At 32.6% G+C, this 57,671-nt stretch carries 55 protein-coding genes (1 of these 55 running past the window's edge); 22 read left to right on the top strand and 33 right to left on the bottom strand.

The window, feature by feature from the left end; translation table 11 throughout:
* The 18 genes from OH806_RS11360 to atpB all read right to left on the bottom strand — a co-directional run.
* Positions 1 to 706: the 5' portion of a class I SAM-dependent methyltransferase gene (locus OH806_RS11360; protein ID WP_264743799.1), read on the bottom strand. Its footprint begins 443 nt before the window's first position; only the first 706 of its 1,149 coding nucleotides appear in the window; its start codon is at positions 704 to 706; the stop codon falls past the left edge of the window.
* A 29-nt stretch (positions 707 to 735) separates the two neighbouring features.
* A complete protein-coding gene (locus OH806_RS11355; protein ID WP_264743798.1) occupies positions 736 to 1,119 on the bottom strand; it encodes a GxxExxY protein in 384 nt (127 codons plus the stop codon).
* 75 nt (positions 1,120 to 1,194) lie between these two features.
* Positions 1,195 to 1,635 (bottom strand): DinB family protein, encoded by a 441-nt coding sequence (locus OH806_RS11350; RefSeq protein ID WP_264743797.1) that lies wholly within the window; start codon positions 1,633 to 1,635, stop codon positions 1,195 to 1,197.
* Positions 1,635 to 2,798, bottom strand: a complete 1,164-nt coding sequence (locus OH806_RS11345) for a methylmalonyl-CoA mutase family protein (protein WP_264743796.1) — start codon at positions 2,796 to 2,798, stop codon at positions 1,635 to 1,637. Before OH806_RS11345 ends, OH806_RS11350 begins: the two co-directional genes overlap by 1 nt.
* 86 nt (positions 2,799 to 2,884) lie before the next feature.
* Positions 2,885 to 3,244 (bottom strand): FtsB family cell division protein, encoded by a 360-nt coding sequence (locus OH806_RS11340; protein ID WP_264743795.1) that lies wholly within the window; start codon positions 3,242 to 3,244, stop codon positions 2,885 to 2,887.
* A gap of 1 nt (position 3,245) precedes the next feature.
* Entirely contained in the window at positions 3,246 to 3,860 is a 615-nt protein-coding gene (gene udk, locus OH806_RS11335; RefSeq protein ID WP_264743794.1) for a uridine kinase, read from the bottom strand.
* 128 nt (positions 3,861 to 3,988) lie between these two features.
* Positions 3,989 to 5,836, bottom strand: coding sequence for a T9SS type A sorting domain-containing protein (locus OH806_RS11330; RefSeq protein WP_264743793.1), 1,848 nt, complete (start codon positions 5,834 to 5,836; stop codon positions 3,989 to 3,991).
* 166 nt (positions 5,837 to 6,002) lie between these two features.
* Positions 6,003 to 6,305: an ATP-dependent Clp protease adaptor ClpS gene (locus OH806_RS11325; RefSeq protein ID WP_264743792.1), complete on the bottom strand. Its 303-nt coding sequence runs from the start codon at positions 6,303 to 6,305 to the stop codon at positions 6,003 to 6,005.
* Between the two features lie 12 nt (positions 6,306 to 6,317).
* Complete coding sequence (locus tag OH806_RS11320) at positions 6,318 to 7,676, bottom strand: hemolysin family protein (protein WP_264743791.1); 1,359 nt, start codon at positions 7,674 to 7,676, stop codon at positions 6,318 to 6,320.
* Between the two features lie 183 nt (positions 7,677 to 7,859).
* Positions 7,860 to 9,785 (bottom strand): autotransporter outer membrane beta-barrel domain-containing protein, encoded by a 1,926-nt coding sequence (locus OH806_RS11315; RefSeq protein ID WP_264743790.1) that lies wholly within the window; start codon positions 9,783 to 9,785, stop codon positions 7,860 to 7,862.
* A 15-nt stretch (positions 9,786 to 9,800) separates the two neighbouring features.
* Positions 9,801 to 10,277 carry a T9SS type A sorting domain-containing protein gene (locus OH806_RS11310; RefSeq protein WP_264743789.1) on the bottom strand — a complete coding sequence of 159 codons (477 nt, stop codon included), beginning with the start codon at positions 10,275 to 10,277 and terminating at the stop codon, positions 9,801 to 9,803.
* Between the two features lie 163 nt (positions 10,278 to 10,440).
* Positions 10,441 to 11,310 carry an ATP synthase F1 subunit gamma gene (gene atpG / locus OH806_RS11305; RefSeq protein WP_264743788.1) on the bottom strand — a complete coding sequence of 290 codons (870 nt, stop codon included), beginning with the start codon at positions 11,308 to 11,310 and terminating at the stop codon, positions 10,441 to 10,443.
* Positions 11,311 to 11,375: 65 nt separating this feature from the next.
* Entirely contained in the window at positions 11,376 to 12,953 is a 1,578-nt protein-coding gene (atpA, locus tag OH806_RS11300; protein WP_264743787.1) for a F0F1 ATP synthase subunit alpha, read from the bottom strand.
* 31 nt (positions 12,954 to 12,984) lie between these two features.
* Positions 12,985 to 13,443: a hypothetical protein gene (locus tag OH806_RS11295; RefSeq protein ID WP_264743786.1), complete on the bottom strand. Its 459-nt coding sequence runs from the start codon at positions 13,441 to 13,443 to the stop codon at positions 12,985 to 12,987.
* 13 nt (positions 13,444 to 13,456) lie between these two features.
* A complete protein-coding gene (gene atpH, locus OH806_RS11290; protein ID WP_264743785.1) occupies positions 13,457 to 13,996 on the bottom strand; it encodes an ATP synthase F1 subunit delta in 540 nt (179 codons plus the stop codon).
* A 2-nt stretch (positions 13,997 to 13,998) separates the two neighbouring features.
* On the bottom strand, positions 13,999 to 14,496 hold the full coding sequence (locus OH806_RS11285) for a F0F1 ATP synthase subunit B (protein ID WP_264743784.1): 498 nt from the start codon (positions 14,494 to 14,496) through the stop codon (positions 13,999 to 14,001).
* An 87-nt stretch (positions 14,497 to 14,583) separates the two neighbouring features.
* Positions 14,584 to 14,778, bottom strand: a complete 195-nt coding sequence (gene atpE, locus OH806_RS11280; RefSeq protein WP_002979108.1) for an ATP synthase F0 subunit C — start codon at positions 14,776 to 14,778, stop codon at positions 14,584 to 14,586.
* A gap of 43 nt (positions 14,779 to 14,821) precedes the next feature.
* Positions 14,822 to 15,916 carry a F0F1 ATP synthase subunit A gene (gene atpB / locus OH806_RS11275; RefSeq protein ID WP_264743783.1) on the bottom strand — a complete coding sequence of 365 codons (1,095 nt, stop codon included), beginning with the start codon at positions 15,914 to 15,916 and terminating at the stop codon, positions 14,822 to 14,824.
* A gap of 619 nt (positions 15,917 to 16,535) precedes the next feature.
* Here atpB and ffh point away from each other — a divergent pair.
* Together ffh and OH806_RS11265 are read left to right on the top strand one after the other, a co-directional pair.
* Positions 16,536 to 17,897: a signal recognition particle protein gene (ffh, locus tag OH806_RS11270; RefSeq protein WP_264743782.1), complete on the top strand. Its 1,362-nt coding sequence runs from the start codon at positions 16,536 to 16,538 to the stop codon at positions 17,895 to 17,897.
* A 41-nt stretch (positions 17,898 to 17,938) separates the two neighbouring features.
* A complete protein-coding gene (locus OH806_RS11265; protein ID WP_264743781.1) occupies positions 17,939 to 18,196 on the top strand; it encodes a TM2 domain-containing protein in 258 nt (85 codons plus the stop codon).
* Positions 18,197 to 18,279: 83 nt separating this feature from the next.
* Here OH806_RS11265 and OH806_RS11260 read toward each other — a convergent pair whose 3' ends face one another.
* The 5 genes from OH806_RS11260 to OH806_RS11240 all read right to left on the bottom strand — a co-directional run bounded on the left by OH806_RS11260 (position 18,280) and on the right by OH806_RS11240 (position 22,786).
* Positions 18,280 to 18,915 carry an outer membrane protein gene (locus OH806_RS11260; RefSeq protein ID WP_264743780.1) on the bottom strand — a complete coding sequence of 212 codons (636 nt, stop codon included), beginning with the start codon at positions 18,913 to 18,915 and terminating at the stop codon, positions 18,280 to 18,282.
* 102 nt (positions 18,916 to 19,017) lie between these two features.
* Positions 19,018 to 19,626 (bottom strand): outer membrane protein, encoded by a 609-nt coding sequence (locus OH806_RS11255; RefSeq protein WP_264743779.1) that lies wholly within the window; start codon positions 19,624 to 19,626, stop codon positions 19,018 to 19,020.
* A gap of 419 nt (positions 19,627 to 20,045) precedes the next feature.
* Positions 20,046 to 20,690, bottom strand: coding sequence for a porin family protein (locus tag OH806_RS11250; protein WP_264743778.1), 645 nt, complete (start codon positions 20,688 to 20,690; stop codon positions 20,046 to 20,048).
* A gap of 253 nt (positions 20,691 to 20,943) precedes the next feature.
* Positions 20,944 to 21,606 (bottom strand): porin family protein, encoded by a 663-nt coding sequence (locus OH806_RS11245; protein ID WP_264743777.1) that lies wholly within the window; start codon positions 21,604 to 21,606, stop codon positions 20,944 to 20,946.
* A gap of 223 nt (positions 21,607 to 21,829) precedes the next feature.
* The gene (locus OH806_RS11240) at positions 21,830 to 22,786 is read right to left on the bottom strand and encodes a PhoH family protein (protein WP_264743776.1); all 957 of its coding nucleotides are present in this window, start codon (positions 22,784 to 22,786) and stop codon (positions 21,830 to 21,832) included.
* 131 nt (positions 22,787 to 22,917) lie between these two features.
* On the opposite strand from OH806_RS11240, the gene OH806_RS11235 reads away from it, so the two are divergent.
* The 9 genes from OH806_RS11235 (at position 22,918) to rplI (ending at position 33,269) form a co-directional block, all read left to right on the top strand.
* Complete coding sequence (locus OH806_RS11235) at positions 22,918 to 23,745, top strand: SAM hydrolase/SAM-dependent halogenase family protein (protein ID WP_264743775.1); 828 nt, start codon at positions 22,918 to 22,920, stop codon at positions 23,743 to 23,745.
* A gap of 63 nt (positions 23,746 to 23,808) precedes the next feature.
* Positions 23,809 to 25,119 (top strand): dihydrolipoamide acetyltransferase family protein, encoded by a 1,311-nt coding sequence (locus tag OH806_RS11230; RefSeq protein WP_264743774.1) that lies wholly within the window; start codon positions 23,809 to 23,811, stop codon positions 25,117 to 25,119.
* A gap of 152 nt (positions 25,120 to 25,271) precedes the next feature.
* The gene (locus tag OH806_RS11225; protein WP_264743773.1) at positions 25,272 to 26,702 is read left to right on the top strand and encodes a serine hydrolase; all 1,431 of its coding nucleotides are present in this window, start codon (positions 25,272 to 25,274) and stop codon (positions 26,700 to 26,702) included.
* 209 nt (positions 26,703 to 26,911) lie between these two features.
* Positions 26,912 to 28,261: a chloride channel protein gene (locus OH806_RS11220; protein WP_264743772.1), complete on the top strand. Its 1,350-nt coding sequence runs from the start codon at positions 26,912 to 26,914 to the stop codon at positions 28,259 to 28,261.
* 585 nt (positions 28,262 to 28,846) lie between these two features.
* A complete protein-coding gene (locus tag OH806_RS11215; protein ID WP_264743771.1) occupies positions 28,847 to 31,279 on the top strand; it encodes a hypothetical protein in 2,433 nt (810 codons plus the stop codon).
* A 13-nt stretch (positions 31,280 to 31,292) separates the two neighbouring features.
* On the top strand, positions 31,293 to 31,811 hold the full coding sequence (locus tag OH806_RS11210) for a hypothetical protein (protein ID WP_264743770.1): 519 nt from the start codon (positions 31,293 to 31,295) through the stop codon (positions 31,809 to 31,811).
* Between the two features lie 99 nt (positions 31,812 to 31,910).
* Complete coding sequence (gene rpsF, locus OH806_RS11205; RefSeq protein ID WP_264743769.1) at positions 31,911 to 32,252, top strand: 30S ribosomal protein S6; 342 nt, start codon at positions 31,911 to 31,913, stop codon at positions 32,250 to 32,252.
* Positions 32,253 to 32,283: 31 nt separating this feature from the next.
* Positions 32,284 to 32,586 (top strand): 30S ribosomal protein S18, encoded by a 303-nt coding sequence (gene rpsR / locus OH806_RS11200; protein WP_100375466.1) that lies wholly within the window; start codon positions 32,284 to 32,286, stop codon positions 32,584 to 32,586.
* Positions 32,587 to 32,768: 182 nt separating this feature from the next.
* Complete coding sequence (gene rplI, locus OH806_RS11195) at positions 32,769 to 33,269, top strand: 50S ribosomal protein L9 (protein WP_264743768.1); 501 nt, start codon at positions 32,769 to 32,771, stop codon at positions 33,267 to 33,269.
* A 70-nt stretch (positions 33,270 to 33,339) separates the two neighbouring features.
* On the opposite strand, the gene OH806_RS11190 is transcribed toward rplI, so the two are convergent.
* Positions 33,340 to 34,143 carry an SDR family oxidoreductase gene (locus tag OH806_RS11190; RefSeq protein WP_264743767.1) on the bottom strand — a complete coding sequence of 268 codons (804 nt, stop codon included), beginning with the start codon at positions 34,141 to 34,143 and terminating at the stop codon, positions 33,340 to 33,342.
* Positions 34,144 to 34,235: 92 nt separating this feature from the next.
* Here OH806_RS11190 and OH806_RS11185 point away from each other — a divergent pair, with 92 nt between their 5' ends.
* Positions 34,236 to 35,597 (top strand): aldehyde dehydrogenase, encoded by a 1,362-nt coding sequence (locus OH806_RS11185; RefSeq protein WP_264743766.1) that lies wholly within the window; start codon positions 34,236 to 34,238, stop codon positions 35,595 to 35,597.
* Between the two features lie 33 nt (positions 35,598 to 35,630).
* On the opposite strand, the gene OH806_RS11180 is transcribed toward OH806_RS11185, so the two are convergent.
* Entirely contained in the window at positions 35,631 to 36,206 is a 576-nt protein-coding gene (locus OH806_RS11180; RefSeq protein ID WP_264743765.1) for a thioredoxin family protein, read from the bottom strand.
* A 79-nt stretch (positions 36,207 to 36,285) separates the two neighbouring features.
* Between OH806_RS11180 and OH806_RS11175 the strand changes: the two genes are divergently transcribed.
* From OH806_RS11175 to OH806_RS11165, 3 genes are read left to right on the top strand one after another with little or no spacing between them, the layout of a single operon-like run.
* The gene (locus tag OH806_RS11175; RefSeq protein ID WP_264743764.1) at positions 36,286 to 37,170 is read left to right on the top strand and encodes a lysophospholipid acyltransferase family protein; all 885 of its coding nucleotides are present in this window, start codon (positions 36,286 to 36,288) and stop codon (positions 37,168 to 37,170) included.
* A gap of 6 nt (positions 37,171 to 37,176) precedes the next feature.
* Positions 37,177 to 38,154 (top strand): glycosyltransferase family 2 protein, encoded by a 978-nt coding sequence (locus OH806_RS11170; protein ID WP_264743763.1) that lies wholly within the window; start codon positions 37,177 to 37,179, stop codon positions 38,152 to 38,154.
* A 27-nt stretch (positions 38,155 to 38,181) separates the two neighbouring features.
* Entirely contained in the window at positions 38,182 to 38,736 is a 555-nt protein-coding gene (locus OH806_RS11165; RefSeq protein ID WP_264743762.1) for a 3'-5' exonuclease, read from the top strand.
* A gap of 3 nt (positions 38,737 to 38,739) precedes the next feature.
* Here OH806_RS11165 and apaG read toward each other — a convergent pair whose 3' ends face one another.
* The 8 genes from apaG to glgB form a co-directional block, all read right to left on the bottom strand.
* Positions 38,740 to 39,129, bottom strand: coding sequence for a Co2+/Mg2+ efflux protein ApaG (gene apaG / locus OH806_RS11160; protein WP_264743761.1), 390 nt, complete (start codon positions 39,127 to 39,129; stop codon positions 38,740 to 38,742).
* An 82-nt stretch (positions 39,130 to 39,211) separates the two neighbouring features.
* Positions 39,212 to 40,456 carry a 2-oxoglutarate dehydrogenase complex dihydrolipoyllysine-residue succinyltransferase gene (gene odhB / locus OH806_RS11155; RefSeq protein ID WP_264743760.1) on the bottom strand — a complete coding sequence of 415 codons (1,245 nt, stop codon included), beginning with the start codon at positions 40,454 to 40,456 and terminating at the stop codon, positions 39,212 to 39,214.
* A 40-nt stretch (positions 40,457 to 40,496) separates the two neighbouring features.
* Complete coding sequence (locus OH806_RS11150) at positions 40,497 to 43,310, bottom strand: 2-oxoglutarate dehydrogenase E1 component (RefSeq protein WP_264743759.1); 2,814 nt, start codon at positions 43,308 to 43,310, stop codon at positions 40,497 to 40,499.
* Between the two features lie 123 nt (positions 43,311 to 43,433).
* Entirely contained in the window at positions 43,434 to 44,474 is a 1,041-nt protein-coding gene (locus OH806_RS11145; protein ID WP_264743758.1) for an SRPBCC domain-containing protein, read from the bottom strand.
* 69 nt (positions 44,475 to 44,543) lie between these two features.
* On the bottom strand, positions 44,544 to 45,812 hold the full coding sequence (locus OH806_RS11140) for a glucose-1-phosphate adenylyltransferase (RefSeq protein WP_264743757.1): 1,269 nt from the start codon (positions 45,810 to 45,812) through the stop codon (positions 44,544 to 44,546).
* 15 nt (positions 45,813 to 45,827) lie between these two features.
* Positions 45,828 to 46,358 (bottom strand): hypothetical protein, encoded by a 531-nt coding sequence (locus OH806_RS11135; protein ID WP_264743756.1) that lies wholly within the window; start codon positions 46,356 to 46,358, stop codon positions 45,828 to 45,830.
* 4 nt (positions 46,359 to 46,362) lie between these two features.
* Positions 46,363 to 47,769 (bottom strand): glycogen synthase, encoded by a 1,407-nt coding sequence (locus OH806_RS11130; RefSeq protein ID WP_264743755.1) that lies wholly within the window; start codon positions 47,767 to 47,769, stop codon positions 46,363 to 46,365.
* Between the two features lie 6 nt (positions 47,770 to 47,775).
* Entirely contained in the window at positions 47,776 to 49,725 is a 1,950-nt protein-coding gene (gene glgB, locus OH806_RS11125) for a 1,4-alpha-glucan branching protein GlgB (RefSeq protein ID WP_264743754.1), read from the bottom strand.
* Positions 49,726 to 49,944: 219 nt separating this feature from the next.
* On the opposite strand from glgB, the gene OH806_RS11120 reads away from it, so the two are divergent.
* The 7 genes from OH806_RS11120 to OH806_RS11090 all read left to right on the top strand — a co-directional run bounded on the left by OH806_RS11120 (position 49,945) and on the right by OH806_RS11090 (position 57,607).
* Positions 49,945 to 51,066, top strand: coding sequence for an alpha/beta hydrolase-fold protein (locus OH806_RS11120; protein ID WP_264743753.1), 1,122 nt, complete (start codon positions 49,945 to 49,947; stop codon positions 51,064 to 51,066).
* Between the two features lie 4 nt (positions 51,067 to 51,070).
* On the top strand, positions 51,071 to 52,486 hold the full coding sequence (locus tag OH806_RS11115; RefSeq protein ID WP_264743752.1) for a leucyl aminopeptidase family protein: 1,416 nt from the start codon (positions 51,071 to 51,073) through the stop codon (positions 52,484 to 52,486).
* A 140-nt stretch (positions 52,487 to 52,626) separates the two neighbouring features.
* On the top strand, positions 52,627 to 53,838 hold the full coding sequence (locus tag OH806_RS11110) for an ATP-grasp domain-containing protein (protein ID WP_264743751.1): 1,212 nt from the start codon (positions 52,627 to 52,629) through the stop codon (positions 53,836 to 53,838).
* Positions 53,839 to 53,868: 30 nt separating this feature from the next.
* Positions 53,869 to 54,582 (top strand): alpha/beta hydrolase-fold protein, encoded by a 714-nt coding sequence (locus OH806_RS11105; protein ID WP_264743750.1) that lies wholly within the window; start codon positions 53,869 to 53,871, stop codon positions 54,580 to 54,582.
* Positions 54,583 to 54,634: 52 nt separating this feature from the next.
* Positions 54,635 to 55,588: an ATP-grasp domain-containing protein gene (locus OH806_RS11100; protein WP_264743749.1), complete on the top strand. Its 954-nt coding sequence runs from the start codon at positions 54,635 to 54,637 to the stop codon at positions 55,586 to 55,588.
* Positions 55,589 to 55,620: 32 nt separating this feature from the next.
* Positions 55,621 to 56,739, top strand: coding sequence for a carboxylate-amine ligase (locus OH806_RS11095; protein WP_264743748.1), 1,119 nt, complete (start codon positions 55,621 to 55,623; stop codon positions 56,737 to 56,739).
* Positions 56,740 to 56,773: 34 nt separating this feature from the next.
* Complete coding sequence (locus tag OH806_RS11090; protein WP_264743747.1) at positions 56,774 to 57,607, top strand: type 1 glutamine amidotransferase; 834 nt, start codon at positions 56,774 to 56,776, stop codon at positions 57,605 to 57,607.
* Positions 57,608 to 57,671 lie beyond the last annotated feature (64 nt).

The raw sequence follows: 57,671 nt of genomic DNA, 5'->3' as shown, positions 1-57,671 counted from the left end.
TTGAGAGAAAAACGACAACCTCTTTTACGTCATTTTTTACAGCAATAATATCAATCCTGAAAATATTTGGTAAAACGGAAACCAAATATTTCAAATCGATTAACGGAGAAAGTTTTATCACAACTTCATTGGAAATTGATAGCATTTGTTCCTGAATTTCAAGAATGTTTGGTGATAAATCCTCTAAAAGAAAAACTTTGTTTTTATTATCATCTCTTCGGGCAGGATCGAGATAAATTACATCAAAATGTTCTTTATTTTCGTTTAAGAAATCTTCGAGTTTTTTATTGATAAATCTTGCTTTTTTTTCTAAAACAGTCCAATTGTGAGATACAATTTCTAAAAGTTCTGGATTTTGCTCAACTAAAGTAACATCATCAAAGTTTTTTGAAAGATAATAAGCGTCAATACCAAAACCACTCGTTAAATCTATAAACTTTTTACCTTTTAAAATTTCCGATTTATAAAGTGCAGTTTTTTCAGATGAAGCCTGTTCTAAATTGAGTTGTGGCGGAAATATAATTCCATCTTGTAATAAAAACGGAAACTTTTTTTGTGCAACCTGCTTTCCTTTAATCTGCTGAACGATTTCCGGCATAGAAACCTCAGGAAACGGAGATTTTTTCAATAATAAAGAATGCAAATCTGTGGTAAGATTTGCATTGATATAGTTTTGAATATTTTTATTTAATATGTTATTTCCCACAGATTTCACAAATATCACAGATTTTTATACTATTCAATAATTCCGTTTATTTTTCTGATTATGCTTTTATCAATATAATCCGTATTGAAATTAACTAATATTCCTAATTTTAAGTTTGTCAATTTTAAATAGGTTAATAATTGTTTATGATGAACATTACTAATCTCCGGAATTGATTTTATTTCGATAATTACTTTATTTTCAACAATAATATCAGCAATAAAACTTGTTTCAATTAAAACTCCTTTATAATTCACCGGAATTTGTACCTGAGTTTTAAGATTTAAACCATTGCTCTTTAATTCATAAGCCAATGCTTTCTCGTAAACCTTTTCTAATAATCCAGGACCAAGCTCATTATAAACAGAAAATATGGACTTTCTGACGTAAAAGCTAATTTCATTTTCATTCATTTGTGCAGAATTTATTTGTAATTTACAAAAACTGTGTCATCTGAGAAATCTGTGGGAACAATGATTTACCCAAATTTATCTTTTATAAAAAATATAATCCGTTAATATAGGCTCTACACCACACTGTTTGAGCAATGAATTGATTTGCCCTCTATGATAAGTCGAATGATTGATAACATGGAAAAGCATTTCAAAAACACTGTTTTCAAACTTTATTCCTTTTGAATTTTGGTAGTCTCTTTTCGCCTCCAAATCTAAATTTTTAATAATATAAATACTTTTCTCAAAGTTCTCATTATTAATAGAATCAAGACTTTCAAACGGATTAATTTGCCATACATCAAATGTTTTCTCTCCTAAAATTCTTGAGTTCCAGATTTGCTGAGCATTTAAAGTATGATTAATCAAACTTATTGTTTTTTCATCTACTTTATCAAGATTCTCTGTTATAACTTTAATCATTTCTTTGTTGAAATGATAAGTGTATTCAAAAAGGTCTATTAGTTTTTCTTTCATTATTCAAACATTTCAGCCCAACGAACAGCTTTAATTTCTTTTTCGTTATAAAGTTGCTCAATTGTTTTTTTAACGTCTAATTTTGGATATAAATTAACTCCAATTAATTTAATTTTACCCTCTTCTACCCACTTTTGCTCTTCTACAGCGTGTTCGAAGATTTTCTTTTGAATAATTCCCTGTTTTAAAAGCTCCAAATACCCACCTGCTTCTTCAATTTCAACAAATAAAGCCCAAGATTTTTCTGCAATTTGTTGAGTAATATCTTCTACATAATAACTTCCGTTAGCTGCATCTTCAAAGACATTAATGATACTTTCATACGCCAAAACTATCTGTTGTTTGAAAGAAATTTCTTCAGAATTTTCTGTACTTCTGTCAACAAGATAATTATTACTGAAAACGGCATCTGCTCCGCCAATCATTGCCGAAGCTAGTTCTAAAGTAGAGCGTATTAAGTTGTTTTCATTATCAGAAACAGCTTTATTTCTCAAAGAAGTTTCTGCAAAAATATATGGTATTTCATCCAGACCGTATTCTTTAGAAAGTTGATTGAAAACGATTTTAAAAGCTCTCAATTTTGCTATTTCAAAGAAATAATTTCCTCCAATAGCAATTCTGAAAATTAGTTTATTTACAATTTCAGAACCATACATTTCAATCAATTCTTTTGTTTTTGCTAATGCAATACCTAGTTGCTGATAAATGGCTGCTCCGGCATTTTGGTGAAGAGAAATATCAACACAAATGCTTCTTTTGAATTCTTTTGACAGCAATTCTTTCACTAGTTGGTCATTAATGGAAGCTGTTTTTTCATCAAAAACATCAATTAAGGAGAAATATTGGTCTTCTTCCTTCGGACGGATATGTCCTGCCAAATCAACATTATTAACAAAAATCGTTTTTTGCTCCAGATTCTCAACATTTTGGTCTAAAATAAATGCGAAAACATCATCTTCTAAACTTTCGTGATATTTTGCTACCAAATGTGTATTTTCTTCAACTTTAGGAAGATTTACCAAAGGTTTCTGAACTGAATCATAGAATGGCTTTACATTAATTCCTTCTAAATTTTCTTTTTTTAGAACCGAATAAATATCTTCTGTTTTAAGTTGTTTCTGTACTAATTTTTCCCAGTTTGGAAGCGTATCTGTATTTGACATTGGATATGAATTGTTTATGAAATATCAACGGCTTAATTATTCATTAATCAGGAATCAAGTCTTAGATTGATAATCACGATTAGTCTTTACTTTTTTTTCGCAACATTCGTACTATCTACAACCAAAATGAAGATTTCTTCGTTTGGCTTTTTCATGAAATAGTTTTCTCTTGCGTATTTTTCTTTTTCAGATTTATTGTTCATCAATTTTTTATAAAACGCATCATTTTTTTCGTATTCGGTTTTATAATATTGAAGCTGGTCTTCGTACTTGTTAATCTCACCATTCAGTTCATTAATTACCAAAAACGAAGTTTTATCAAAGAAAATCATCCATACCAAAAACAAAACAATTGTAATGGTATATTTATTCAGTACATATTTCTGAATTAATTTCAAAGTCTCAGACTTTGGCTGGATGTCTTTAATAAGTTTATTTTCTTTCATTTTAGTTTTTTCTCAACGAGTTTTTAATAACAGTAGTTAGAAAATCAATCGCTACCGAATTTTGTCTCATATTTGGAATAATCAAATCAGCATCGTTTTTAGACGGTTCTATAAATTCCTGATGCATTGGTTTCAGAGTTGTTTGATAACGGTGCAATACCTCGTTCAAATCTCTTCCTCTTTCCTGAGTATCCCTCCTTATCCTTCTAATCAATCTTTCGTCAGAATCAGCATGAACGAATACTTTAAGGTCAAACTCTTTTAATAATTCTTTATTGGTAAGTACCAAAATTCCTTCTACTACCAATACATTTTTAGGTTCTACAATTACATGATCTCCTGTTCTGGAATGAGTAACAAAGCTATAAATCGGCTGTTCGATAGACTCGTTATTCTTTAAAGCTTTTACATGTTTCAAAAGTAAATCAAAATCAATAGACTTAGGATGATCATAGTTTAAAACTTCTCTCTCAGCTAAAGTAAGATTCTGATTATCATGATAATAATTATCTTGAGAAAGGATATTCATTCCTTCAATATCAAGTTGCTGAAGTATCTTATCAACAACCGTAGTTTTGCCGGATCCTGTACCTCCAGCAATTCCTATTACAAGCATTCTTAATTGTTTCTTTATAGTTTTTACAAATATACTATTTTAGATTAATGCAAATAAAATAAAGCGGCAGGAAATTATTTGAAACAAAAAATCCGATGTAAAAACACCGGATTTTGAATCTTTATATTTTATTTCTTTACAAACTTGGATGATAAATTAATCCCTTTTATGGTTAAAATATAATCACCTGTTGTAAGATTTGAAACATTAATTTTATTCTTATCATTCGAAATTGTTGTTTCTAAAACCTTTCTTCCTTCTATATTAAAAATTTCTACTTTTTCTTCTTTTTCAAGTTTAGCAGAGATATTCAATATATCAGAAACCGGATTAGGATAAATTGAAACAATATCTTTTTTAGTAATGTCTTTAACACTTAATGAACAATTATAAGCTGGTAATGTATATCCTGCAGCGGTAAATTCTTGTGTCATTTGAGTTATATCATTACAATTGAATCCGTACTGTCCTAACATATCTATAGCGGCTTGTCTCACAGCAATCGCAGCGTTTTGCTGACCAGTACTTGAACCCGTCATCGCTAATCCTTCAAGAAAAGCTCTGTCCGTTTTTTCTTTTCCAATTTTATCATAAATTCTCATAAGAGCAGATGCCCAAATCTGACCTTTTATATGAATCGTTCCACTACCTGGGAAAAGTACCGTGTAATTAGTAGTTCTTCCTCCCCAACAAGAATTATGACCATCCCAATTAAAAACCCAGTGATATTGAGGAGCCGTTGATGGCCACTGATTCAAACTTCTACTATATGATTGTGCCCAATAATCTCCACATCCTTCACTCAACCCATCAACCTGAGATAGTCCACCATTAGTCAACCAATCATGTATCCCGTGTCCTAACTCATGTAAAACCACATCAGCATCTTCCGCATCATCTACGCACCCTTCACCGAAAACTAAAACCTGACTAACAGGATCATAATGTGAATTATCATCTCCATCTTCACCATGAGGATCGAATGCCACAACTCCATTATTCATGGAAGGTCGACAGTTTATACCCAGTGTCTCATTGATATATCTAAGATTATTATCAATGTGCCAATATGCATTTACCGCCTCAAAACCATCTTGTTCTCTATTAAATAAAAACTGATTACTTGATTGAGTAAAAAGACCTTTGTTAGGAGTTTCTAATTCTTTAATTTCAGCATAAGTTCCCTTTAGTTTATAAACACCTGCTGTTAAATCTAATTCAGGGATAGTTACCAAAGTTCTTGCAGCATCTAAACTTGCATTGGTAGCATCATTACCATCTACATACTGTCCTCCGTAAGTAGAACCTGTCTTAGATAGAGGATCTGGATTAAAAATATATCCAGTTCCCGATACTGAACCTTTTTTAACTTGAGAATTTTTCTTATTTTTCTTTTTACCAGGATTTATACCATCCTTATCTCTATAATAAACCGCAATATCTTTTACACTTATTATGTCTCCTGTCTGAGCATCAATAATAGTTTCCCAACTTCCTGGGTTCTCGTAAGAACTTGTAAGAACTCTATATACTAACTTAGTTTCCCCTTCTTCTGTAAGATAAACATAAAGTTTAGTATCTTCATGAGTTATATCTCCTTTTGATTTGGAAGCAAGATGTCCTTTTCTAAGAGCATCCTCTGAAGAGAATGAAGGTATTATATTTATTTCCTTCAGTCCTTTTCTTACACTTTCCGCAGAAGTATAGGTAATTTTACCTTCTTTATTAAAATGTACTATAATTTCCGATTGAAAAACAGGTACATTTTTTAGCATTTGCTGGAAACGTAATGTTTCCCCTGAACTTCCTTTCTTTACAAAACTGAGTTTAAGCTGAGTGAAATTTGTAATTCCTAAATCTCTAGAATTTTGAGTAATCCATCTTTGTGCTGAAGCTTCAAATGGTGATTCCTGGGCTGCTAATATTGAAAAAGAAAGCATGCACCCAACAACTAACGAATTAATTTTTAGTTTCATATATATTTATAAAATTTGGTGTAATTTTTTGGTTAAACTAAAATAATATAAATACGTAATAAAACAACATTTTTTTCTTAAAAATATATATAATAAGAAAAAAAATGTTTCCATTTTTAAGAATTATATAAAAACAAGAAAGCCCTAACAATTGTTAGAGCTTTCTTTATACTATTTCGCTTGTTAAACTTCTTGAAATCAGCTTTTCGTGCATTGGTTTCAGTAAATCCATCGAACCTGTTTTCACTGTACATTTACCTTTATAATGCACTAAAATGGTACATTGCTCAGCCTGTTCTAAAGTATGTTTACAAATTTCCATCAAACATTCGATTACATAATCAAAAGTATGGATATCATCATTATGCAAAACTAATTTATAAACTTCGTCTGTATCATCCAAAACAAGAACTTCTTCCTCGTATTTACGTTTTGGATCATCATAATCTTTTATCGTATTGAAAAACATTATAGTTAAATTTTAAGCTTCTCCCAATTTGTCAGCCATATCACTCACAACATCCGGTTCATCATAAACCAACTCTACAAGCTCTACGCTCTTATTATTCATTTTCAGTATTTTAAAATGATAATCTTCAAGATCAAATTCTTGATTTTCCTCTGGAATATCCTCCAACTCATGAAGAATAAACCCTGCTAATGAATTATAATCACTTTCTTCTGAAAGTGGTAATTTTTTAGGTAAAAACTCATTAATTTCATCTAAAGGTTGTGTAGCCTGAACCCAATAGGTATTTTCTCCTATTTTATCTACTATCTTTTCTTCATCATCTTCCTCATCCTGAATTTCACCTACCAACTCCTCCAAAATATCTTCAAGAGTTATGATACCTTCCGTACCTCCAAACTCATCAATAACAATTGCCAAGTGTTGTTTTTTCTGCTGGAAAACTTTTAATAAATCTGAAATCTTTTTACTTCCTACTACAAAAAAGGCTTCACGCATTAAGTCTTTCAAATCCTCATGTGTTAATCCTCCTTTACTTTTGACAAATTCTCTAATAATTTCTTTTGTATAGAAAACCCCAATAATATTATCAATCGAGTCTAAATAAACAGGAATACGTGAATATCCGCTTTCCATTATTTTATTAATAATTTCGTTGATATCTTCCTCAAAGTCAATTGAAGTAATATTTTGACGAGGAACCATGATTTGTTTTGCAGAATGATCAGTAAAATCAAATGCATTTTTAATAATCTCGTAATTTTCTTCCTCAATTTCTCCACTATCTGCACTCTGCTTTACCAACAATTGCAACTCTTCCGTAGAGTGAATATCAGAATCCGTCGCCGGGGGAATATTTATTAATCTCAAAAATCCATTCGACATTGAGTTCATTAACCAAATAAAAGGTTTAAACACACTTGTAAACCAACGCAATGGATATGCAATAGCCATTGTAGTCGGCTCCGATTTCCTAATGGCAATCGATTTTGGCACCAATTCTCCAAATACGATATGCATTATTGTAATCAGAACAAAACTCGTTACTAAAGAAATTGTAGAAACCGTAGATGCACTAAAATCGAAATTAAAATAGATCAATCCCTTTTCTACGATATGATGAAGTGCACTTTCCCCAACAAAACCTAAAGCAAGAGATGCCAAGGTAATACCAAGCTGTGTTGCTGAAAGATATGCGTCTAAGTGTTTAATAATATGTTCAGCTTGTTTAGCCATAGAATTACCTTCTGCAGCTTTTAGCTGGATTTGTGAATAACGTACTTTTACAATTGAAAATTCTGCGGCTACGAAAAAGCCATTTAATAAAACTAGAAATAAGGCTAACAAAAGCCTGACTATGTCAGAGTCCATTTAAAAATTATATAAAATTTATTTTACAAAGATATAGAAAATAAAATAATTAAAAATCTTCCATTTCTTATAAATCATAAACAAAACTATTAAAATTAATTTATTACAAACTGAAATACAGTACATAAAAAACCAGCTACTCTATTTTAGGTAGCTGATTCTTTTACAAAAAAAATGAAAAAATTACTTTTCAGCTGCTTTATCTTTAATCATAGCACCTGCTATTTCGTCTTTATTCTGTTGAAATGAAGCAGGTTTTTGTGTATCATTATTAGTTTTTATGTCTTTTTTAATTTCCGAAGCATCTTTAGGACGAGTATATTCATCAATTCCTAAGCTTCTCGATTTGCCCAATTCTACAGGATGAAGATATTTCCCTTTCATTTCAGGCTCTTTTTCAACTTCAGGTACAACACGGTGCGCTTTTGCATAACCATCGTTTCTTATACCTGTAACCTGCCAGCTTACTTTCACTAAAGGCTTATCTGTTCTTACCACAAAAGTATTATCTTTAATTTCTTCAGAGATAATAGCGTTTGCAAAAGTTCCGATAACTGTTAACTGATAACGGAAGTCTTTGTTTAATGCACCAAAATATTCCGGTAATTTTACTGTAGCATAGCCATTGTTATCAGTTGTAATATTTCCGTTATATACATTCATCATATCTGGGCTTTCTACAAAACTATGATACAAATATTTGTTTTCAGGATCCAGTGGATGATCTATTTTAAACGTTCCACTTCCTTTAGCAATAGAACCTGTAATCTGAACATTTCCAGAAAAATATCCAGCATAATTGGTAGCTGCTCCTGTTGCATATCCATAAACTCCGTAACGCGTTGCTGGTACAGTTGCGCCCCCAAGTGTATTAGCATATCCGTAAACTCCATAAGTATTACCACCACCTGTAGTTGCTGCAAAAGATGAATTTCTATTATATCCAATGACACCAATACCACCGATGGAAGTACCTTCAACTCCGACTGTATTTGCTGAGCCATATACACCTATATCTTGATTTCCTGTACTAAAGTTAGCATCTGCATCGATTAAATCTACACCTTGATATCCTGTACCATGTATTCCCGTACCATAATTAGACGTATTGTATGTACCATTAATCCCTCCTTTTTTAGCAGCAGTAGTACTATAAGAATATCCAATAATAGCGGCATTATCATCCAATCCAGCAACTGGCGTTGAAGGTTGTCTTACTTCCAATCTTGCTGTAGGTGTACTTGTTCCGAATCCTGAAGCTCCATTATACACAATAATACCACGACCAGCAGTACCCCCATCAAAAAGACCAGCAACACCTGCTCCTGTAGCAACTCCCCAAATCCCATTACCAGTACCTGTTGCAACGCCGACTGTACCTCCTAAAGTTCCTGTGGATAAACCATAAACACCATTTTGAGAACCACTCACTCCAATTACACCAATTCCGGTAGTAGATTCTCCATATATAGAACCTGCTGTAGCAATAGAAGTTGCAGGAACCCCAGATAAAGTTCCTCTAATTGTATTACCTATTGCTCCTGCTTCCACCTGAAATTTCACGTTACTATTTAATGTTCCTACATTTAAACCTACACTCGTACCATCATCTATTATTTGTGAATTTCCTATGGTAGTAGTTGTAGTAAATCTTGGAATAGTATTCACATTTCCTGCCATTCCTGAAGTCGATTTAGCAAACAATGCATAAGGCACACTTAAAAGCTGAGAATTTGAGGTAAGAGAATAGCTTGTTCCTCCTGAAGGATCAATCTCTACTTTCACAAAATAAGGTCCTGCAGACCAGTCAATAGATGAAAAGGTACCTGTGACAGGGGTTCCTGAACCTATTTCTAAAGATAAAAGCCCAGTCACACTCGTTGTCGGATTAGGAGCAAAAACCTCTTTATAAACTTCAGTACCTGCGGGAGACGTTTTTAGCACACTTATTCTTACACCAATGGCTTGGTTAGCTACCAAAGCGTTACTTGCATTTCTCACAACAGCCTGATAACTCATTTTATCAGGTGCTTGAGCATTAAAATCCTGGAATAATAAAGTGAAGTAAGCCAATATGGCTGATTTCACTAGGTAAGAAAAATTTTTCATGGTTTTATTTTAGTATTAGTTTTTAAGTATTTTGAAAATTTTAATAGTACTTTCAGCATTCAGTACACTTAAAATATAGGTACCGGAAGCTTTAGCAGTCATATCAATCGACGTTTCAGTCTGTTTTATCTTTTCCTGAAAAAGAACTCTTCCTGAAGAATCAAACATCTTATAACTTAAATTTTTAAGAGAAATACCCTCTACTTTAAGAAAAAGTAATGAAGAAGTCGGATTAGGATAAACTTTTGCATCCAATTGTATCCCTAGGTAATCAACTGTTCCTAAAGTTGTTATTTCAAAAGGCTGTTGAACACCTTCTGTAATTGTCATTTCTCCACCGCTTGTTTGATGATAAAAGGGCTGACCTATCGAATATGAAATCGAATTACCAGCATTTGTTGTATTTCCGCCAGAAGCATTTACTGACACTTGAGCAAAACTCACGAAAAAAAACAATAGCAAGCAAAATGAAAAGTACATTTTTGTTTTCATGGATAAGTAGTTTTATTAGTTTTAGTTGATCTAAGTTACATTATAAATAAATTAAAACAACCGTAAAAACCTCATTTTCATTTTAGTGAATTTCCCAATACAAAAAAAGCATCGGAATTACCCGATGCTTATTATATTATAGATTTTATAAATCCTATTTCATTTATGAATTCTTTAATGCTTCTGCTCCAGAAACAATTTCCAAGATTTCATTTGTAATTGCAGCTTGTCTAGCCTTATTATAGAAAATTACCAAGTCATTTTTCAAAGCCTGAGCATTATCTGTTGCTTTGTGCATTGCAGTCATTCTCGCTCCGTGTTCAGATGCTATTGAATCTAAAACAGCTTTGAAAACTTGAGTTTTAATAGATTTAGGAATCAAATTATCTAAGATTTCAGCTCTATTTGGTTCAAAAATATAATCTGTTTCAACCTGAGCTTCTTTAGCATCAACTTCAGCCATAGAAATAGGCAAAAGCTTTTCTGTTGTTACTTCCTGAGTAGCAGCGTTGATAAATTTATTATAAATCAAATAAACTTCATCAAACTGACCTTCTCTGTAACTATTCATTACACCTTCAGTAACATGAGAAACTGTATCGAAATTCAGATTATCATAAACGGCACTTTCATTAGAAAATACTGTACGATTTCTTCTTACAGCATCATATGCTTTTTTACCAATTGTAAGAACTTCAACCTCGTATTGAGAGTTATTCTGAAACTGATTGTTTAGCTCCTTTACGATAGATGAATTGAAAGCACCGGCAAGACCTCTGTTTGAAGTAATAGCAATGAAAAGTACTTTTTTAACCTCTCTTTTTTGAGCATAAATAGAAACCTGATCAGGATCAGAGCTAGAATTTACATTCTGGATGATTTCTTGTAGTTTTTCAGAATAAGGTCTTAACATTACGATAGCATCCTGTGCTTTTTTAAGTTTCGCAGCCGAAACCATTTTCATAGCACGTGTGATTTGCATCGTAGATGAAATTGACGTAATTCTTCCTCGTATTTCTTTTAAGTTTGCCATTTTATGTTTTCAATGTATAAAGTTTAAGGTTTAAAGGCAGTCTTTAAACCTTAAACATTGAATTTTTAGTTATATTTAGAAGCTAAATCGTTAGCCGCTTGCTTAAGAACATCTGTAATATCGTTATCGATTTTTCCAGCCTTAATTGCAGCCATTGTATCAGGATGCTTAGATCTTAAGAAATCGATATACTCAATTTGGAATTCTTTTACTTTGTTTAGAGGAACATTTCTTAGTAAGTTCTCTGTTCCTGCATAAATCATAGCAACTTGGCTATCTACAGGAAGTGGAGAGTTTACAGGTTGCTTAAGAATTTCCACGTTTCTTTCCCCTTTAGAAATTACTGCTAAAGTAGCAGCATCAAGGTCAGAACCGAACTTAGCAAATGCCTCTAATTCTTTATATTGAGCCTGGTCTAACTTAAGAGTACCTGAAACTTTTTTCATTGATTTAATCTGAGCGTTACCTCCTACTCTCGATACAGAGATACCTACGTTAATTGCAGGACGAACCCCTGAGTTGAATAAGTCAGACTCCAAGAAAATCTGTCCGTCTGTAATAGAGATTACGTTTGTTGGAATATACGCAGAAACGTCACCAGCCTGAGTTTCAATAATTGGAAGTGCAGTTAATGATCCACCACCTTTTACGATTGGTTTCAAAGACTCTGGTAAGTCATTCATTTGCTTAGCAATTTCATCATCAGCGATTACTTTTGCAGCTCTTTCCAATAATCTTGAGTGAAGATAGAAAACGTCTCCAGGATAAGCCTCACGACCCGGTGGTCTTCTTAATAAAAGAGAAAGCTCACGGTAAGCAACAGCTTGTTTAGATAAATCATCATAAACGATAAGTGCCGGTCTACCAGTATCTCTGAAGAATTCACCAATAGCAGCTCCTGCCATAGCAGAATATACCTGCATCGGAACTGGATCTGATGCGTTAGCTGCAACAATCACAGTATATGCTAAAGCTCCTTTATCAGAAAGAGTTTTAACGATTTGTGCTACAGTAGAAGCTTTCTGACCGATAGCAACATATATACAATATACAGGCTTACCTGCATCGTAGAATTCTTTTTGGTTGATGATTGTATCAATAGCAACAGTAGTTTTACCTGTTTGTCTGTCCCCAATGATAAGCTCTCTTTGTCCTCTTCCTACAGGAATCATAGAGTCGATAGCAACGATACCTGACTGTAAAGGCTCAGTTACAGGTTGTCTGTAGATAACTCCAGGAGCTTTTCTTTCCAATGGCATTTCGTATAAATCCCCAGTAATAGGACCTTTACCATCGATAGGATTACCAAGAGTATCAACTACTCTTCCCAACATACCTTCTCCTACTTTAATAGAAGAGATTCTGTTTGTTCTTCTTACTGTATCTCCTTCTTTTACTAATTTACTTTCACCAAGTAGAGCAACACCTACGTTGTCTTCTTCAAGGTTTAGTACAATACCTTCTACATCACTAGAAAATTTCACCAACTCTCCGTATTGTACGTTTTCTAACCCGTATACACGAGCAATACCATCACCGATGGTTAAAACTGTACCTACTTCCTCAACGTTTGATTGAGTATCGAAGTTGGCCAATTGCTGTTTTAAGATCGCAGATACTTCTGCCGGATTTATTTCTGCCATTGTATGGTTGTTTTTCTTTTTTTAATAATTTTTATCTTCCAAAACTAATATTAACACCGTTTCTTGGTTTTGAATCCTGAATAATAACTGTATTGGTATTTGTATTATTCAACCTTTCTTCTACTTTTTCGTCATATTTAAGAATAAAATTATCAATTTTATCCTCATGTAATGCACAGTCTTTTATAACACCAGCTCTCATAAGCCTGTCAAATAAAAGCTTTTTAGTAAAGATAAAGTTGGATGCTGAAAGTTCTTTTTTTGCATTCACAAAAATAACCTTGTTATAATCTACTCCATTAGCCTTTATATATCTCAAAATAATTAAGTCTTCTCCTCCTTTATCCTTAAAAGTAACTGTTAATGCATCACTTTCATACTTCATACATTCTTTGTCATCGACTAAAATATTACCTTTTTTAAAATCAATATCCTGAGCAAAAGCCGAACAAGAAATAATGATTGCAAAACCAAATAAAACTTTTTTCATCTTCAGCGTTTAACTAGTTTAATTGAAAATCTTTTTTAACCTGATTAAGTTTAGTCTTCACCGATGCATCTACCTGCTGGTCACCTACTCTTAAAATATATCCTCCCAAAATTTCAGGATTGATAGTAAGATTCAAATCGAAATTTGAATTAGTATTTACCAAATTAGTAGAATTTAAAATCTGATCAATATTCTCTTTAGAAAGTTGAGTTGCCGTAGTAAGAGTTACTCTTTGTACACCATTGATATCTTCAACTTTATTGATGAATTCTTGAGCAATATTTTTTAATTGGCTTTCACGACCTTGCTTGATAACCAATCTAATCAAATTCTGAGAAGAAACTGATAAACCTTTGAATATCTCGTTTGCTACTTCTATTTTCTTTTTAGAATCGATGTAAGGAGTAAGGAAGAACTTGTTTAAATCTTTAGATTCAGACATCAACTTTACTACATCTTTCATTTCTGAAAATACAGTAGCCGTTTGACCTGATTCGTTTGTAAAATCAAGTAAACCTTGTGCGTATCTTTTAGCTACTTTAGATGTAAGCATTATTAGTTAAGGTTTGATTTGTTTAAATAATTTTGAACTAATTCGTTTTGTGCTTCAGAGTTATCAAGTTTTTGTTTCAAGATAGATTCTGCAATATTTACAGATAAAGCACCAATCTGAGTTTTGATATCTGCCATTGCAGCATTTTTCTCAGCATTGATAGTTTGCTTAGCAGCTTCGATTAATTTATCACCTTCTGCTTTAGCAACATCTTTAGCTTCCCCTACAATTCTATCTTTAATTTCTCTAGCTTCTTTAAGGATAGCATCTCTTTCGATTTTAGCTTCACGAATGATTCTTTCGTTATCCTCTTTCAAAGTTTCCATCTCTTTTCTTGCTAATTTAGCTTGATTAAGAGCGTCAACAATAGAAGTTTCTCTATCATTAATAGATTTTAAAATAGGTTTCCAAGCAAATTTACCTAACAAAAATAATAGTGCTAGAAAAATAACAGACTGGATAATAAATAATCCTGATGAAAACTGATGAATTAATTCCATTATATAAATGTATAAATAATTATTACTTTTTTTCTTAAATAACCACTATCTGTAACCAACCGTTACGGATAGTGGCTTTAGTTTTAATTAGTTTACTGCGAATAGAGCAGCAAACGCAACACCTTCAACAAGTGCAGCTGCGATAAGCATAGCTGTTTGAATTTTTCCAGATTGTTCTGGTTGTCTAGCGATAGCCTCAAGAGCAGCAGCTCCGATTTTACCAAGACCAATACCAACACCTAATACTACGATACCAGCACCTACAATTTTAGGAATTTCCATAATATATAATTTTAAAAAATTGTTTCAATTAATATTTTCTTAATTAGTGAGCAGCATGTTCGTGGTCATGATCCTGTACTGCCATCCCAATAAATAATGCTGACAACATTGTAAAGATATAAGCCTGTAAGAACGCAACCAATACCTCCAATAAATATATAACTAATGTTAAGAATGGGAATGCAATACCTGCAATAAAATTCTTAAACACATAAATTAATCCAATTAAGCTCATTACTACAATGTGACCTGCAGTCATATTCGCAAAAAGACGAATCATCAAAGCGAACGGTTTAGTAATCGTTCCTAATAATTCAATCGGCAACATGATTAATTTCATTGGAACCGGAACTCCAGGCATCCAGAAGATATGTTTCCAATAGTCTTTGTTTGCAGAGAATGTAGTAATCAAATAAGTAAGGATAGCCAAGAAGAATGTCATCGTAATATTACCCGTAACATTAATCCCGAAAGGCATTAATCCTAAAACATTTAAAAATAAGATAAAAAAGAATACCGTTAATAAATAACCAATAAATCTTTTGTATTTGTGTCCGATGTTCGGAATAGCGATTTCATCTCTTACAAAAATAACCAAAGGCTCTAAAAATTTAGTTGCACCTGTAGGAACAAGAGACTTTTTGTATGACTTTGCCATCCCTGTGAACAATAACAACATAAAAATAGAAACCAATAAAATAATAAGAACACTTTTAGTAATTGACAAATCTAAAGGTTTCTCATTTGTTGGATGACCAGCTTCATCTAGAGTTAATGTTCCTGCCGCATCTGTTTTATAAATTTTTTCATGATGCAACACATAATAAGAACCATCTACTTCTGTTGGCTCACCATGCATAAACCCTTCTTTATTACTCATGAAAACATGAAAACCGTTATCATAAATAATAACAGGAAGAGGAAAACCAATATGGTGACCTTCTTTATCCACCATCAATGTAAAGTCGTGAGCATCTAACAAGTGATGATCGATGAACTCTTTGTTTTCTTTACTTACTTTGTCTTTTTCTGATAGCTCTTGAGCTGGAGTCCCCTCAACAGCAACCTCATTGTGCTGAGCAGACACTAAGTTTAATACAAAAATACTGTAGAATAAAACTGCGAATTTCTTAAACATTGATAGGTTTTTTTCGTTGTGCAAAAATATAATAATTTTTCAAGTTTCAATAAATAATTTTACTGTTTTTTGTCATAATTAATTAGCTTAATCGCATAGTATGTAAGTAACGCTGTCAGTACAAAATAAGGTATTACAAAATGAAATTTATATCCAGGAATCATTTCAAAGTTCAGTTTCTTCCTAATTAAATACATCAAAACAAACTTTAGAAGTATTAATCCAATCACTGACAATCCTAAAAATTCTGGCACTACTCTATTAATTATAATAATCAGTGTAATCATCATCATAAACATCACACTCAGGAAAAGGTAAAATTTCACAATGATAATTTCATCCAAGTGAAAAACAAATTTCCATAAAGAAAAGTGAATCAAAAATGCTAAAAAGAATAGTATAGTAACTAGAATATTAGGATTAATTTTCATTGTAAATTTATTTTCGCTTACCCAAAGATTTTAAATTATCGCAAAAATAGACTTTTTCTACCTATATTATATATTACCTATTTTGATTTTTATCATTTTCTCTTTAGTCGGTATATTAATAATTTGATGTATACTTTAGATATGCCAAAAAAATCCTTATTTTTGCAAACCTATAATTTACAATAGATATGTTTAATAGTTTACAGGAGAAATTAGACAAAGCCCTTCATAATATTTCGGGACGTGGAAAAATCACGGAAATCAATGTTGCGGAAACCGTAAAAGAAATTCGTAGAGCATTGGTAGATGCCGATGTTAATTATAAAGTTGCAAAAGATCTTACTAAAAGAGTTCAGGATAAAGCATTAGGGCAAGATGTTCTTACTTCGCTTACTCCGGGACAATTAATGACAAAAATTGTTCATGATGAATTAGTAGATTTAATGGGAGGTTCTCAAGAAGGAATCAATCTTTCAGGAAAACCTTCAGTAATTCTTATTGCAGGATTGCAAGGTTCTGGTAAAACCACCTTTTCAGGAAAACTTGCCAATCATTTAAAAACTAAAAGAAATAAGAAACCTTTATTGGTAGCTTGTGACGTTTATCGTCCAGCTGCAATTGATCAGCTTAAAGTTTTAGGAGGTCAAATAGACGTTCCTGTTTATACTGAAGAAGGAGCTACAAACCCTTCTACAATTGCTGAAAACGCAATTAATTATGCAAAATCAAATGGTTACGATGTTGTAATCGTGGATACGGCTGGTCGTTTAGCTATTGACGAGCAAATGATGAACGAAATCAAATCTGTTCATTATTTCATTAAACCTCAGGAAACATTATTTGTTGTTGATTCAATGACAGGTCAGGATGCTGTAAATACAGCAAAAGCATTCAACGATGCTTTGAACTTTGACGGAGTTGTTTTAACTAAATTAGATGGTGATACACGAGGTGGTGCCGCCTTAACGATTCGTTCAGTTGTAGAAAAGCCTATCAAATTCATCTCTACAGGTGAAAAAATGGAAGCTCTAGACCTTTTCTACCCAGAAAGGATGGCAGACAGAATCCTGGGAATGGGAGACGTTGTTTCCTTAGTAGAAAGAGCTCAGGAACAGTTTGACGAAGAAGAAGCAAAAAAACTTCATAAAAAAATTGCCAAAAATGAGTTTGGTTTTGATGATTTCTTAAAGCAAATCAATCAAATCAAGAAAATGGGTAACATGAAAGATTTGATGGGAATGATTCCGGGAGTTGGAAAAGCCATAAAAGATGTAGAAATAAGTGATGATGCATTTAAACACATTGAAGCTATCATCTACTCTATGACTCCTGAAGAAAGAAGAAAACCATCAATTATCAATACTCAAAGAAAAAATAGAATTGCTAAAGGAGCAGGAAGAAAAATTGAAGATGTAAACCAATTAATGAAGCAATTTGACCAAATGGGTAAAATGATGAAGATGATGCAGGGACCTCAGGGTAAACAAATGATGCAGATGATGAGCAAGATGCCAAATATGCCAGGAATGGGAGGTATGTTTGGAAAATAAAAATAACACACCAACAAAAAAATCATTAAAAATATTATATTATGGAAACACAAGGTAATTATAATCAACCTTACAAATCTGAAAAGAAATTAGTTGCGGGTCTTTTAGGTATTTTGCTTGGAGGATTTGGAGTACACAAATTTTATTTAGGATATACAAAAGCAGGTATCATCCAGCTATTATTAAGTTTGTTATGTATTGGAGGTATTATTGGTTTAATAGAAGGTATCATTTACCTTACGAAATCAGACGAAGAATTTGACAGAACGTATGTTCAGAATCAAAAAGAATGGTTCTAAGACAAATCTTCTATTCAATTTAAAATATAAAATCCGACTCAAAATTGAGTCGGATTTTTCTTTTTATCGTTAAAATAAATTGATTATTTATCAGATTTTTGAGCTTTAGCTTTAATGAAATAAGAGAAACCTACATTTACACCGAAAGTACTTGTTGTCGTTTTAACATCTGTTCCAAAGTAATTTTCTTTGTTGTAAAATTGGTCAAATCCAAGACCTAAATTAACACCTAAAGACTGAGTTGCCATATAAGTAACACCTCCTTTTACTTTCCAAGCTAAACCGTCTGTAGTAGTTTCGTCAGTGTATGTTTCACCCATGAAAGTTTCAGTACCTTTATTTTTGATTGATGCATATCCTATACCTGCACCTAAGAAAGGAACAAATTTGCTACCATTAGCAAAATAATAAGTTGCAGTTGGCATTACTGAAAAACTAGAAGTTGTAGCTTTCATTCCATCGTATTTTGTAGTAGTGCTAACGAAACCTAAATCGATACCTACAGCTAATTTATCAATCACAAAATATCCTACTGAAGGCGTTACAGAGAAAGAACTCACTTTAGGACCGTCTACGCTTTCTCCTTCAGCTTTTATTTTAGTATTTACAGTATTGAAACCAAGACCAGTATTTCCACTGATTACCCAGTCTCCTTTAGTCATTTGTGCATTTGATAATCCAAAAAGAGTAACAGCACCAGCTAGTAATAATTTTTTCATAGTTTATAAAATTTGTTTAAAAAATTAGTTTGCAAAAGTACAAAGAAAAGTCCTAAGAATCATATCATCTCAGGACTTTTATTTATTTAATTAGTTACTCTATTATTTAGAGAAAACATATTTAACTCCGATACCTACAGAAGCCAAATCAAAACCAAAATTGTAGTTATCTACACTCTTAGCATCTTTGTATTTGAAGTTGCTATATCCAAACTCTCCAATTGTAGCTTCGATAGTCCAGTTTTTGTTTAAGAAATAATCTAAACCTGGCTTAACAGATACTCCAACTGCAGTGAAATTGTTTTTTGTAGAAGTTGTTACGTTTGCTATAGACTCTTCGTTTTTAGTGTTTCCAAATTGCATTGGAACTGATAGTTGTCCGAAGATATATAACTTCTCTCCTAAAGTCCAATACTTTCTAACGAAAGGCTCAACAACAACACCTTGGTGAGTAGCTTTATCATATCCATTTGCAAATTCAGCCTTTTCTACATGAGAAGCATAACCTACTCCTAAACCTACAGCTACATTAGTTCCTACAAAATATCCAACCGTTGGAACCAAAGTTAAATCATCAACTTTAGTGTCATTATTATTGTTCTGAGAAGATGAATAATTCAAAGTTCCTGATAAAAATGTAGTTCCTTTAACGATTTGAGCATTTGATAAACCGAAAAGCGCGATAGCACCCGCTAATAATACTTTTTTCATTTTTTTAAAATTTTAATACTTTCTGACGGCAAAATTAAAGTGGTAATGCTGAATATTAAAATTTGTTAACATGATTAATATCATTAAAAAAATATAGTATTTTCAAAAACAAAGCGTAAAAATTAAACATGTTTGGTTTTTTCACATTTTTTTGAATAAATAAATATTTTATCCTCAATTAGACACCAAAATTACTATAAAAAAAACATCACAAAAAAATAGTCAAAATCTCACATTTATGATTATTACAGCTCAAAACACAAGCATTACATTAAAATATACTAAGATTTAGTAAGGCTTTCTTTAATCCAAATTAACATTTTATTCATCTAAGTGTTTTAAATAGTAATATTATCAAAAAAATAAAAAGCGGAACAAAAATTGCCCCGCTTACTATATATAAAATCAAGATAACTATCTTATTTACCTCCGAATTTATAACCTAAACCAATTTGGAAGAAACCGTTTGTTAATTTTTCATTTCCTTCTGCATTTTTGATTAGATTACTAACTCCTAAGTTATATCTTGCATCAGCAAACAAACCTTTGTAGAATGTATATTCAGCTCCGATAAATGGTGCTAAGTTAAGTTTCTGAACATTATTTTTGATATCTTCTTTTCCGTTTTCTGACTCTGAATACCCTCCACCTGAAAGACTACGTGAGTATTCATTCTTAGCAGAAGTAATAATTCCAAAATTTACACCTACCCCGAAAGCTAACTTTTCAGTAGCGTAATATTTAGCACTTACAGGAATTTGAAGGTTCCCTAATTTAATATTATCACTCTCTGCATAAGTTACTCCAGCCTCAGACTCTGTGTACTTAGATTCACCTCCTAATTGAGAATATAAAAGTTCTGCCTGTAATGCAAATTTACTGCTTACTTTATATTCAGCTAAAGCACCTGCATAAAAACTTGATTTTGAATCATACTTATAATCGCTATTTTTAGCATTTAAAGTTGATAAAGAATAACCAGCTTTAAGCCCGAAATTAAACGACTGAGCATTCATACTAACTCCCATAACAGCAATCACTGCTGTAAGTAACAGTTTTTTCATTGTATTAGTTTTAAAGTTTATTTTTTAAAGAGTGCAAATATAAACAATAAAGAACTATTTAACAAATTTTAATAATTAAAAACTAAATTTTAATGAAAATAATAAAACAATAAACATTTATGACATCATATTTTGAACAAATAACTCACAAAACAGTTAGATAAAAAAAACAAGCTCAATTATTAATTAAAAACAATAAAAAAACAGAACAAAATTTGTTCTGCTTTTTATAATATCTTTAGATGGTTCAGAATTAGTTCCCTCCAAATTTAAAGCCTACACCAACCTGAGCAAAGCTATTTTTCACATTACCTCCACTCCCATCATTAGAAAGATTTGAAACTCCTAAACTATATCTTGCATCAAAGAAAAGTCCGTTTTCCAACATATACTCAACTCCAATAAATGGGGCAATGTTCAAAGTTTTGATATCTTTCTTGATATCTACCTCACCACCCTCTCCTTCAACTTCCATATCTAGGAAATCAGAACCAACTACAGTTTTCTGTTTAGCAGAAAGAATAATCCCCGCGTTAACACCAGCTGCAACAGAGAAACCTTCTGTAATAAAATATTTTGCAGAAACCGGTATCAAAAGTGTTCCAAAATTAACCTTAGTTTGCTCTCCAACAAATACTACTCCAGCATTTACTCCATCTATTTTTTCTTTTCCTCCAAGTGGAGAATATAAAACTTCTCCCTGAATACCAAATTTATCATTAAATTTATATTCTGCCATACCTCCTATATAGAATGTATATTTAGGAGACATTTTTCTTTCATTTAAATCATCTTGCTTATCATCAATTTTAATAGTTGACATTGCAAAACCTGCTTTTGGTCCAAATCTAAACTCTTGCGCTTTTGCAGAAATCCCCATAATGGCAACAGCTGCAATAAGTAAAACTTTTTTCATTAATATTTTAGTTTTTAAATTAATAGTGCGCAAAGCTAAACAATAATTCCATATTTAACAAATTTTAACAGAAATAATGAAATAATTAACATCTAAAAAAAATTATTCAAATCTCAAAACAAGCATACAATCATAAAAAAAATCAGAACCATTAAAATATGAATTAAAAATATAATACAAATACATGATTTTGATTAAATTTATTCACATTAAAAATATTTTTTTAATCTCGTAATCTTTTTTCTTCATCATTGTATGCCAGGATAATTTTTCTTACAACCGGATGTCTTACTACATCTTCTTCTGTAAGATGCACAAAGCCTATTTCTTTTACATCCTTCAAAATCCTCATTGCTTCTTTTAATCCAGACTGTTGTTTTGCAGGCAAATCTACCTGACTAGGATCCCCAGTAATAATAAATTTAGCATTCATTCCCATTCTCGTAAGGAACATTTTCATTTGCGAATGAGTTGTGTTTTGAGCTTCATCCAAAATCACAAAAGCATCATCTAAAGTTCTACCCCTCATAAAAGCCAAAGGAGCTACTTCAATAATCTTTTTCTCAATAAAACCTTCCAGTTTTTCATGCGGAATCATATCACGAAGAGCGTCATACAATGGCTGTAAATAAGGATCAAGTTTTTCCTTTAAATCTCCTGGTAAAAAACCTAAACTCTCTCCTGCTTCTACAGCCGGTCTTGTTAAAATAATCCTCTTAACCTCTTTATCTCTCAAAGCTCTTGCTGCCAAAGCAACACTTGTATACGTTTTACCAGTTCCTGCAGGACCGATAGCAAAAACCATATCCTTTTTTTCAGTTTCTTTTACTAATTTTTTTAGATTAGTAGTTTTAGCTTTAATTACTTTTCCATTTACTCCCTTTACAATAATATCCTGATCAAAAACTAATTGTTTTTCATGCTCATCCTTTATATTAAGGATATTTTCAACATCTTTAAGCTCGATAGAATTGTTTTTGGATATAAATTTTACAATATCATCTAGTTTTTGTTTAAATATATCAAGAGCTTCCTGATTTCCCATTGCAAAGATAAAGTGATCTCTTCCTGTAATTTTCAGAGTTGGAAAGCTCGATTTTATTAAATTGAAATATTGATTATTAACCCCATAAAAATTTTTCACGTTAATATCTTCCAAGTCATATGTTAATTCAAACATGCAGTATTATAATTTATTTAGATTTTAAATTTAGCCATTTTTTTAATATTTATATCAAATTCTTTTCCACAATATTCGGGCTTTCCTTTATTTTTAAATAAATTTGCAACACGAACATTCTAGAACTACAAATGTCAATCATCACCCTTACATCAGATTTCGGAAATTTAGACTACAGAGTTGCTGCAGTAAAGGGCAAAGCTCTCTCTTTAAAACCAGAACTGAATATTGTTGATATCACTCATGACATTCAGGCATTTAATCTTATACAAACATCGTACATAGTAAGAAATGCTTACAAATATTTCCCAAATGGTACGATTCATATCCTTTCGGTAGACAGTTTTCATCATAAATCAAGAAAAAATATCCTTTACAAAGCTAACGGACACTATTTTTTAGCAGCTGACAACGGTCTTTTAAGCCTGATATTTTTTGATATTAAGCCAGAAGCTATTTATGAAATTACACTAAATAATAGATTTGATGATATTGTAAATTTCACGTCAACTGATGTCTTCGTTCCTGCAGCAGTTCATTTAGCAAACGGAGGACTTCCGGGAGTTATAGGAAGAGAAATAACAAAAGTAAAAGAATTAATGTTCCCTAAACCTGTTTACAATGAATCTGAAAAAATGATTATTGGAGAAGTTACATACATTGATAATTTTGGAAACATTATATCCAACATCAGCAAAGATTTATTTGAAACAATAAGTAAAGGACATGAAAGCTTCACGATTAAATTCAGAAACTTAAGCCTTTCAAAAGTATTTTCAAGCCATACAGAAGTAGTCTCTAATTGGGAAAGAGAAACAGAATATCACGGGCAATCCGCAGCCATTTTCAACGACAGTCAGCTTTTGGAACTAACTATTTATAAAGGAAGCAAAAAGAACGGAGCAAAATCCCTTTTCGGACTAAACGTTGGAGAAAATATTTACATTGAATTTTCCTAAAATTATACATTTCATAAAAAAACCGATTTTTTTTATATATTTGTCAAAATCTAAAAATTAAAAATGGCAGAGTACAAATTATTGCTTCCTTCCATGGGAGAAGGTGTTATGGAAGCTACTATTATCACTTGGTTATTCAATGAAGGTGATAATGTAAAGGAAGATGATTCCGTAGTAGAAATTGCGACAGATAAGGTAGATTCAGATGTTCCTACGCCCGTTTCGGGGAAAATCGTAAAGATTTTAAAACAGAAAGACGAAGTTGCAAAAGTAGGTGAAGCCATTGCTATTTTAGAAATTGAAGGAGAAGGCGGAAACACAGCTTCTGAAGAAGTAAAATCAGAAACTCCTGTAGCAGCACCTGATGCCGAAACTTTAAAAACAATTGAAGAGCCTTTAAAAGTAGCTGCTTCAACTGAATTTTCGGGAGATATTTACCTTTCTCCACTTGTGAAATCAATTGCACAACAAGAAAACATTTCTGAAACCGAGCTTAAGTCTATCAAAGGAAGTGGCTTAGAAGGAAGAATTACAAAAGAAGATATTTTAGCATTCGTTAAAAACAGAGGAAATCAACCTGTTCAACAAGTGGCTCTGGCACAAGCAGCTACTACTCCACAACCGGTTGCTACTTCAACTCCGGCCTCTACAATTACAGCTGCAGCAGGTGACGAAATCATTCCAATGGATAGAATGAGAAAAATCATCGCTGAAAACATGGTAAAAGCGAAACAAATTGCACCTCACGTTACTTCTTTCATCGAAACAGATGTGACCAACGTTGTAAAATGGAGAAACAAAAACAAAGCTATTTTTGAAAAACGTGAAGGTGAAAAACTTACTTTCATGCCGATTTTTGTAAGAGCTGTTGTGAAAGCTATTCAAGATTTCCCGATGATTAACGTTTCTGTAAACGGTGAGAATATCATCAAAAAGAAAAACATCAATATTGGTATGGCAACTGCTTTACCAGACGGAAACCTGATTGTTCCTGTCATTAAAAATGCAGACCAATTATCACTTTCTGGTCTTGCAAAAGCAATCAATGATTTAGCCTACAGAGCAAGAAACAAAAAATTAAGACCTGAAGATACTCAAGGCGCAACATACACTATCTCAAACGTTGGAAGTTTTGGAAACTTAATGGGGACACCTATTATTCCTCAGCCACAAGTTGCTATTTTAGCAATCGGAGCTATTGTTAAAAAACCTGCAGTTCTTGAAACAAAAGACGGAGATGTAATTGCAATCAGAAACTTAATGTTCATGTCTCATTCTTACGACCACAGAGTTGTAGACGGCTCTTTAGGAGGAATGATGCTAAAACATGTTCACGATTATCTTGAAAACTGGGATTTGAATACAGAAATATAATTTTCTGAAACAATAAAACTAAAACCTTCAAAAAAATTGGAGGTTTTTTTATTGAAAAACATATAACATTTTATATATTTCCTCAACAAACAATGTAAGAAAACAAACTATTCAATTATCTTAGATAAAAACCTAATCCTAAACCCTCAAATATGAAGCAAATCCTTTTATCAGTACTAATTTTAAATACTTCCTCATTTATTTATTCACAACAAACCAATCAGTCAAAACTGATTGATAATTACATAAAAGAAATAATCAAAAACAATCAGATTCCAGGATTGGCTCTTGGGATTATAAAAAATGATAAAATAGTTTTTGAGCAGTATTATGGCATAGAAAACCTTGAAGATAAAAAAAATGTAAGCCCAAGTTCAATGTTTAGAGTATATTCTACTTCAAAATTAATGTCCAATGTTGGCGTTTTTCAATTGATCGAACAAGGAAAACTATCTTTAGAGGACAATGTTTCAAAATATGTTGACAATCTCCCCCAAGACTGGCAGAATGTTAAGGTCAAAAATCTTTTAACACATTCTTCAGGAATACCTGATTTTATTTATTTTAACGATATTTTGCCTGAAGACACGAACGATAAGGTCATTGAACGTCTTGCTAAAGAGAAAATGGATTTTGCTACTGGAAATGAATACAGATATAATCAAACCAATTATATGCTACTTACCATGATCATTGAAAAAATTACGAGTGAATCCTTCAATGATTTTATCATCACCCATCAACTCTCTGATGTGAAGGATCAAGTATATTTCTCATCAAATTCTCTTGAAAACATTCCTAATCGTGTTCAGAAATACATCTACAACCCAACAACAAAACAGTACGATAAATCTACTTTCAATGATGGAATGAGAGCACATTCAGCAAACGGATTAGCCATCACCCTTCCTGCCTTTTTAAAATGGAGCAATCATTTAAACAACAATGCTTTATTGACTCAAAAAACAAAAGAAATGATGTGGAAACCTTTTGATTTTGCCAATAAAAAAGATATTTTCGCATACGGCTGGGAAATCAGTACGCTCAATAAAACTTTGTCCTATGGTTTTTCCGGCGGCAATGTAAGTGCATACAGAGTTTACCCACAAAGCAACATGAGTATTATTATAATGTCTAACGGATACAATTTTTTCCCGGTACAGAATCTGATCATAAATCATATAGCAGGAATCGTCGACAAAAATTTAATTAATCATTACACCTTAGCTGAAGAATCTATCATTTCCGAATTTTCGAAAAAGAATAATCCAAAAGCGGAAAAGAATTACTATAACATTAAAGCAAACAATCCAAAATGGAACTTTGAATCTACGTTGAATATCATTGGATATAGCTTACAAAATACCGCACGAATTGATGAAGCTATTAAAATTTTTGCTCTGAACGCTAAAGAGCATCCTCAATCTTCAAATGCATATAACAGTCTGGGAGATAGTTATTTTTCAGCAAAAAACTATATACTCTCCTTAAAAAATTATAAAAAGTCTTTAGAACTAGACCCTCAAAATACAAATGCTGTCAATATGATCAGCAAAATAGAGGATTTAATAAAAAAGAAATAACTTAGTAAATCTCTAAAAGATAGTCTCGATAAAAATCTGGCTTTTTTATTTGTAATTTTTGACTAAATAATTTTACCTTTAATACAAAACTATTGAAAAATTGAAGCTAAATTTTATACTAGTTATAAATCAATTTAACGAATTGCAAACTTAAAAGCAAACTATAAAATTGATCATTTAATCATATTTTCACATCACAAAATTATCAAATGTTGAAAATTCTCACTTTCATCTGTAAAAGCCTCAAAAAATCCTTCGACAACATCCGCAACGAACAACTGAAACACAACCTGCTTCAGGCAATTCCTTTTTGGATTGGCTCTGTCATTACGGGTTTTTTTGCGGTGATGTATGCTCAAATATTTGCCTGGGGTGAAAATCTTCTACATTTTATTTTAAATTGGCATGCATGGATGATTTTTATTATCGCCCCAATTGGTTTTGTATTATCTTGGTGGCTGGTGAAAGAATTTGCTCCCAACGCCAAAGGAAGCGGAATTCCACAGGTGATGGCAGCTGTAGAATTGGCCAACCCCAAAGAGCATAAAAAAATAAGAAACTTACTTAGTTTAAAAATTCTGGTTTTCAAAATAATTTCATCTGTCGTTTTGGTAATAGGAGGCGGTGCTGTTGGCCGTGAAGGACCAACTATTCAGATAGCGGGTTCGGTTTTCAGGAAGGTTAACGAATACTTACCCAATTGGTGGCCAAAAATTTCAAAGAAAAATATGATTATGACAGGTGCAGCAGCAGGTCTTGCCGCTGCTTTCAACACTCCTCTTGGAGGAATTGTTTTTGCAGTAGAAGAACTTTCCAAAACACATATCAATTACTTTAAAACTGCTTTATTTACGGCCGTTATTATCGCTGGTTTAACAGCTCAAACTTTAGCTGGTTCATATTTATATTTAGGCTACCCTAAAACAAATGATGTTTCATTAATGGTCATGCTTCCTATTATTTTAGTTGCAGGAATCTCAGGGATTTTAGCGAGTCAATTATCCGTTACCATGCTAAAAATAAGTGATTGGAAAAAAAGAACATTAAAAACAGATAAAGCTAATGTCGTATTTTTGGTAGCCAGCGCTTTGATTATAGCCTCAATCGCCTTTTTCTTAAATAAAGAAATTTTAGGTTCAGGAAAGGAAATTATGGAACGTGTGCTTTTCACAGAAGATAAGCATGAGGATTGGTATGTTCCCATTTTGAGAATGATGGGGCCAGCTTTATCATTTACTTCAGGTGGTGCTGGTGGAATTTTCGCCCCGGCTCTTAGCGCAGGAGCAAGTATTGGTTCTGTGATTTCCGGAGCCATCAACCTTACCCCAAATGAAACCAATGTAGTTATTCTTGGAGGAATGGTTGCTTTTCTTACAGGAATTACAAGAGCTCCCTTCACATCTGCAATTATTGTTTTGGAAATGACAGACAGACATTCTTTAATATTTCATCTTATGTTAGCAGGAATGGTTTCATCCATTATTTCTATATTAGTAAGCAGACATTCTCTATATGACACTTTAAAGGTAAATTTCTTATCCGAACTAAGAGAAAAATAATATTTCCGAAAAGCAACTCATATCCTTTTAAAATATTACAGGTATATCTAATACGAAGCTTTCTTTTTTAAGAAAGCTTCATCTTTTCAATTTCATACCAATCCCCAATAATTTATTTATCCCCTTCTTGGCCCTCCTTTTTATACAGAACAAAGATTTTAGAACATTGTTATTGCTAAAATCAATCTACTTATCACACATAGATTTGTAATCGGATTCAAATAATGAAAAACAAAAGACATCCTATTATAATATGATAAATTTTGAAAAGATTTCACACAAACAAAATCAACAAAATTTCAACAAATTAATAATCAAATATTTACGTTAATTAAGTTTTTAAAATCGAAATTTTAAAGAAAAAAATAGAGCTCTAATAGTTTTTAACTTTCTCATTACACAAAATTAATAAAATACTAATAATCAATAATTTAAAAACATTATTTTGAAAAATATTCACATAAAAATTCATTTACAAATAATAATTTACAAATATTTCATTAATAGATAAATAAAATAACATAAAATGCAATATTTAAAAAAATATTAATATTTTTGCAAGCTTTTTTTAAATAAAAAAAACATATGAAATCAAATTATTCAACTAAAATATTGATTACTTTAATAATCAATTTATTTTTCACATCCCTACTTGCGCAACCAGGAACAGTATGTTCATTAACTGTTGATGCAAACACAACAACAGGATTAATAACCTATGATGGAGATACCTCAAACAATGATTACTCGGCCAAAGATTTAAGCCCAAACAGATTAAAGAATTATTATACTGTTGAGCAAATCAAAATAAACAATACCACAACAACTGGTTTTTGGTATAACTCAAACAGCTCAGCTACCTCGCCTTCAGGTGGATATAATGGTATTTCAAATTTTTTAACGGATGCTTCAACTATATATCAAGTACCTATAATAAACGGGTCGTATAGCACAGATAGAGCATTAACAGCACGAGTTACTGTAAACAACAACGGCCCCGGCATACTTGTAAATGGATTTAAAATAGGTTATTTACGTACAACTTTTACTTCAGATCAGGCGAGTTTACAATTTTGGTGCTATATACAAATAAAAGATGTTTCTACAGGCGTTAGTACAACGGTGGGACCAAGTACTTCAATCACAAGTAAAAATACTTATATAACATCTACACAAACATATATAATGAAACCAGGGCAAACATATGAAATTAGATTTATCGTTACATCTACCACATCTGGTGTAAATTATGTATATGCTGATAATCCTAGTTTTTATGGTGTCCCTGTACCTATACTAAATTCAACATCTTATAGTGTATGTAATACAACAACAGATGTAACTTCATTAAACTCTTTATTAAAAAGTACAGCCGCACCTTCAGGATTTTCAAGTGAACTGCACTGGTTCAAAGACAACAGTACTACCCGATACACAGGTAATTTAACAACTGGTAAATACACCCCGTACTACTATAGTGGTTCTTGTTATTATCCAGCAGAAAAGGATTCTAATGGCAATACAATAGGCGCAAATGTAACCGTTACAACTCCACCTACAATCACGACACAACCAACCACAAAAACAACATGTGAGGGAACAAATACAAGTTTTACATCAACAATTACTGGAGCTACAAGTTATCAGTGGCAGGTAAGCACGGATGGCATCAACTATTCAAATATATCAAATACAGGTGTATATTCCGGAGCTACCACAATAACACTAAATATTACTTCTCCTACTGTTGCCATGAACGGATACAGATACCGAATTATAGCAACTAATAATTCCTGTCCGACAACATCTTCTGCAGCTATATTAACCGTTAATTCAAAACCTACGGCTTCTAATCCGTCAAATACTACCGTTTGTGAAGGAGCTAATACTACAATAGCTTCTACAGTAACAGGTGCAGATACTTACCAATGGCAACTAAGCACAGATGGAGGAAATACATTTGCCAATATTTCCAATGGTGGAGTTTATTCTAATGCAACTACAGCAACTCTTACCATTACTGGAGTATTGTACACCATGAGCAACTACAGATATAGACTGGTTGCCAATAATACAGCAAATACTTGCGGAACAACAACAACTTCTGCGGCTACATTAACAGTCAACCCTAAACCAAAATATGCTTCTTATCCTCCTTCGAATGTAACAGTTTGTGAAGGTCAAACAACTACAATTACAGCAAATGTTAATTTTGCTAATGGATACAAATGGTATATGAGCACAGACAATGGTACATCTTGGGGACCAATTACAGAAAGTACAACACACTCAGGAACTACAACAAATACGCTTACCATCGCAAACACCACTATTTCAATGGATGGTTACAGATATTTTGTAATATCAACTAATTCATGTGGCAATTCAAACTCAACAGCATCAATATTAAAAGTCAATCCTAATACAGAAATATCAACACAACCTACTTCCTCAGAAACAGTAAATGTAGGCGTTACACCATCTACACTAAGCGTTAATGCTACAGGTACAAATCTTTCATATCAATGGTATAAAAACACGGTCAACGCAACCTCTGGAGCGACACTTATTACCGGAGCAACTACATCGTCTTATACGCCACAAACATCATTAACACCAACAACAGATTACTATTTCGTTATCATATCAGGTACTTGTGGTAACAAAACAAGTAATATTGTCAGCAAAACATTTATTACTAAAGTTTGTACAGAACCTGGTAACACATCAGGAAATGCCTTAACATCTAACGTTGGAATTTCTTCCAGACAATTTAGTTCATCTGAAAACTGGCCAACAAGCCAACCTAATGGACATATTGTTTTAGACTCTCCTACTAAAGGTTTTGTAATTTCTCATTTAACGACACAACAAATAAATAGCCTTATCCCTGTAAAAGGAATGATGGTGTATGATACAGATGAAAAATGTATTAAGCTTTACAGAGGTTTATCACCGGCTAATGACCCAGCCAGAAAAGAATGGGTATGCATACAAAAAGGATGTAATTCAAACTAAAAAAAGAAAAAAAATGAAAAAAAATAAACTTTTCAAGATGGAAAAAAGATTATTAATAATACCTATGCTGCTTATTTTTCAAAGTACATTCGCTCAAATTGGTATTGGCACTAGTCAAATATCAAACAGTAGCGTTCTGCTTGAGTTTGGAAAAGAAAATAAAGGTATCATATTACCTACTGTAGTCACTGCTCCTGATAATGCATCCGATGGGACATTCATTGTAAATAAGAAACAAAATACAATTCAAGTTAAAGAAAACAACAATTGGACAAATTTAACGACTACATTAACGACTACAACAGATGTTTCTACTACAGGAGAAGTAGGTACAAGTATAATAATAGGAGCACCTACAACTTCAAAGCCCGGGGTTTTGGTGCTAGAATCGAATAACAAAGCATTAGTTTTGCCTCATGTTGAAAATCCTCATCTAAACATCTCAAAGCCTGTTGCCGGAACAATGGTCTATGATACAACAAGTGATGCATTAGCAATTTATGACGGTACCAATTGGAACTATTGGAAATAAATAATTTTTCATTAGTAAATAAAATACAAACTTATTGTATAAACAAAATAATATTACTACTTTTGCACCTCAAAATAATTAACAAATTTATTTAACATTATGAACAATTACGAAACTGTTTTCATTTTAACTCCCGTTCTATCTGACGCACAGGTGGAGGAAGCAGTGAACAAGTATGTAGATCTTTTAAAAGAAAAGAACTGCGAAATCGTTGCTAAAGAAAACTGGGGATTAAAAAAATTAGCTTATCCAATCCAATTGAAAAAGAATGGATTCTATACTTTAATCGAATTTAAAGGGGAAGGTACTGTAGTTGCTGATTTAGAATTAGCATTCAAACGTGACGAAAGAGTAATTCGTTACCTTACTACAAAACTTGACAAACACGCTGTTGAGTACGCTGTAACTAGAAGAGCTAAAGTAAAAGCATCTAAAGCTTAATTATTAACCCAATTTTTAAAACGACAAAGACATGGCAATAGACGAAATGGCTAAACAAGCCTCAGCTGGAGGAGAATCAGAAGTAAAATTCCTTACTCCACTTGATATCAATACAAAATCTGAAAAGAAATATTGTAGATTTAAAAAATACGGAATTAAGCATGTAGATTATAAAGATGCTGATTTCTTATTACAATTCGTGAACGAACAAGGCAAAATCTTACCAAGAAGATATACAGGAACTTCTTTAAAATACCAAAGAAAAGTTTCTGCAGCTATCAAAAGAGCAAGACACCTTGCTTTGATGCCTTATGTAGCTGACTTATTAAAATAAGATATAAAAAGAAACAAGAAAAAAGAGAAAAGATTTCGGTTGTTTTCTCTTTTTTTAAGTTGCTGAATAAATAATTAATTCTAACGATTTTTAGATTAAAGAAAAGAAATAATTTCTAAGACATTTGTCTTTTTTCTTTTTTCTTTTTTCTTTTCTCTAAAACTAAAAAACGGACAACAACAATGGAAATTATCCTAAAAAAAGACGTAGAAAACTTAGGTCTTGAATTCGACACAGTAAACGTAAAACCAGGTTATGCTAGAAACTTCTTAATCCCTCAAGGATATGCACTTTTAGCTACACCTAAAAATAAAGCTGCTCTAGAAGCTACTTTAGAAGCTAGAAAAGAAGAAGAAGCTAAATTAATCGCTGCTGCAAACGCTGTAGTTGAACAATTGAAAAAAACTTCTATTACTATTCCTGCTAAAGTAGGTACTGGTGATAAATTATTTGGTTCTATCAACAATGCAGATTTAGCTGCTGCTTTAGAAAAAGCTGGTGTTTCTGTAGACAAAAAATACATCAGAATTCCTGGAAGCACAATCAAAAGAACTGGTAAATTCTCAGCTCTTGTTAGACTTCACAGAAATGTTGAGTACAACTATGAGTTCGATATTGTATCTGATGCTCCAGTTGAGGCTGCTCCTGCTAAAAAAGAAGAAGCAAAATCTGAAGAAGCTTAATAAAAAGAGAGTTTTCTCAATATAAAAAAACCACTTCTAGGGAAGTGGTTTTTTTATAGGACTCTTATTATCATCTGCCTTTAAAGTCTTTCATCGTATCATAAATACCAAAGACATTACGCATCACCCAGTCAAATAAATTTAAAGGTAAGACCCCTTGATTTAAACGTATATACCAATAAGGCAATGGCATAGCCAACATTTTAGCTTTCTTTTCTATTGCTCTTATTATTTTTTCAGCAGTAGGCTCTGGCTCTAAAATCGGCACTAATTTAGACTTTATTCCTTCAAACATTCCTGTATTGATGTAGAAAGGCATAACAGTAGTAACAGCTACATTTTTCTTTAATTCTTTCATTTCCAAACGCATACTATCACTCCATCCTATTACAGCCCATTTTGAGGCAGCATAAACCGACATTTTAGGATTAGAAATAAGTCCTGCTGCTGAAGCAATATTACATATAGAACCATTATTTTTATTTATCATCTCTGTAAGAAATTCTAAAGTAATATGCATCATAGCATCAGAATTGATAAGCGTTGTTTTTTTTATGTCATCATGCGTATGTTCATGAAAATATTTCCCGACAACTATACCCGCATTATTTATTAAAATCTCTACGTTTCCTACTTCCTTTTTCACCAAATCTGCAGTAGATTGTATACTTTCTAAATTAGAAACATCCACTTTATAAGTGAAAATCTCACCTTTATAATTTTCAAATTCAGATTTTACGTCATGAAGACCTTTCTCATTTATATCCCAAATAACCAACTTAGCAACTCCCCTTTCCAGAGCTTTACGTCCCATAATCTTACCAATCCCTGAAGCACCACCCGTTATAAGGATTATTTTGTCACTAAAATTCATCTGTAAACATTTATTCTATAAATATAAATGATTTTAACTAAAACCATTTAAGCAAAAACTTATTATTATATTCGTAAAATACAATTTATACAATGAAAATTTCAGATATTGTAATTTCACAACGCCTGTTTTTTAATACTCAAAAAACTAAAGAAATAAACTTTAGAAAAAATCAACTTAAAAAACTTAAAGAACTTGTATTAGAAAATGAACAGGCTTTATTTGATGCTATTTACAAAGATTTTGGGAAATCAAAGTTTGATACTTTCACTACCGAAATTTCATTTATTTTAAACGATATTGATTATTATTTAAAGAATTTAAACTCACTTTCCAAGCCTAAAAAAGTAAGAACAAATCTTGCTAATCAATTAGGACAAAGTTATATATATCCAGAACCTTTAGGAAATGTATTGGTTATTGGAGCCTGGAATTATCCTTATCAATTATCACTCTCTCCTGTTATTGCAGCTTTGGCTTCAGGGAATTGCTGTATTCTGAAGCCAAGTGAAATAGCAGAAAACACGATGAAAATAATGTCTAAAATCATCAATGATAACTTTCCTGCAGAATATTTATTCGTTTATGAGGGAGGAATTGATGAAACTACCGAGCTTTTAAAACTAAAATTTGACAAAATATTTTTCACCGGAAGTACAAAAGTCGGGAAAATTGTTTACAAAGCTGCGGCAGAACATTTAACTCCGGTAACACTAGAATTGGGTGGAAAATCCCCTGCAATTATTACAAAAAATGCCAATTTGGATATTGCGGCAAAAAGAATTGTTTGGGGAAAATTCTTAAATGCAGGTCAAACATGCGTAGCTCCCGATTATGTATTAATTGAAGAATCTGTTCAGAAAGAATTTTTAGAGTCTCTAAAAAAATATATTATTCAGTTTAATTATCAACCAAACTCTGAACATTACACAAGAATAATTAATCAAAAAAATTTTAAAAGATTAATCAATCTTATCGATAAAAATAAGATTTACCTTGGAGGAAATCACGATGAGGAGAAACTTTATATAGAACCTACTATTCTAAATAATATCACTTGGGAAGATGGAGTTATGCAGGAAGAAATTTTCGGACCTATTTTGCCTATAATTTCTTTTAATAATTTTAATTCTGCTTTAAATCAAGTTTTAGATTTAGAAAAACCTCTTGCAGCTTACCTTTTTACCAATAATTCGGAAGAAAAAGATATATTTACCCAAATACTTTTTTTTGGAGGAGGTTGTATTAACGATGTTGTAATGCATTTGGGAAATGAAAATCTTCCTTTTGGAGGAGTAGGTAATTCCGGCATCGGAAATTACCACGGGAAATTCGGCTTTGAAACCTTTTCACATCAAAAAGCAGTCCTGCAAAAAGCAACTTGGGGAGAACCAAACATCAAATATCCACCTTATTCCGAAAGCAAATTAAGTTGGATTAAGAAATTGCTTTAAAAAATAAAAACCGAGAAAATCTCGGTTTTTATTTTATGATTTAGAAGTCCATTGCAAAAAGAACTCTTTTACCTTATCAAGACTGTAGCCTTTTCCTTCTTCTAAGACATCACTTTGCTGAACATGAATCATTTTTCCATTTTTATCTAAAACAATAAAAACAGGGTATCCAAATTTATCTCCCGGATTTCCATATTGATCAAAAACTTTTTCATTCTTATTATCAGGAGAATAATTCAAATGATAATAAAGATAATTTTCATCTACAATCTCCTTTAGTTCAGGAGTTGTTTGTACATATTGGTTAAACCTCAAACACCAAATACACCAGTTTCCACCAGCCTGAATCATTATATTTTTTTCTTCTTTCTGAGCCTGTTCTATTAATTTATTAATATCAGCTTGTGCATCAGCTTTTGGATCATATGGTTTAGGTAACTTAGCTTTTTCCTCTGCCGCAGCCTTTTTCTTTGCTTCTAATTCTCCAGTATCATTTTGAACCAATAATACTTTATCCGCTGACTTTCTCTTATCAATGGTTTTATTGCTATTTTGAGACCAAGCAAATGTAGTTAGGGCTAAAAATACTATAAATGATAACTTTTTCATAACATAAACTTAAAAAAACACGACTTATTACAAGCAAAAATAGAACCATAATTTTATTATCCGTAAATTTGCGTGTTTTATGAATTTATTAATTAAAATATTATACTTCGTTTCTAAGCTTCCGCTAAAAATTTTATACATTTTTTCGGATATTATTTTCTTTTTAAACTACAACTTCGTTGGTTACAGAAAAAACGTAATTACCGAAAACCTTAAAAACTCTTTTCCGGAAAAAAATGAAAAGGAAATAAAAGAAATTAGAAAAAAATTCTATCGTAATTTTTCAGATTATTTAGTAGAAACTGTAAAATCATTCAGTATTTCTGAAACAGAATCAAGAGTGAGAATGCAGCATATCAATCAGGATATTTTTCATGAAGCAAAAGCAGAAGGAAAAAATGTAATTCTTTTAGCCGGTCATGTTTTTAACTGGGAATGGATAAATGCATTTGCAAGAATAATTCCTCAGGAACATTGTCATCCTGTTTACAGAAAGGTTAACAGCGACTTCTGGGAAAATGAAATGAAAAAAGTCCGAAACAAATTTGGAAATGAAGCATTAGAAGCAAACGAAGTAATCCGAAATATTCTTAGAAACAAAAACGACGGAAATTCTGTATACATGTTTGTTGCAGATCAAACTCCCCATTCGGCGAGTATCACTTATGGTTTAGAATTTTTGAATCAAAGAACACCGGTATTTATTGGATATGATAAACTAGCCACAAGAATGGATTTAGCATTCATTTATTGTGAAATGAAAAAGGTAAAACGTGGTTTTTATCAGGTAAACTATCACAGAATTTATCCTGACGGAGAAAAATTTGCAGAACATGAAGTAGTAAAGAAGTTTCACAAATTATTGGAAAACACATTACACAAACGTCCTGATAATTATCTTTGGTCACACAGAAAATGGAAATATAAGGATTCGATAAAGATTTATGATTCTGAAAAAATTTAATTTAAAATGTCAAAAAAATTAGCAATTGTCATATTAAATTGGAACGGAAAAAACTGGCTTGAAAAATTTCTTCCAAGCGTAGTTAGCTTTTCAGAATACGCAGAAATTTATGTGATTGACAATCTTTCTACAGATGATTCTGTAGAATTTACACAAATGCAATTTCCTACTGTAAAAATTATCAAAAACAATAAAAATTATGGTTTTGCAGGAGGTTATAATGAAGGGTTGAAGTCTATTGAGGCTGAATATTATTGTCTTTTAAATTCAGACGTAGAAGTAACTGAAAATTGGATTGAACCTGTTTTACATTTATTTGAAAAAGATTCTTCAATTTCTGCAATTCAACCTAAAATTTTATCTTTCAATAATAAAAAATTTTTTGAGTTTGCCGGCGCAGGAGGTGGTTTAATTGATAATTTAGGCTATCCTTATTGCAGAGGGCGTATCTTTGATAAAGTAGAAGAAGATAAAGGTCAATATGATGATGAAATCGATATTTTTTGGGCTTCAGGATGTTGTTTTTTTATCCGTTCAAAAGATTTTTGGGAACAAAAAGGGTTTGATGAAAGATTTTTTGCCCATCAGGAAGAAATTGACCTTTGCTGGAGATTAATCAATTCAGGAAAAAAAATATTTTATACAGGAAAATCTACAGTCTATCACGTTGGAGGCGGAACTTTAAACAAGCAAAGTGCCCAAAAAACATATTTAAACATCAGAAATAATCTTTCGATGATGTTGAAAAACTTACCTTTTCCTAGGCTTATTGGGCTACTTTTTTTCAGGTTATGTCTAGATGGAGTTGCCGGAATTTATTTTGGTTTAAAACAAGGCTTTCCTCATCTGTGGGCTGTAGTAAGAGCACATTTTGGGTTCTATGGACAAGCTATTGGAACATGGAAACGTCGTCAGCAAAATCAAAAAGACGAATTTTACCAAACAAAATGGTTAATTTTCAAACATTTCCTTGGAAATAAGTAACTTCATTTATCATAAATTATATAAACAATGGATTTTTGTGCAATAGACTTTGAAACCGCAACCCATGAAAGAAGCTCTGCCTGTGAAATGGGAATTTGTATTGTACAAGACTCCAAAATTGTAGAAACTAAAACATGGTTAATAAAACCACCAAGTTTTCCTTATTTCAACCCTTTTAACGTTAATGTACACGGAATAAGAGCCGATGATGTTAAAGATGCTCCTACTTTTGATGAAATTTGGTATGAAGCCGAAGAAATGATGTACGGGACTTTAATGATAGCTCACAATGCTGGTTTTGATGCCGGAGTTTTAAGAGGTTGTCTTGAATATTATGGAATGTTTAAACCAAAATTAAATTATCTCTGTAGTATTCAATTGGCTAAAAAATCATGGAATTATCTTCCAAAATACGGATTGAAAAACTTAGCAGAATACCATCAAATTAGCTTTAATCATCACAGAGCCGGTGCTGACGCAGAAGTTTGTGCTAAAATCTCTTTATTAGCATTTGAAAAGTTACTTCTTTCAAGCAATGAAGAAGTCTCTGAGTATATGAAATCAAAAATAAAAGTTCTTTAGTTCTTAGTTACTTAAAACTTCAGAAAGCAAGTTAAATTTAGGAATGTCTATTTCAAAATTTTCTTGAGTTTCCATGTTTCTAACCAAGTATTTTCCGCTCATATTTCCTACTCCGGAACGTAGCATCACATTTGAAAAATAGGTAAAATTGTTACCAACAGGAATTTCTGGTGTTAAACCTATTACACCATCACCTATAATTTCAGTATATCCAAAACCGACGTCGAAAATCAGCCATTTTCTTTTAAGAACTTTTATAGGAAAATTCCCTGTATTTTCAATTGCTATGTTATATTTAAAAACATAACGGTTTTCAGAAGGGTAACTGTTTTTAATATCATACTCAGGAATAACTGAAACCTTGATATTTGAGGTAGTTTTTGAGAACATCATCTTAAGTATTTATCAAATATATACAAAAATCTCGCCTTTTTTGAGGCGAGATTATAAATATATATTATAATTCTATTAATAATTATAATCCAAGACCTTTTCTTTCGTCTCCACCCATTAGAATTTCTACCGGATTATCAATTGCCTCTTTAACAGCAACAAGGAATCCTACAGATTCTTTTCCGTCAATAATTCTGTGATCATAAGACATCGCTACGTACATCATTGGACGAATTACAACTTGTCCGTCAACAGCAACCGGTCTTTGGATAATATTGTGCATACCCAAAATTGCAGATTGAGGAGGGTTAATAATTGGTGTAGACATCATAGAACCAAAAGTTCCACCATTTGTAACAGTGAATGTACCACCTGTCATTTCATCAACCGTAATTTTTCCGTCTCTTACTTTAGTTGCTAAATCTTTGATATTTGCTTCAACGCCTGCAAAAGACATATTTTCTGCATTTCTTAATACAGGTACCATTAAACCTTTAGGACCTGAAACAGCGATTGAAATATCACAGAAATCATAGTTTATTTTATAATCTCCATCGATAGATGCATTTACATCAGGATACATTTGCAATGCTCTTGTAACCGCCTTTGTAAAGAAAGACATGAAACCAAGACCTACCCCATGTTTTTGAGCAAATTCTTCTTTATACTGCTTTCTTAGTCTAAAAATTTCAGACATGTCAACCTCGTTGAAAGTTGTCAACATTGCTGTTTCATTCTTAACAGAAACTAATCTTTGAGCAATTTTTCTTCTAAGAACTGAAAGCTTAGTAGTTGTTGTAGATCTAGAACCTGTAGCAGAAACTGGATTTCCACCTAAAGCAGGAACTGCAGCTAATTCAGCATCAGATTTAGTGATTCTACCATCTCTTCCTTGTCCAACAACTTGAGATGCATCAATACCTTTTTCGTCAAGAATTTTCTTAGCAGCAGGAGATGGTGCTCCAGTTGCATAAGTTTGAGGGGCTGCAACAGGTTTTGGAGCTTCTTGCTTCACTGGTTCAGCAGCTTTCGGAGCCTCCTCTTGTTTTGGAGCTTCAGCAACAGGTGCAGAACCCGCAGGTTTTGCAGCATCCATATCAATTAAACATACTACCTGACCTACTTGTACCACATCACCTTCTTCTGCTTTCAAAGTAATAACACCACTTTGTTCAGCAGGCAATTCAAGAGTTGCTTTATCTGAGTCTACCTCAGCGATAGGTTGATCTTTTTCTACATAATCACCATCTTTTACAAGCCAAGTTGCAATTTCAACTTCTGTAATTGATTCGCCCGGTGAAGGAACTTTCATTTCTAAAACTGACATATGAGTATTTTTTATTTTTTTATTGATTATTATTTTTTTATTAAGCTGTTACAGGTCTTTTTACAGGAGCATCATTTCTATCAAATACTCTGTTGATTACTGCATTTTGGTTTTTCTCAAACATTTTATGACTTCCAGGAGCCGGAGCACCACTTGGTACAGGAGCTATTACATTAATACCCGTATCTCTGAAGTTTCTCAGAATATAAGACCAAGCTCCCATGTTTTCAGGTTCTTCCTGGGCCCAAATAATCTCTTTTCTATTTGAATATTTATTGAAAATTTCCTCAATAGCATCTGTTTGAAGAGGATAAAGCTGCTCAAATCTCACTAATGCAATATTTTCACAGTTAAGTTCTTCTTTTTTAGCTAATAATTCAAAGTATAATTTACCTGAACAAAGTACTAATTTTTCAACTTTTTTAGGATCTGCAGTTGGATCATCTAAGACTGGCTGGAATCCTTTATTTGAGAAATCTTCAAGCGGAGAAACCACTTTAGGATGTCTTAACAATGATTTTGGACTCATCACAATTAATGGTTTTCTGAATGACCATTTTAATTGTCTTCTCAATAAGTGGAAATAGTTAGCAGGAGAAGTAATATTCGCTACAACCATGTTTTCATTAGCACAAAGTGTAAGGAATCTTTCCAATCTAGCTGAAGAGTGTTCTGCACCTTGTCCTTCTGAACCGTGAGGTAATAACATTACCAAACCATCCTGAATTTTCCATTTTTCTTCAGCTGCAGCCAAATATTGGTCAACAATAATCTGAGCACCATTTACGAAGTCTCCAAACTGTGCTTCCCAAATCGTTAATGTATTAGGAGAAGCCATTGCATAACCGTAATCGAAACCTAAAACTCCATATTCAGAAAGGTGAGAATTGAATACATCAAATCTATTTTCAGAAACTTGTCTTAATGGAACATATTCTTCTTCTGTATCTTCTGTTTTTACAACCGCATGTCTGTGAGAGAAAGTACCTCTTTCCACATCTTCACCAGAAATTCTCACATTGTGTCCTTCTGTAAGAAGTGTAGCGTAAGCTAACCATTCTCCTAAAGCCCAGTCTAAAGAGTTTGCTTCAATAGCTTTAAGCCTGTTTTCGAAAAGTCTTGTAATTTTATTTAAGAACTTTTTATCAGCCGGAAGAGTTGACATTTTAATTGCCAATTCTTTCAACTTTGCTAAGTCATATTTTGTATCAACAGCATCCAGAACCGCACCTCTCTTTCCGATTGGATAATTTGTCCAGTCTTCTGCCATGAAAACATCCATTGTATTTTTTTCAATTTCTTTAGATGCATCAAAGTCTTTATCAAGAAGAGCTTTAAAATCAGTTTCCATTTTAGCAATTACATCATTTGATGTAATGCTGTCTTTTAATAACTTATCTTTATAAATCTCTCTTGGATTCGGGTGTTTAGAGATTGTTTTATATAAATTAGGCTGCGTGAACCTTGGCTCATCGCCTTCGTTATGCCCATATTTTCTATATCCTAATAAATCAATATAAACATCTTTTCCGAATTTCGCTCTGAAATCAGCAGCAAAATGGATAGCGTGTACCACAGCTTCAGCATCATCTGCGTTTACATGCATTACAGGCGATTCTGTAACTTTTGCAATATCCGTACAATAGGTAGAAGATCTTGCATCCATATAATTAGTTGTAAATGAAACCTGGTTATTTACAACAATATGAACAGTACCACCCGTTTTGTACCCATCTAAAGTCATCATCTGAGCAACTTCATAAGCAATACCCTGCCCTGCAATAGCACCGTCACCGTGAATAATGATTGGAAGAACTTTAGAATAATCTTTATATTTATCATCTACTTTTGCACGGCAAATACCTTCTACAAGAGCTGCAACCGTTTCAAGGTGAGATGGGTTCGGAGTCAAGTTGATAGCAACTTCTTCTCCTGAAGCTGTTTTTATTTTTTTAGATGCTCCTAAGTGATACTTAACATCACCAGAGAACACATCTTCTTCAAATTCTTTTCCTTCAAATTCTGAGAAAATTTGTTTGTAAGATTTCCCGAAAATATTTGTCAGTACATTTAATCTACCTCTGTGAGCCATTCCTAAAACAACCTCATCAACTCCCAATTGAGAAGATCTTGAAATCAACTGATCCAAAGCTGGGATAAGAGTTTCACCGCCTTCTAATGAGAATCTTTTTTGCCCAACAAATTTTGTATGAAGATAATTTTCAAACGCAACAGCCTGATTAAGTTTTAATAAAATTTCAGTTTTTTCATTAGATGAAAGAATCGGATGATTTTCATTTACCTGCAGCCATTGTTTTATAAAATCCTTTTCTTCAACGTTATTGATGTGCATATATTCAACACCGATAGAATCACAATAAATATTTTCTAGGTGAGTAATAATCTCTTGCAAAGTAGAAGGACCTTTCATCCCTGTTTCTACAGCACAATTGAATTTTGTATTTAAATCCTCTTTAGATAAACCAAAATTTTCGATATCTAAAGTCGGTGTATAATGTCTTCTTTCTCTAACAGGGTTTGTTTTGGTAAACAAATGGCCTCTTGTTCTGTAAGCCTCAATAAGGTTTACTACTTTAAACTCTTTTTTAATATGTTCAGGCACTTCTCCGTTTGATACAGCCTGAGAAACTTGCTGTGCTACTGGAGCCGAAGAGGCTGAAGTTTGAATATATTGAACGTTATCATCATCTCCGTAGTTCTCTAAAGCAAAATCAAAGCCTTGAAAGAAGGCTTTCCATGATGGTTCTAAAGAATCCGGGAATTTTAAGTACTGTTGGTATAAATCCTCAATTAATTGAGAATGAGCTGCGTTTAGGAATGAAAATCTGTCCATTATTACAGTTTATCTATTATTAAAATTTATTTGTAGAATTAAACTCCAAATTTAATAAAAAAAACCGACTTGGAACCGCCTAATATTATTAAAAAAACTATAAAATAATTAAAATTGAAAAAATCACTTAAATACTGATAATGAGAGTTTCAAATTAACTGTCTGACCCTCCATTGGTCTTTCGATAAAAGTTTGTTGAACGTCACCAAAACGCATTTCGTCTTTCTTCGCTTTCTGAATCAGTTGCTGAATTGCTTTTACTCTCCCTTCATAAGTTCCTTTGTAGTAAATGACATAATTCTGAGCAGAATTTAAAGTTCTGAAACTGAAATTATTATCTGTAATTCCAAACTTTTTAGACAATGGAATTCCCAAGAAATAAGAAACTTCTTTGTCTTTATAATTATCGGCATCTGTAATCAAAACAGGATACCCAAATTCATCATCTTTTTTGCCCAAATCCATGGTTACATAGTTATAAACTTTATTATAGTTCATAACAACATTTCTATATAAAGCATCTTTTTTGTTGGATGTACTCACATTAATTCCCAACAAAAGTTTCTCTTCCTCATTTTCGACCATCAGACTATCATATTTTATGGCTGCAATCTGATTATCTTTCTCTACCTTGTTACCCAAAACATTTTTCAGATTTATCATGCTTTTATCGATATTCTCAGCAAATCTGTCTTCCGTCCAAAAATTTTCCACTCTTCTGAAAACAGATAGTTTAGGTGTATGAACCGACCATGTGATTTTCGTCTTTTCTGGAGAAACTGCTTTAAATTTCACATCAACCAACGTAGGGTTCTCGTTCTTATCTTCAAAAAGCTGATATCTTAAGGTCTTGTTTGGATTTTCATATCTTATGAACATTTCCCCATCTGTCTCATTTTTGGGATCTACATAGCTCATCGCACTTCCTTGCCCTTCATAAGGTCTGTAATAATCAATATCAATAGACGGAGAACTCGTAAAGAAATTATTCCAACGTGTAAAATGCTGAAGATTATTAAATTGAGAAAAAACTTTATCCAAAGGATAATCTACTTCTTTTTCAATTTTAAAACTTTTACTTTCATCCACAAAATAGTACATGGAAGCAGTATAAGCTCCCACTAAAAATACAATAATTACAGCTATGATCTTGAAAATACGCATCGCACAAATGTAATACAAATAAAAAAAGTGACCAATATATTGGTCACCCTTATTGTATGTTTTAATGAATTATCCCACATGAGTTCCCGGAGGCAAAACCGCTCCTTTTTTCACTACCACAATTCCATCCTGCACTGAGTATGTCCCAAAATCACCATCCTTCAAATGTTTTCCTCCAATAATTCTTACATTATCCCCAATGTAACAGTTTTTATCTAAAATTGCTTTTTCTATATAACAATATTTTCCGATTCCCATGTTTGGTTTTCCTGCTCTATCATTCATCACAATTTCGGTTGTATTTTGATAGAAATCAGCTCCCATTACATAAGAATTTACAATGGTACTTCCTTTATCTATTCTCGTACGATTTCCTATTACCGAGTTTTCAATTTTATCTGCCATGATAATACAACCATCACCAAAAACCGCCTTACTTACATAAGAACCATTAATTTTTGATGGAGGAAGCATTCTTGCTCTTGTATAAACAGGTGATGAAGAAAACAGGTTAAACTGCGGAAAATCCTGACACAAATCTAAATTTGCTTCATAAAAAGATTCAATTGTACCTATATCCGTCCAATATCCTTCATATTGATAGCTTAATGTTTTATATTTTCCTATTGAATTTGGAATAATGTCTTTTCCGAAATCATCTCCCGCTCCTTCTTCAAACATTTTCTTAAGAATACTCCTTGTAAAAATATAAATTCCCATCGAAGCCAGATATTCTTTGCCTCTATGTTTATTTTCTTCCGAAACTTCAGATTTTAAACCATCCAACAAGTCATATCCTGGTTTTTCAACAAAGGATGTAATATTTCCTTCGTCATCAGAACTCAAAATCCCAAAACCCGTCGCATCTTTAGCATTTACAGGAATCGTGGCAATCGTCACATCACCACCTTTTTCTATATGAAAATCAAGCATTTCTCTAAAATCCATCTGATAAAGCTGATCACCGGAAAGAATCAGAATATAATCATAATCATATTTCTCAAGGTGTTTCATTGATTGGCGAACCGCATCCGCCGTTCCTTGGTACCAACTATCATTCTCAACATTTTGTTCCGCAGCCAAAATATCAACAAAGCCCTTACTGAAAATATCAAAATGATAGGAATTTTTGATATGTGAATTTAAAGAAGCTGAATTAAACTGTGTTAAAACCAAGATTTTATTCATTCCTGAGTTCAAACAGTTTGAAATGGGGATATCCACCAATCTGTATTTTCCGGCAATTGGCACAGCGGGTTTCGACCTAGAGTATGTTAAAGGAAAAAGTCTTGTTCCTCTACCTCCTCCCAAAACAATTGAAATAACATTGCGATTCATAGATTATATTGCGTTTTATTTTATTAAATTTACTGTCCTTTTTTTAATATTTACGTCTACTGAAAAACATTCTTTATTTTCAGCTTTCAGCTTTTGATTATAAACTACAACCTGATATAAACTATCATTCAACATCTTTATTTTTCTATCTACATCATCAATGTTTATATAATATTTTTTAAGCTCTTCTCTAAATAGTTTATTTGTAATTAATACATCCATAATGTCAACCTCTCTCATTATGAAGTCTTCCAAATCTTTATTATATTTACTCTTCCACCCTATTCCATATTCTCTTTCAATCGCAGCATAGGTTTCTTTATTTTTAGCATCAACTTGTTTCACTAATTTATCATCAACTCTACATCCTGCTACTAAATGATGCTTAATTTTCCATTTTTCAGAAATCCCTTCTGCTGCTTCATAAAATCCCATTCTAGGATAGCCATAACCGTAAATCCAATAATAACCACCAATATACGTTCCTTCTTTCTTTTTACAAGAAAAAATTACTAAGAACACAAATAAAAAAGACAGCTTCTTCAAGGTTTTAATTCTTATATAAAGCTATATATTTTTCAGCAGATTTCTCCCAAGCAAAATCAAAACCCATATTAGCATGAATAAGATTTTCCATCGTTTCTTTTTGAGTAAAAATCCCCATTGCTCTATTCATTGCATGAAGAATATCATCCACACCCGGATAAGTAAAATTGATTCCGGCTCCTCCTGTTGAAATATCTTCTACCGTATCTCTCAAACCTCCTGTATATCTTACAATAGGAACGGTTCCGTATCTCATGGAATACATCTGATTCAATCCACAAGGTTCAACCCTTGAAGGCATCAATAAAAAGTCTGCCGATGCATATATTTTATGTGAGAGATGTTCTTTATATCCTAAATCCAATGCAAAATTGGTATAAGTATAATCGTATTCTTTCAGTTTATTTTCAATATAAGTATTACCTGAACCTAAAATCATGATATTCAAAGTACCATAACTTTGTTTAATACTTTTCCAAACAACATCAGGAAGAAAATCAGCTCCTTTTTCTGTTGCAAATCGTCCTATAAAAGCAAACAAAGGAAGTTCAGGCTTCAAACCGTATTCTTTACACAATTTTTCTTTATTCTTCTTCTTTTGGAGTACAGCATTATTAATATTAAAATTAAAATCAAGCATAGGATCTGTTTCAGGATTCCAAACCTCAGTGTCAATTCCGTTGATGATTCCGTAGGCTTTACCAAATTCATCTCGAACCAAACTTTCCAAGCCTCTAAAACTTACGAAAAGTTCTTCCAAATACCCTTGAGAAACAGTTGTAAAGGCTGTACAACATTTAATCATACTTGCCAAAGGGTTGATATATCCGTTCCAATCAAGCAATCCCCATTTATAAGAGTCAAAAAAAGGCATATAATTCGCCATATCCCAGCTCATCATTCCCTGATATTCACCATTATGAATTGTCCCGATGGTTTTTACCCCTTTTAAAAATACAAATTCAGGGCAATTTTCAATCATAAACGGGACTAAGCCTGTATGATAATCATGACAATGCAAGACATCGGGACGAATCTCCATTGCACTTAACCAATGTAAAACGCCATGCTGAAAAGCCAAAAACTGAAAACTCTCATCTTGATACCCGTAAGGATTATCCCTATCTAAAAGTCCGGGAATTTTCACCATATACAATTCAAATCCCAAGACATTTGTTTTTTCTTTTAAAATCTGAACCTGAAGCATATTTGATCCTTGATGAATAAATCCGTCAAAAACAATATCAAATTCATGTTCGTAAACAAAAGGTTTATTATACCAAGGCATTACAACCTTAGCGTCAATATCTTTTATTTTATTCTGATATTTCGGCAAAGCTCCCACTACATCAGCTAAACCTCCTACTTTTGCTACCGGATAACATTCCGTACTAAGATGATAAATTACCATGTATTTCTACCTTTTATGTTGTTTAATTCTTTGTAGTTTATATTTTTTGTCTTTTTTCAGCTTTAAAATAATCCCTGCAAGAGGAGGCAAATTCAGACTGATGGATTTTGGTTTTCCGCTGTATTCCTCATTTTTTTCATTAAAAACAGTCGGTTTTACTCCACTTCCATTATATTTTTCATCATCGGAATTAAAAACGACCTCCCAATCTGTTCCTGAATCCACTCCTATTTCATAATCTAAACTTCTAGGGAGCAAATTTAGAATCACCATAAAAACATCATCCTTTCTTTTTCCTTTTCTTAAATATACATATACAGAATTTTCCAAATCATCAGCTTCAACCCACTCAAACCCATCTTTATTGAATTGGTTTTCATAAAAAGCAGGTTCATCCCTATACATATGATTCAAATCTTTGACTAAGGTTTGCAGTCCTTTATGAACGGGATATTTCAGCAAATGCCAATCTAAACTCTGGGTAAAATTCCATTCACTGGTTTGCCCAAATTCATCCCCCATGAAAAGCAGCTTCGCGCCCGGATGTGTATACATATACACATACAACGTACGAAGATTAGCAAATTTTTGCCATTCATCGCCCACCATCTTGTAAATCAAACTAGCTTTACCGTGTACAACCTCATCGTGAGACAAAGGCATCATATAATTTTCATTATACATATACATCGAAGCAAAAGTCAGCTTATGATGATGATATTTCCTATTAATCGGGTCTTCTTTAAAGTAATCCAATGTATCATGCATCCAACCCATCATCCATTTCATACCGAAACCTACACCACCGTCATGAACAGGTTTTGTGAGCATCGGAAAATCTGAACTTTCTTCTGCTATTGTGATTATACTATCTCCAAATTCTTTATAAACAGCCGTATTAAACTCTTGTAAAAATGCTTTAGCTTCAAGATTTACATTTCCTCCATAAATATTTGGTTCCCATTCTCCTTCATTTCGAGAATAATCCAAATGTAACATTGAAGTGACAGCATCTACACGCAATCCGTCTGCATGATATCGTTCCAGCCAAAACATCGCATTGGAAATCAGGAAAGATTTCACTTCATTTCTTCCGTAATTAAAAATATGTGACTTCCAATCAGGATGAAAACCCTTTCTCGGATCCTCATGTTCATATAAATAAGAGCCATCAAATCTATATAAACCATTGGCATCACCAGGGAAATGAGAAGGAACCCAATCTAAAATAACTCCAATATCATTTTTGTGAAGCTCATCAATCAAATACATCAAATCCTGTGGTGAACCAAAACGAGATGTGGCAGCATAAAATCCTGTAATCTGGTATCCCCAACTTGGATCATACGGATATTCCATCACAGGCATGAATTCCACATGTGTAAATCCCATTTCTTTCACATAAGGAACGAGTTTTTTTGCTATATCACGGTAGTTCAAAAACTGCTTTGGATTACATCCTTCCCGAACCCAAGAACCTAAATGAATTTCATAAACAGAAATTGGTGCATTCAGACTATTCTTTTGCCAGCGGTTTTTTAACCATTTTTCATCACTCCATTCATACCATGTTGTAGAAACTAAAGATGCAGCCTGAATATTCTGTTCCCAACTCAGCGCATAAGGGTCGCTTTTTTCTAAAATTTCTCCTCGCGGAGTTTCAATTGCATATTTATATAATGTACCCCAGGTTAAACCAGCAATAAAGCCTTCCCAAATCCCGGAACCATCCCATCGGGGAAACAAAATATGGTCTTTATCATTCCAATTATTAAAATTCCCTATAACGGAAACTTTTTTTGCATTGGGTGCCCAAACAGAGAAATAAACACCTTTTACACCATCTTTATCAACAGAATGTGCTCCAAATTTTTCATATAGCTTATAATGCTTACCTTCTTTAAAAAGATAAATATCGTGGTCTGTAAAAAGCGTATATGTTTTAACCGAATTCATCACGGTTTTGTTTTAATTATTTATTTTTCTTGAAAATACAAAAAAAATGAGCAAAAACCGTTAATTATTAATGAAATAATTATCATGTCAATCTTCTTCCATCCTTTGTTTCTATCAAATATATAATTTTTTTATTCACACTTTGGTAATTTGAAAAATAATTTGATATAAAAAGATTTTTTATACATTTATAGGTTAAAATCATTTTTAAATACACAGATGAGGTTTGAACTTTATACAGACGAAAGTGATGATAGAGCTATATATATTACAGGAAATTTCAACAACTGGAATCCAAAAGATTACATCTATCAACTTAAACAAGTAAATTCTAATAATTATTTCATAGAAATTGACAATCAAATTCTCCCGGATGAAATTGAATACAAATTCACAAAAGGCGGCTGGGAAAATGTAGAACTAGACAAATTCGGAAATATTACTCCCAACCGAAAAACACCAAAACAAGCAGAAAAATCTTCAGATATTGTTGAAAAATGGAGACTCAATTGGGGACCGTTCAAAGACGAATACTTCCCTATTGTAGAAATTATTTCAGAAGAATTTTATATACCACAGCTGGATCGCTATCGAAAAGTCTGGGCACTTTTGCCTTATGACTATTATGTTTCTGACAAAAAATATCCTGTTTTATATCTTCAGGATGCACAAAATCTCTTTAATGAAGGAAGCGGTTACGGAAATTGGGAGATTGATAAAAAACTTTCCATTTTAGCAGAATATGGGCGCGGAGACGTTATCATTATTGCTGTTGAACACGGAAGCGAAGAAAGAATCAAAGAGTATATTTTCGATAATGATAATGTAGCCAATGGCTCTGAAGGTAAAAAATACATTCGTTTTATTACGGATACTTTGAAGCCTTATGTTGACGAAAATTACCGAACAAAAAAAGACAGAGACAACACAGGAATCGGAGGAAGTTCGTTAGGTGCTCTAATTAGTATTTATAGTGGGTTTCTTTACCCGGAAGTTTATTCTAAACTTTTGATTTTCTCGCCTTCACTTTGGGTAGAACCCAATAACAATTTCCCGATGATGAGCTTCAGAGTACCTTATAAGACCAAGATTTATCTTTATGGAGGAGGTCAGGAAGGTTCTAAAATGGTAAAAAGAATCCATATTTTTGAAGAATATTTAAAACGTTGGGAAAAGAAAAATCTATTTGATTTCGAATTCAGAACCAACATCAATCCAGAAGGTACCCATAATGAATTTTACTGGTCTCAGGAATTTCCTAGAGCTATCGAATGGCTATTCTATGACAATACAGAGAATCCGGTAGAAGTAAAACCTCAACAAAACAGCATTAAAAATTAAACTCATGAAATTATTAAACAAAAAAAATAAAAATTATACTCAAGTTTTCCATGTATTCACTGAAGAAGAATGGGCAAAAACAAGTAAAAATTTCAACAAAAATATTTCTAATTTTTTCACAGGAAAAAAACAGGAAGTTTTCATAAATGCTCACGAAGAAGGAATTACCTACTTCATAGGTTTAGGAAAATCAACTTTACAAAATTTTGAAATCCAGCAGGTAGCCGTAAAATTTTCTCAGACTCAAAAAGACAAATTACACCCTGTTCCTACTTTGGTTTTAGCAGATTTTATGAATGAAAAACAATTCGAACAATTCGCAAAAGGCCTACTAATAGGAACTTACAACTACCCTTTTGAAAAATCTCACCCTTTTTGGAACTCCAAATTTGAACTTCATTCTGAAAATCTAAGCCAGAAAAAGCTGGATACAATTATTAAAAGAGCCGAAGCATTAAGTATCGGACAAATTACTTGCCAAGACTGGCTTAATAAACCTGCAAATCTAAAAAGACCAGATGCTTTAAGTTTATATTTAAAAAACTTAGCAAAAAAATACGGCTTAAAGTATACAATTTTCAACAGAAAAAAATGTGAAGAACTTGGTTTGGGAGCTTACTTATCTGTAAATCAAGGAAGCGATTACGATGCTGCATTTACTATTCTTGAGTATAAAACCTCTGTTAAAAATGCAAAAACTTTTGGTCTTGTCGGGAAATGCGTAGTATTCGATACAGGTGGAATTTCTTTAAAAAGTCACGAAAATATGCATTATATGAAATCAGACATGGGTGGAGCTACAGCTGTTTTAGGAACATTATTGTATGCTGCAGAAATGCAACTTCCTGTAAATATTGTTGCGATTTTACCCATTACAGATAATGCAATTTCTGAAAAGGCTTTTCTCCCAAGTGACGTAATTACCGCATACAACGGAAAAACAATCGAAATTTTAAATACCGATGCGGAAGGAAGAATGATTTTAGCAGACGGACTTTCTTACCTTACCAAAAATTACAAAACAGATTTTTTAATTGACCTTGCTACACTTACAGGAAGTTCTGTAAGAATGTTTGGAGATACTTGTGGTGCATTATTTTCTAACAATGAAGAATTAAAAAATAATTTAATAAAAACAGGAGATAAAACCAATCAAAGACTTTGGAATCTTCCGTTATGGGATATTTGGAAAGATGATATACAGTCTGATGTTGCAGACCTAAAAAACATCTCCATGAAGCCAATTGGAGACTGTATTGTAGCTGCTAAATTTTTGGAACAATTTATCGAAAACCACCCAAAATGGGCACATCTTGATATTGCGGGGGTAGCATTTGGAAATGTTGGTTATGCTAAAGAAAAGGCAGCAACAGGTTTCGGGGTACAATTATTAACAGATTTTATTGAAAATTCCTTATAAAAATTAGTTTATTACAAAAATTCTCTGTATAATTGATACAAGATTTTCAAAAACGCAACTTATTTTTAATTTTAACATTAAATAATTAATAAAAATTTGCTTTTATTTTTGAAAACTCATTAAAATCTAAAAAACATTATATGGAGGAGAAAACAATAGCATGTATTTCGTGCTATTATAAGGGCTATGATTTCATGGATGAAATGAAAAGGCTCGGTAATAAAATTATACTAATAACATCTGAAAACCTAAAAGAAAAAAATTGGCCATGGCATGCTATTGACGAGGTATTTTATATGCCTGAAATTAAGCCGTCTGTATGGAACCTAGAGCATCTGATTCAAGGGTTTTCACATCTGATGCAAACGCGAAAAGTAGATGCCGTTATAGCTCTTGATGATTATGATGTAGAAAAAGCAGCTCTTGTTAGGGAAACATTTCGTATTCCTGGAATGGGACAAACCACTCATCGCTACTTCAGGGATAAATTGGCAATGAGACAAAAAGCAAAAGATTCGGGCATCAACGTACCTGAGTTTACAGCAATTTTCAATAATGATGAGGTTAATTCTTTTGTTGATAAAATTCCTGCTCCATGGGTATTAAAACCTCGTTCGGAGGCTTCTGCGTCAGGAATTAAAAAAATAACGTCTAAAGATGAACTTTGGGATGCTTTACATACTCTCGGAGAAGAAAGACATTTATTTCTATTAGAAAGCTTCAAACCAGGAGATGTTTATCATGTTGATAGTCTTACATTTAATAAAGATATTGTTTTTACTTCTGCTTCAAAATATCTAGCTCCACCTATGCAGGTTTCTCATGAAGGCGGAGTTTTTAGAACCAAGACATTAGGTAGGTATTCAGACGAATTTCAAGCTCTGGAACAGGTAAATGCCAAAGTTCTTTCAAATTTCGGATTAATAAACGGTGCTACTCATACAGAATTCATCAGAAGTAAAGATGACGGAAAATATTATTTTCTTGAAACCTCTTCAAGAGTTGGCGGAGCTCATATTCCAGATCTAGTAGAAGCTTCCAGCAATATCAATATTTGGAGAGAATGGGCAAGAATTGAGGACGCTTTATTAAGAGGTAAAAAGTATGAAGTTTCGAAACCTACAGGATATTATTCAGGGTTAATTGTTGCTTTGATTAAAGATAAAGAGCCCAATTACAACGAGTTTGAATGTACTGAAGCCGTAAAATTTTTACCAATAGATTATCATGTCGGAATTGTTTATAAATCAAATGATGCTCAAATTGTTCAGGAAAGATTAGACAATGCAGCCGAAAAAATACATTCAGAAATGCTGAATATTCTCCCTCCAAAGGGAAAACCTACAAGTTAATAATCAATTAAAAACTCAAATAAGAAAAAAATGCCACAAATAGAGCATACAGACTATTATTCCCATATTTTAGGAATGAGTCTTAAGGTAGAAGTTACAGGACATTACGGTTACCCAATCATTATGTTCCCAACTTCTCAGGGACAATATACCCAAAACCATGATTTTCATTTAAACGGAAGTATCAATTGGTTTATAGAACAGGGAAAAGTAAAACTATACAACATTCAGACTATTGATGGATGGAGTTTTTACGATGATAAAATCTCTCCACAACAAAGAATAAAAAATTATGAAAAATATGTTCAGTTCTTAATTCAGGAGTTTGTTCCCTACATCCAAAAAGTTCACAATACACACAGAGTTGCTGTTGCGGGAGCAAGTTTTGGAGGATATCATGCTGCCAATTTTGCCTTCAGATTTCCAGATGTAGTATCCCATTTATTATGTCTTTCTGGCGCATTCAGTATAAGAAATTTTATGGACGGATATTCCGATGAGTTGGTTTATTTCAATTGCCCAAGAGAGTTTGTAAGAAATGACGAAGCATGGAAATACAAACATATGCATATTGTTTTAAGTACCTCAGACCAAGATATCTGTAAAGACAAAAATATCGAAATGGCAGAGATTTTAGCTTCAAAAGGTATCGACTTCTGGTATGATGAAAGAAAATGGATAAATCATGATTGGCCTCTCTGGAGAATGGTTTTACCAACATTTATTGGAGCATATTTCTCTTAAATTTTTAAATCTTACTCTAAAATATTAACATACAACATTAAAAAATACAATTATGGCAAAAAAAGTTGGAATTCTATTCGGAATGGAGGATACTTTTCCTTGGGCTTTCATTGATAAAGTAAACGAATTAGGAGGTGGTGAAATCATTGCCGAACCAGTCACTATCGACAAGCTGGAACAAGGTGCAGATTACGGATACGCAGTGATTATCGACAGAATTTCACAGGATGTTCCTTTCTACAGAGCTTATTTAAAGAATGCAGCGTTAAACGGAACTTACGTTATCAACAACCCTTTTTGGTGGAGCGCAGACGAAAAATTTTTCAATAATGCATTGATGTCAAAACTAGGCATTCCACTTCCAAAAACAGTTTTATTGCCTTCCCACGAAAGACCAACAAACACTTCCGAAACGTCCTTCCGAAATCTGAAGTTTCCTCATGATTGGGATTATATTTTCAATTATGTTGGTTTTCCTGCATACATGAAACCTCATGACGGAGGAGGCTGGAGAAACGTTTACAGAGTAGATAGTCCTGAAGATTTATGGGCAAAACTTAGTGAAACAGAGCAATTGGTAATGATGGTTCAGGAAGAAATTATTTTCGACGATTATTACAGAGTGTATTGTTTAGGAAAAAAATATGTTCACATCATGCCTTATGAACCTAGAAATGCCCATCATTTAAGATATGCAACAACACATCAGACTCAAGGCGAAGAATTGGAAAAATTATTAAAAACAATTCACGATTATACTATCAAAATGAATGAAGCCTTGGGATATGATTTCAACACCGTTGAATTTGCCGTGAGAGACGGAATTCCCTATGCAATCGACTTCTGCAATCCAGCTCCCGATGCAGACAAAAATTCTGTAGGTGAAGAAAATTTTGCCTGGATTGTTGAGCATTCGGCAAAGTTGGCAATTGAAAAAGCTAAAGAATATATACCAGGAAAGCCAAATATTTCTTGGGGAACTTTTGTAAAAGATTCAGCAAAATAAAAAAACATAAAAATTAAAAAGCACGAAAAGAAATGCATCAATTTACCATCGGAATCGAAGAAGAATATCAAATTATTGATGTTGAGAGCAGAGATTTAGTCTCTCATGTTTCGAAAATTATTGAAGGAGGAAAAGCTGTTTTAAGTGAAAATTTAAAACACGAAATGCATGAATCCATGATTGAAATGGAGACTGGAATCTGTCAGAATATTCAGGAAGCAAGGCAAGAATTAACAAACCTGAGAAGACACCTCATCAAAACAGCTCATGAGCAGGGTCTTCGCGTTTCAGGAGGAGGAACTCACCCTTTCTCAAATTGGGAACACAACACCATTACTAATGGTGAACGCTACATAAAAATTGTAGATGATATGGGAGATGTAGCTCGAGGAAATCTTATTTTCGGACTTCATGTACATATCGGAATTCCGAATCGTGAAGAAGGTGTGAGAATTCAAAATGTAATGCGATACTTCCTTCCTCACGTTTACGCCTTATCTACCAACTCACCTTTTTGGATAGGCAGAAATACAGGCTTTAAGTCTTACAGACAGGAGATTTTCGTAAAATTTCCGAGAACAGGTATTCCTAGTTATTTCAATTCTTTGGCTGAATTTGACAGTTATGTTGACCTTTTAGTAAAGACCGGAACAATTGACAATGCTAAAAAAATATGGTGGGATTTGAGGGTACATCCTTTCTATCCGACTATTGAGTTTAGAATTTGCGATATGCCTTTAAGGCTTGATGAAACGGTTTGCTTAGCTGCAATCATGCAGGCTTTAGTCGCTAAAATTTATAAACTGCATCAGCAAAATTTGAGTTTCAGGAGTTATAGAAGGTTACTATTAAATGAGAATAAATGGCGAGCCTCTAAAAGTGGAATTGAAGCTCACCTTATCGATTTTGGTAAAGAAGAATCCGTACCTTATCCTGAGTTATTGAAAGAACTTCTTGAGTTTATTGATGATGTTGTGGATGAGTTGGGATGCAGATCGGAGGTAGAATATGCATGGAAAATATTAGAAAACGGAACAGGAGCTGACAGACAGCTTCAAATCTTTAAAGAAACTGGTGATTTAACGAAAGTTGTTGATTATATGATATCTGAAACAGAATACGGCATAATGTATGGCGAATCTGATTCATAATATTTTTGATAACTTTGCAAAAAAGTAAAGTAATATGAGCGATATTCGCATTGCTTTGTTAGACATGAATAACAACCATGTAAATCAAGGTTTTAGAAATATTAAAGAAATTTCAGAGGCTTTTCAACTGAAATCTGAAGAAAATGTAATTATTGAAACTTTCGATGTAAGATATAAAAACGAAATCCCAAATATTGAAGATTTTGACATTTTTATTTCATCAGGAGGTCCCGGAAATCCGCATAGAGAAGGTTTTGAATGGGAAGATAAATTTTCAGATTTTTTAGATTCAGTTTTTGAGCATAATAAATATAGTGAGAATAAAAAATATTTATTTTTAATCTGTCATTCATTCCAATTGGCAAGTATTCATTGGAAATTAGGAAATATCTGCAAAAGAAAATCTTATTCATTTGGGGTAATGCCTGTTCACAAAACAGAGGAAGGAGAACAAGAATTTTTATTCAAAAATCTTCCAGATCCTTTTTATGCTGTTGATTCTAGAGCATTCCAATTTATAGAACCCAATTATGATCGATTTGAAGAATTAGGAATGAAGATCGTGGCAATTGAGAAATTCCGTCCTCATATCAATCTGGAAAGAGCTGTAATGGCAATTCGTTTTTCAGAAGAAATTTTTGGAACTCAGTTTCATCCAGAAGCGAACCCTGAAAGCATGATGGAAAACCTTAAAGATGACAAAAACAAAGAAGCCATGATTGAAAATTTCGGAATGGAAAAATATCTGGAAACTATCGACAGAATGGATGATGAAGATAAAATTATCCTGACTCAGGCACAGATTCTACCCAGATTTCTACAGTTTGCAAAAAAAAACATTCTGAAAGGCTCTGAAGTAATGGCTTAAATGAAACATTAGATAAAACTAACAATAATAAAATCGGGCAAAACTGCTCGATTTTTTAAAATCA

This window comes from Chryseobacterium oryctis (assembly GCF_025971925.1).
Lineage (GTDB): Bacteria > Bacteroidota > Bacteroidia > Flavobacteriales > Weeksellaceae > Chryseobacterium > Chryseobacterium oryctis.
The sequence above is the reverse complement of the archived record's forward strand: the minus strand, read 5'-3'. Positions and strand labels throughout refer to the sequence as shown.

Coding starts and splice junctions, on each gene's coding strand:
- OH806_RS11170 (WP_264743763.1), top strand. CDS start 37,177: ATGTCAAAAAAATTAGCAATTGTCATATTAAATTGGAACGGAAAAAAC.
- OH806_RS11340 (WP_264743795.1), bottom strand. CDS start 3,244: ATGAAAGAAAATAAACTTATTAAAGACATCCAGCCAAAGTCTGAGACT.
- OH806_RS11115 (WP_264743752.1), top strand. CDS start 51,071: ATGAAATTATTAAACAAAAAAAATAAAAATTATACTCAAGTTTTCCAT.
- OH806_RS11180 (WP_264743765.1), bottom strand. CDS start 36,206: ATGAAAAAGTTATCATTTATAGTATTTTTAGCCCTAACTACATTTGCT.
- atpH (WP_264743785.1), bottom strand. CDS start 13,996: ATGCTTACATCTAAAGTAGCTAAAAGATACGCACAAGGTTTACTTGAT.
- OH806_RS11310 (WP_264743789.1), bottom strand. CDS start 10,277: ATGAAAACAAAAATGTACTTTTCATTTTGCTTGCTATTGTTTTTTTTC.
- OH806_RS11355 (WP_264743798.1), bottom strand. CDS start 1,119: ATGAATGAAAATGAAATTAGCTTTTACGTCAGAAAGTCCATATTTTCT.
- OH806_RS11265 (WP_264743781.1), top strand. CDS start 17,939: ATGGAAACACAAGGTAATTATAATCAACCTTACAAATCTGAAAAGAAA.
- OH806_RS11350 (WP_264743797.1), bottom strand. CDS start 1,635: ATGAAAGAAAAACTAATAGACCTTTTTGAATACACTTATCATTTCAAC.
- OH806_RS11240 (WP_264743776.1), bottom strand. CDS start 22,786: ATGTTTGAATTAACATATGACTTGGAAGATATTAACGTGAAAAATTTT.
- OH806_RS11320 (WP_264743791.1), bottom strand. CDS start 7,676: ATGGACTCTGACATAGTCAGGCTTTTGTTAGCCTTATTTCTAGTTTTA.
- OH806_RS11225 (WP_264743773.1), top strand. CDS start 25,272: ATGAAGCAAATCCTTTTATCAGTACTAATTTTAAATACTTCCTCATTT.
- apaG (WP_264743761.1), bottom strand. CDS start 39,129: ATGATGTTCTCAAAAACTACCTCAAATATCAAGGTTTCAGTTATTCCT.
- OH806_RS11330 (WP_264743793.1), bottom strand. CDS start 5,836: ATGAAACTAAAAATTAATTCGTTAGTTGTTGGGTGCATGCTTTCTTTT.
- rpsF (WP_264743769.1), top strand. CDS start 31,911: ATGAACAATTACGAAACTGTTTTCATTTTAACTCCCGTTCTATCTGAC.
- OH806_RS11345 (WP_264743796.1), bottom strand. CDS start 2,798: ATGTCAAATACAGATACGCTTCCAAACTGGGAAAAATTAGTACAGAAA.
- OH806_RS11100 (WP_264743749.1), top strand. CDS start 54,635: ATGGCAAAAAAAGTTGGAATTCTATTCGGAATGGAGGATACTTTTCCT.
- atpG (WP_264743788.1), bottom strand. CDS start 11,310: ATGGCAAACTTAAAAGAAATACGAGGAAGAATTACGTCAATTTCATCT.
- OH806_RS11120 (WP_264743753.1), top strand. CDS start 49,945: ATGAGGTTTGAACTTTATACAGACGAAAGTGATGATAGAGCTATATAT.
- OH806_RS11220 (WP_264743772.1), top strand. CDS start 26,912: ATGTTGAAAATTCTCACTTTCATCTGTAAAAGCCTCAAAAAATCCTTC.
- rpsR (WP_100375466.1), top strand. CDS start 32,284: ATGGCAATAGACGAAATGGCTAAACAAGCCTCAGCTGGAGGAGAATCA.
- OH806_RS11145 (WP_264743758.1), bottom strand. CDS start 44,474: ATGCGTATTTTCAAGATCATAGCTGTAATTATTGTATTTTTAGTGGGA.
- OH806_RS11325 (WP_264743792.1), bottom strand. CDS start 6,305: ATGTTTTTCAATACGATAAAAGATTATGATGATCCAAAACGTAAATAC.
- OH806_RS11250 (WP_264743778.1), bottom strand. CDS start 20,690: ATGAAAAAACTGTTACTTACAGCAGTGATTGCTGTTATGGGAGTTAGT.
- OH806_RS11255 (WP_264743779.1), bottom strand. CDS start 19,626: ATGAAAAAAGTATTATTAGCGGGTGCTATCGCGCTTTTCGGTTTATCA.
- atpA (WP_264743787.1), bottom strand. CDS start 12,953: ATGGCAGAAATAAATCCGGCAGAAGTATCTGCGATCTTAAAACAGCAA.
- OH806_RS11245 (WP_264743777.1), bottom strand. CDS start 21,606: ATGAAAAAAGTTTTACTTATTGCAGCTGTTGCCATTATGGGGATTTCT.
- atpE (WP_002979108.1), bottom strand. CDS start 14,778: ATGGAAATTCCTAAAATTGTAGGTGCTGGTATCGTAGTATTAGGTGTT.
- OH806_RS11110 (WP_264743751.1), top strand. CDS start 52,627: ATGGAGGAGAAAACAATAGCATGTATTTCGTGCTATTATAAGGGCTAT.
- udk (WP_264743794.1), bottom strand. CDS start 3,860: ATGCTTGTAATAGGAATTGCTGGAGGTACAGGATCCGGCAAAACTACG.
- OH806_RS11315 (WP_264743790.1), bottom strand. CDS start 9,785: ATGAAAAATTTTTCTTACCTAGTGAAATCAGCCATATTGGCTTACTTC.
- OH806_RS11105 (WP_264743750.1), top strand. CDS start 53,869: ATGCCACAAATAGAGCATACAGACTATTATTCCCATATTTTAGGAATG.
- OH806_RS11285 (WP_264743784.1), bottom strand. CDS start 14,496: ATGGAATTAATTCATCAGTTTTCATCAGGATTATTTATTATCCAGTCT.
- OH806_RS11215 (WP_264743771.1), top strand. CDS start 28,847: ATGAAATCAAATTATTCAACTAAAATATTGATTACTTTAATAATCAAT.
- OH806_RS11295 (WP_264743786.1), bottom strand. CDS start 13,443: ATGAAAAAAGTTTTATTTGGTTTTGCAATCATTATTTCTTGTTCGGCT.
- OH806_RS11185 (WP_264743766.1), top strand. CDS start 34,236: ATGAAAATTTCAGATATTGTAATTTCACAACGCCTGTTTTTTAATACT.
- OH806_RS11260 (WP_264743780.1), bottom strand. CDS start 18,915: ATGAAAAAATTATTACTAGCTGGTGCTGTTACTCTTTTTGGATTATCA.
- OH806_RS11140 (WP_264743757.1), bottom strand. CDS start 45,812: ATGAATCGCAATGTTATTTCAATTGTTTTGGGAGGAGGTAGAGGAACA.
- OH806_RS11230 (WP_264743774.1), top strand. CDS start 23,809: ATGGCAGAGTACAAATTATTGCTTCCTTCCATGGGAGAAGGTGTTATG.
- OH806_RS11210 (WP_264743770.1), top strand. CDS start 31,293: ATGAAAAAAAATAAACTTTTCAAGATGGAAAAAAGATTATTAATAATA.
- OH806_RS11095 (WP_264743748.1), top strand. CDS start 55,621: ATGCATCAATTTACCATCGGAATCGAAGAAGAATATCAAATTATTGAT.
- OH806_RS11090 (WP_264743747.1), top strand. CDS start 56,774: ATGAGCGATATTCGCATTGCTTTGTTAGACATGAATAACAACCATGTA.
- rplI (WP_264743768.1), top strand. CDS start 32,769: ATGGAAATTATCCTAAAAAAAGACGTAGAAAACTTAGGTCTTGAATTC.
- glgB (WP_264743754.1), bottom strand. CDS start 49,725: ATGAATTCGGTTAAAACATATACGCTTTTTACAGACCACGATATTTAT.
- ffh (WP_264743782.1), top strand. CDS start 16,536: ATGTTTAATAGTTTACAGGAGAAATTAGACAAAGCCCTTCATAATATT.
- OH806_RS11150 (WP_264743759.1), bottom strand. CDS start 43,310: ATGGACAGATTTTCATTCCTAAACGCAGCTCATTCTCAATTAATTGAG.
- odhB (WP_264743760.1), bottom strand. CDS start 40,456: ATGTCAGTTTTAGAAATGAAAGTTCCTTCACCGGGCGAATCAATTACA.
- OH806_RS11165 (WP_264743762.1), top strand. CDS start 38,182: ATGGATTTTTGTGCAATAGACTTTGAAACCGCAACCCATGAAAGAAGC.
- OH806_RS11130 (WP_264743755.1), bottom strand. CDS start 47,769: ATGGTAATTTATCATCTTAGTACGGAATGTTATCCGGTAGCAAAAGTA.
- atpB (WP_264743783.1), bottom strand. CDS start 15,916: ATGTTTAAGAAATTCGCAGTTTTATTCTACAGTATTTTTGTATTAAAC.
- OH806_RS11190 (WP_264743767.1), bottom strand. CDS start 34,143: ATGAATTTTAGTGACAAAATAATCCTTATAACGGGTGGTGCTTCAGGG.
- OH806_RS11235 (WP_264743775.1), top strand. CDS start 22,918: ATGTCAATCATCACCCTTACATCAGATTTCGGAAATTTAGACTACAGA.
- OH806_RS11175 (WP_264743764.1), top strand. CDS start 36,286: ATGAATTTATTAATTAAAATATTATACTTCGTTTCTAAGCTTCCGCTA.